This is a genomic window from Corynebacterium sp. ES2775-CONJ (assembly GCF_024814515.1).
Taxonomy (GTDB): domain Bacteria; phylum Actinomycetota; class Actinomycetes; order Mycobacteriales; family Mycobacteriaceae; genus Corynebacterium.
Map to the genome: position 1 here is coordinate 1 of NZ_JANUXT010000007.1, position 57,671 is coordinate 57,671.

The 57,671-nt window shown below is 54.1% G+C and carries 51 protein-coding genes, 2 tRNA genes, 1 rRNA gene and 1 CRISPR repeat array (1 of these 55 running past the window's edge); of the genes, 31 read left to right on the forward strand and 23 right to left on the reverse strand.

Annotated elements, in window-relative coordinates; translation table 11 throughout:
- The 3 genes from rrf to NXT01_RS08500 form a co-directional block, all read left to right on the forward strand.
- Nucleotides 1-108 (forward strand): 5S ribosomal RNA (rrf, locus tag NXT01_RS08490); the annotation flags it as partial.
- A gap of 149 nt (nt 109-257) precedes the next feature.
- A complete protein-coding gene (locus NXT01_RS08495; protein WP_259080026.1) occupies nt 258-1,004 on the forward strand; it encodes an ABC transporter ATP-binding protein in 747 nt (248 codons plus the stop codon).
- A complete protein-coding gene (locus NXT01_RS08500; RefSeq protein ID WP_259080029.1) occupies nt 991-3,639 on the forward strand; it encodes an ABC transporter permease in 2,649 nt (882 codons plus the stop codon). The genes NXT01_RS08495 and NXT01_RS08500 overlap by 14 nt, the downstream gene beginning before the upstream one ends.
- Here NXT01_RS08500 and NXT01_RS08505 read toward each other — a convergent pair.
- Both NXT01_RS08505 and NXT01_RS08510 read right to left on the reverse strand, forming a co-directional pair.
- Nucleotides 3,636-3,935: a CrcB family protein gene (locus NXT01_RS08505; RefSeq protein ID WP_259080031.1), complete on the reverse strand. Its 300-nt coding sequence runs from the start codon at nt 3,933-3,935 to the stop codon at nt 3,636-3,638. The two genes, NXT01_RS08500 and NXT01_RS08505, sit on opposite strands and share 4 nt — an antisense overlap.
- Nucleotides 3,935-4,297, reverse strand: a complete 363-nt coding sequence (locus NXT01_RS08510) for a CrcB family protein (protein ID WP_259080041.1) — start codon at nt 4,295-4,297, stop codon at nt 3,935-3,937. Before NXT01_RS08510 ends, NXT01_RS08505 begins: the two co-directional genes overlap by 1 nt.
- Nucleotides 4,298-4,382: 85 nt before the next feature.
- On the opposite strand from NXT01_RS08510, the gene pgm reads away from it, so the two are divergent.
- The 5 genes from pgm (at nt 4,383) to NXT01_RS08535 (ending at nt 8,316) form a co-directional block, all read left to right on the forward strand.
- Nucleotides 4,383-6,038: a phosphoglucomutase (alpha-D-glucose-1,6-bisphosphate-dependent) gene (gene pgm / locus NXT01_RS08515; protein WP_259080043.1), complete on the forward strand. Its 1,656-nt coding sequence runs from the start codon at nt 4,383-4,385 to the stop codon at nt 6,036-6,038.
- Nucleotides 6,039-6,138: 100 nt separating this feature from the next.
- Nucleotides 6,139-6,621 (forward strand): MauE/DoxX family redox-associated membrane protein, encoded by a 483-nt coding sequence (locus tag NXT01_RS08520; RefSeq protein ID WP_259080257.1) that lies wholly within the window; start codon nt 6,139-6,141, stop codon nt 6,619-6,621.
- A gap of 48 nt (nt 6,622-6,669) precedes the next feature.
- Entirely contained in the window at nt 6,670-7,380 is a 711-nt protein-coding gene (locus NXT01_RS08525; RefSeq protein WP_259080045.1) for a DsbA family protein, read from the forward strand.
- A 137-nt stretch (nt 7,381-7,517) separates the two neighbouring features.
- Nucleotides 7,518-7,590, forward strand: a tRNA-Ala gene (locus NXT01_RS08530).
- Nucleotides 7,591-8,025: 435 nt separating this feature from the next.
- Nucleotides 8,026-8,316, forward strand: a complete 291-nt coding sequence (locus NXT01_RS08535) for a hypothetical protein (protein WP_259080047.1) — start codon at nt 8,026-8,028, stop codon at nt 8,314-8,316.
- Nucleotides 8,317-8,469: 153 nt separating this feature from the next.
- Here NXT01_RS08535 and NXT01_RS08540 read toward each other — a convergent pair whose 3' ends face one another.
- Together NXT01_RS08540 and NXT01_RS08545 are read right to left on the reverse strand one after the other, a co-directional pair.
- Entirely contained in the window at nt 8,470-8,835 is a 366-nt protein-coding gene (locus NXT01_RS08540) for a hypothetical protein (protein ID WP_259080049.1), read from the reverse strand.
- Between the two features lie 368 nt (nt 8,836-9,203).
- The gene (locus tag NXT01_RS08545) at nt 9,204-9,347 is read right to left on the reverse strand and encodes a hypothetical protein (RefSeq protein WP_259080050.1); all 144 of its coding nucleotides are present in this window, start codon (nt 9,345-9,347) and stop codon (nt 9,204-9,206) included.
- A 407-nt stretch (nt 9,348-9,754) separates the two neighbouring features.
- Here NXT01_RS08545 and NXT01_RS08550 point away from each other — a divergent pair, with 407 nt between their 5' ends.
- Both NXT01_RS08550 and NXT01_RS08555 read left to right on the forward strand, forming a co-directional pair.
- Nucleotides 9,755-11,020: a glycosyltransferase 87 family protein gene (locus tag NXT01_RS08550; RefSeq protein ID WP_259080260.1), complete on the forward strand. Its 1,266-nt coding sequence runs from the start codon at nt 9,755-9,757 to the stop codon at nt 11,018-11,020.
- On the forward strand, nt 11,014-11,358 hold the full coding sequence (locus NXT01_RS08555) for a hypothetical protein (protein ID WP_259080052.1): 345 nt from the start codon (nt 11,014-11,016) through the stop codon (nt 11,356-11,358). Before NXT01_RS08550 ends, NXT01_RS08555 begins: the two co-directional genes overlap by 7 nt.
- Here the strand turns inward: NXT01_RS08555 and NXT01_RS08560 are convergent.
- Together NXT01_RS08560 and NXT01_RS08565 are read right to left on the reverse strand one after the other, a co-directional pair.
- The gene (locus tag NXT01_RS08560) at nt 11,355-11,666 is read right to left on the reverse strand and encodes a multidrug efflux SMR transporter (protein ID WP_259080054.1); all 312 of its coding nucleotides are present in this window, start codon (nt 11,664-11,666) and stop codon (nt 11,355-11,357) included. The genes NXT01_RS08555 and NXT01_RS08560 overlap by 4 nt on opposite strands.
- A gap of 4 nt (nt 11,667-11,670) precedes the next feature.
- Complete coding sequence (locus NXT01_RS08565) at nt 11,671-12,006, reverse strand: multidrug efflux SMR transporter (RefSeq protein WP_259080056.1); 336 nt, start codon at nt 12,004-12,006, stop codon at nt 11,671-11,673.
- Nucleotides 12,007-12,045: 39 nt separating this feature from the next.
- On the opposite strand from NXT01_RS08565, the gene NXT01_RS08570 reads away from it, so the two are divergent.
- Complete coding sequence (locus NXT01_RS08570) at nt 12,046-12,462, forward strand: pyridoxamine 5'-phosphate oxidase family protein (RefSeq protein WP_259080058.1); 417 nt, start codon at nt 12,046-12,048, stop codon at nt 12,460-12,462.
- The gene (locus NXT01_RS08575) at nt 12,463-13,221 is read left to right on the forward strand and encodes a fructosamine kinase family protein (protein ID WP_259080059.1); all 759 of its coding nucleotides are present in this window, start codon (nt 12,463-12,465) and stop codon (nt 13,219-13,221) included.
- On the opposite strand, the gene nadE is transcribed toward NXT01_RS08575, so the two are convergent.
- Nucleotides 13,218-14,057, reverse strand: coding sequence for an ammonia-dependent NAD(+) synthetase (nadE, locus tag NXT01_RS08580; RefSeq protein ID WP_259080095.1), 840 nt, complete (start codon nt 14,055-14,057; stop codon nt 13,218-13,220). The genes NXT01_RS08575 and nadE overlap by 4 nt on opposite strands.
- 206 nt (nt 14,058-14,263) lie before the next feature.
- On the opposite strand from nadE, the gene ykgO reads away from it, so the two are divergent.
- The 3 genes from ykgO (at nt 14,264) to nrdE (ending at nt 17,333) form a co-directional block, all read left to right on the forward strand.
- Entirely contained in the window at nt 14,264-14,386 is a 123-nt protein-coding gene (gene ykgO / locus NXT01_RS08585; RefSeq protein WP_005511141.1) for a type B 50S ribosomal protein L36, read from the forward strand.
- Nucleotides 14,387-14,798: 412 nt separating this feature from the next.
- Nucleotides 14,799-15,032 carry a glutaredoxin-like protein NrdH gene (nrdH, locus tag NXT01_RS08590; RefSeq protein ID WP_259080112.1) on the forward strand — a complete coding sequence of 78 codons (234 nt, stop codon included), beginning with the start codon at nt 14,799-14,801 and terminating at the stop codon, nt 15,030-15,032.
- Nucleotides 15,033-15,173: 141 nt separating this feature from the next.
- Nucleotides 15,174-17,333, forward strand: a complete 2,160-nt coding sequence (gene nrdE, locus NXT01_RS08595; RefSeq protein WP_259080114.1) for a class 1b ribonucleoside-diphosphate reductase subunit alpha — start codon at nt 15,174-15,176, stop codon at nt 17,331-17,333.
- A gap of 51 nt (nt 17,334-17,384) precedes the next feature.
- Here the strand turns inward: nrdE and NXT01_RS08600 are convergent, their stop codons facing one another.
- Nucleotides 17,385-17,870, reverse strand: coding sequence for a ferritin (locus NXT01_RS08600; protein WP_259080116.1), 486 nt, complete (start codon nt 17,868-17,870; stop codon nt 17,385-17,387).
- A gap of 362 nt (nt 17,871-18,232) precedes the next feature.
- On the opposite strand from NXT01_RS08600, the gene nrdF reads away from it, so the two are divergent.
- From nrdF to NXT01_RS08625, 5 genes are all read left to right on the forward strand, one after another.
- On the forward strand, nt 18,233-19,228 hold the full coding sequence (gene nrdF / locus NXT01_RS08605; protein WP_259080118.1) for a class 1b ribonucleoside-diphosphate reductase subunit beta: 996 nt from the start codon (nt 18,233-18,235) through the stop codon (nt 19,226-19,228).
- A 252-nt stretch (nt 19,229-19,480) separates the two neighbouring features.
- Nucleotides 19,481-19,789 (forward strand): hypothetical protein, encoded by a 309-nt coding sequence (locus NXT01_RS08610; RefSeq protein ID WP_259080120.1) that lies wholly within the window; start codon nt 19,481-19,483, stop codon nt 19,787-19,789.
- A 300-nt stretch (nt 19,790-20,089) separates the two neighbouring features.
- On the forward strand, nt 20,090-21,784 hold the full coding sequence (ctaD, locus tag NXT01_RS08615; RefSeq protein ID WP_259080123.1) for a cytochrome c oxidase subunit I: 1,695 nt from the start codon (nt 20,090-20,092) through the stop codon (nt 21,782-21,784).
- A gap of 129 nt (nt 21,785-21,913) precedes the next feature.
- Entirely contained in the window at nt 21,914-23,170 is a 1,257-nt protein-coding gene (serB, locus tag NXT01_RS08620) for a phosphoserine phosphatase SerB (RefSeq protein WP_259080131.1), read from the forward strand.
- A complete protein-coding gene (locus NXT01_RS08625) occupies nt 23,170-23,916 on the forward strand; it encodes a peptidyl-tRNA hydrolase (protein WP_259080132.1) in 747 nt (248 codons plus the stop codon). The genes serB and NXT01_RS08625 overlap by 1 nt, the downstream gene beginning before the upstream one ends.
- Here NXT01_RS08625 and NXT01_RS08630 read toward each other — a convergent pair.
- The 3 genes from NXT01_RS08630 to NXT01_RS08640 all read right to left on the reverse strand — a co-directional run bounded on the left by NXT01_RS08630 (nt 23,840) and on the right by NXT01_RS08640 (nt 27,757).
- The gene (locus NXT01_RS08630; protein ID WP_259080133.1) at nt 23,840-25,837 is read right to left on the reverse strand and encodes an ATP-dependent DNA helicase; all 1,998 of its coding nucleotides are present in this window, start codon (nt 25,835-25,837) and stop codon (nt 23,840-23,842) included. The genes NXT01_RS08625 and NXT01_RS08630 overlap by 77 nt on opposite strands.
- Nucleotides 25,837-27,138: a nicotinate phosphoribosyltransferase gene (locus tag NXT01_RS08635; protein ID WP_259080134.1), complete on the reverse strand. Its 1,302-nt coding sequence runs from the start codon at nt 27,136-27,138 to the stop codon at nt 25,837-25,839. The genes NXT01_RS08630 and NXT01_RS08635 overlap by 1 nt, the downstream gene beginning before the upstream one ends.
- A gap of 367 nt (nt 27,139-27,505) precedes the next feature.
- Entirely contained in the window at nt 27,506-27,757 is a 252-nt protein-coding gene (locus NXT01_RS08640) for a hypothetical protein (protein WP_259080136.1), read from the reverse strand.
- 143 nt (nt 27,758-27,900) lie between these two features.
- Here NXT01_RS08640 and clpS point away from each other — a divergent pair, with 143 nt between their 5' ends.
- The 8 genes from clpS to rdgB all read left to right on the forward strand — a co-directional run bounded on the left by clpS (nt 27,901) and on the right by rdgB (nt 33,400).
- Nucleotides 27,901-28,221: an ATP-dependent Clp protease adapter ClpS gene (clpS, locus tag NXT01_RS08645; protein WP_259080144.1), complete on the forward strand. Its 321-nt coding sequence runs from the start codon at nt 27,901-27,903 to the stop codon at nt 28,219-28,221.
- A gap of 5 nt (nt 28,222-28,226) precedes the next feature.
- Nucleotides 28,227-28,769 (forward strand): DUF2017 domain-containing protein, encoded by a 543-nt coding sequence (locus NXT01_RS08650; RefSeq protein WP_259080146.1) that lies wholly within the window; start codon nt 28,227-28,229, stop codon nt 28,767-28,769.
- Complete coding sequence (locus NXT01_RS08655) at nt 28,769-29,722, forward strand: P1 family peptidase (protein WP_259080147.1); 954 nt, start codon at nt 28,769-28,771, stop codon at nt 29,720-29,722. The genes NXT01_RS08650 and NXT01_RS08655 overlap by 1 nt, the downstream gene beginning before the upstream one ends.
- Nucleotides 29,723-29,730: 8 nt before the next feature.
- Nucleotides 29,731-30,360 carry a rhomboid family intramembrane serine protease gene (locus tag NXT01_RS08660; RefSeq protein WP_259080148.1) on the forward strand — a complete coding sequence of 210 codons (630 nt, stop codon included), beginning with the start codon at nt 29,731-29,733 and terminating at the stop codon, nt 30,358-30,360.
- A 25-nt stretch (nt 30,361-30,385) separates the two neighbouring features.
- The gene (murI, locus tag NXT01_RS08665; protein WP_259080149.1) at nt 30,386-31,204 is read left to right on the forward strand and encodes a glutamate racemase; all 819 of its coding nucleotides are present in this window, start codon (nt 30,386-30,388) and stop codon (nt 31,202-31,204) included.
- Nucleotides 31,205-31,271: 67 nt separating this feature from the next.
- Entirely contained in the window at nt 31,272-32,039 is a 768-nt protein-coding gene (locus NXT01_RS08670; RefSeq protein WP_259080150.1) for an MBL fold metallo-hydrolase, read from the forward strand.
- Nucleotides 32,040-32,061: 22 nt separating this feature from the next.
- Nucleotides 32,062-32,793 (forward strand): ribonuclease PH, encoded by a 732-nt coding sequence (rph, locus tag NXT01_RS08675; RefSeq protein WP_259080152.1) that lies wholly within the window; start codon nt 32,062-32,064, stop codon nt 32,791-32,793.
- 1 nt (nt 32,794) lies between these two features.
- The gene (gene rdgB / locus NXT01_RS08680) at nt 32,795-33,400 is read left to right on the forward strand and encodes an RdgB/HAM1 family non-canonical purine NTP pyrophosphatase (protein ID WP_259080155.1); all 606 of its coding nucleotides are present in this window, start codon (nt 32,795-32,797) and stop codon (nt 33,398-33,400) included.
- Between the two features lie 39 nt (nt 33,401-33,439).
- Here the strand turns inward: rdgB and NXT01_RS08685 are convergent, their stop codons facing one another.
- On the reverse strand, nt 33,440-33,790 hold the full coding sequence (locus tag NXT01_RS08685) for a DUF3817 domain-containing protein (protein WP_259080157.1): 351 nt from the start codon (nt 33,788-33,790) through the stop codon (nt 33,440-33,442).
- The gene (locus NXT01_RS08690; RefSeq protein ID WP_259080159.1) at nt 33,791-34,189 is read right to left on the reverse strand and encodes a hypothetical protein; all 399 of its coding nucleotides are present in this window, start codon (nt 34,187-34,189) and stop codon (nt 33,791-33,793) included.
- 90 nt (nt 34,190-34,279) lie between these two features.
- On the opposite strand from NXT01_RS08690, the gene NXT01_RS08695 reads away from it, so the two are divergent.
- Nucleotides 34,280-34,364, forward strand: a tRNA-Leu gene (locus NXT01_RS08695).
- 685 nt (nt 34,365-35,049) lie between these two features.
- Nucleotides 35,050-37,699: direct repeats of the CRISPR family, unit length 28 nt; unit sequence GGATCATCCCCGCTCGTGCGGGGAAAAC.
- A 70-nt stretch (nt 37,700-37,769) separates the two neighbouring features.
- Here NXT01_RS08695 and cas2e read toward each other — a convergent pair.
- The 8 genes from cas2e to cas3 all read right to left on the reverse strand — a co-directional run bounded on the left by cas2e (nt 37,770) and on the right by cas3 (nt 46,746).
- Nucleotides 37,770-38,120: a type I-E CRISPR-associated endoribonuclease Cas2e gene (gene cas2e / locus NXT01_RS08700; protein WP_259080161.1), complete on the reverse strand. Its 351-nt coding sequence runs from the start codon at nt 38,118-38,120 to the stop codon at nt 37,770-37,772.
- Entirely contained in the window at nt 38,117-39,082 is a 966-nt protein-coding gene (cas1e, locus tag NXT01_RS08705) for a type I-E CRISPR-associated endonuclease Cas1e (protein ID WP_259080165.1), read from the reverse strand. The genes cas2e and cas1e overlap by 4 nt, the downstream gene beginning before the upstream one ends.
- 6 nt (nt 39,083-39,088) lie before the next feature.
- Nucleotides 39,089-39,751 (reverse strand): type I-E CRISPR-associated protein Cas6/Cse3/CasE, encoded by a 663-nt coding sequence (gene cas6e / locus NXT01_RS08710; RefSeq protein WP_259080167.1) that lies wholly within the window; start codon nt 39,749-39,751, stop codon nt 39,089-39,091.
- Nucleotides 39,748-40,452, reverse strand: a complete 705-nt coding sequence (gene cas5e / locus NXT01_RS08715) for a type I-E CRISPR-associated protein Cas5/CasD (RefSeq protein ID WP_259080168.1) — start codon at nt 40,450-40,452, stop codon at nt 39,748-39,750. The genes cas6e and cas5e overlap by 4 nt, the downstream gene beginning before the upstream one ends.
- A 4-nt stretch (nt 40,453-40,456) precedes the next feature.
- On the reverse strand, nt 40,457-41,596 hold the full coding sequence (cas7e, locus tag NXT01_RS08720; protein WP_259080169.1) for a type I-E CRISPR-associated protein Cas7/Cse4/CasC: 1,140 nt from the start codon (nt 41,594-41,596) through the stop codon (nt 40,457-40,459).
- A gap of 15 nt (nt 41,597-41,611) precedes the next feature.
- Nucleotides 41,612-42,193, reverse strand: coding sequence for a type I-E CRISPR-associated protein Cse2/CasB (gene casB / locus NXT01_RS08725; protein ID WP_259080171.1), 582 nt, complete (start codon nt 42,191-42,193; stop codon nt 41,612-41,614).
- A complete protein-coding gene (casA, locus tag NXT01_RS08730) occupies nt 42,193-43,815 on the reverse strand; it encodes a type I-E CRISPR-associated protein Cse1/CasA (protein ID WP_259080172.1) in 1,623 nt (540 codons plus the stop codon). The genes casB and casA overlap by 1 nt, the downstream gene beginning before the upstream one ends.
- Nucleotides 43,816-43,893: 78 nt before the next feature.
- Complete coding sequence (gene cas3, locus NXT01_RS08735) at nt 43,894-46,746, reverse strand: CRISPR-associated helicase Cas3' (protein WP_259080175.1); 2,853 nt, start codon at nt 46,744-46,746, stop codon at nt 43,894-43,896.
- A gap of 586 nt (nt 46,747-47,332) precedes the next feature.
- Between cas3 and NXT01_RS08740 the strand changes: the two genes are divergently transcribed.
- Together NXT01_RS08740 and NXT01_RS08745 are read left to right on the forward strand one after the other, a co-directional pair.
- A complete protein-coding gene (locus NXT01_RS08740; RefSeq protein ID WP_259080179.1) occupies nt 47,333-56,383 on the forward strand; it encodes a type I polyketide synthase in 9,051 nt (3,016 codons plus the stop codon).
- Between the two features lie 2 nt (nt 56,384-56,385).
- Nucleotides 56,386-56,772 (forward strand): holo-ACP synthase, encoded by a 387-nt coding sequence (locus NXT01_RS08745; RefSeq protein ID WP_259080180.1) that lies wholly within the window; start codon nt 56,386-56,388, stop codon nt 56,770-56,772.
- Here NXT01_RS08745 and NXT01_RS08750 read toward each other — a convergent pair.
- Complete coding sequence (locus NXT01_RS08750; RefSeq protein WP_259080182.1) at nt 56,762-57,412, reverse strand: TetR/AcrR family transcriptional regulator; 651 nt, start codon at nt 57,410-57,412, stop codon at nt 56,762-56,764. The two genes, NXT01_RS08745 and NXT01_RS08750, sit on opposite strands and share 11 nt — an antisense overlap.
- Nucleotides 57,405-57,671 carry the 3' portion of a thioredoxin-dependent thiol peroxidase gene (bcp, locus tag NXT01_RS08755; protein WP_259080184.1) on the reverse strand. Its footprint extends 204 nt past the window's final position, so 267 of the gene's 471 nt are visible here — the last part of the coding sequence; its start codon lies beyond the right edge, outside the window; it ends in the stop codon at nt 57,405-57,407. Before bcp ends, NXT01_RS08750 begins: the two co-directional genes overlap by 8 nt.

Genomic DNA, 57,671 nt, shown 5'->3' on the forward strand with positions numbered 1-57,671 from the left:
TATTGCGTCAGGGGTACGCCCGGTCCCATTCCGAACCCGGAAGCTAAGCCTGGTAGCGCTGATGGTACTGCAAACGGGAGTTTGTGGGAGAGTAAGTCACCGCCGACCTAAAACTTAAGATGGTGGGGAGGGGTTGTGTGCAGGCTGTGTGCTTGTGCGCATCCCCTCCCCCTTTTTTTGTGTGTGTGGGGTGTGTGTGGGGGTTGGGGTAGTCTGGGGTGGGTAGGCTTTGTAGTGTTTGAGGGAAGAGGAACCAAATGCAAACCACCCCAGCTGCACGTGCACATAACCTGACCAAGACCTATGGATCAGGCAGCACTCAAGTTACTGCAGTGAATTCTATATCCATCGAATTCCCACAACGGCAGTTTACGGCCATTATGGGGCCTTCCGGCTCCGGGAAATCTACGCTGATGCATTGCATGGCCGGGTTGGATAGCATCTCTGGGGGCTCGACCTATATTGGGGATACCGATCTATCGCATCTCGATGATAAGGGACTGACGAATTTAAGACGTGATCGCATCGGTTTTATATTTCAGAGCTTCAACTTAGTTCCCACATTAACCGCTGCAGAAAACATCACTCTTCCGCTCGATATAGCGGGCAAACCGGTGGACCACAATTGGTTTCACACCGTGACCTCACGGTTAGGCCTCGTCGATCGTTTAGGACACCGTCCTGCCGAGCTTTCCGGAGGACAGCAGCAGCGCGTCGCTTGCGCACGTGCTCTGGTTGCGCGCCCCGATATTATTTTCGGCGACGAACCCACGGGCAACCTTGATTCCAATACTTCTCGGGAGGTCCTCGGGATTTTGCGCGGTGCGGTCGATGAATTTGGCCAGACTGTGGTGATCGTGACCCATGACCCCAGCGCGGCGAAATATGCCGACGAGGTCATTTTCCTATCCGATGGAGAAATCCGGACACGGCTGAACAGCCCGAGTGCTGAAGAGATTTTCGCAGTCATGGGTACTTTGGAGGATACCGATGGGCAAGCATAGCGCCCCGCGTCCCTCAGGTTCGCAAACCCTCCTGCGTATGAGTTGGCGCACAGTTGTTGCACATAAACTTCGTCTTGCCCTCACAGTGGTGGCCGTGATCCTCGGTACCTCCTTCGTGGCTGGGTCGATGATGTTCACAAACTCATTGGAAAAGGTCTTCGACTCAGCAGTGGAGGATCTATTCGCCGACGTGGACGTAGTCATGCATCCCAACCCTGGAGCTATGGTGGGGGCCAACCTTTTTGCACCTGGTGCTGGAACCTCCGGTATTACGGGAATCAAAGTAGATATGCTGTCTACGCTCCGCCAAGATCCGCAGATCGCTGGGGTCACGGTACAGGGCGCAACCACCGTGGTGGTTGCTGATGCTCAACGACGACCCTTCCAGACTCGCTCCGCGCAATCCACCATCAGTCCCTGGTACGACACCGAACAGGCTGTAGGCCTCGGCAATACTCTCCTAGAGGGAGAACTCCCTCGTGACAACGGTGTAGCTATCAACCGTGCCGCCGCCAACGATTATGATATTGCCATAGGTGATGAGGTCATTGTTGTTGATCCTGAAGGCCAGCGTAGTTATCAAATCACCGGCATCTACCAACCCGCTTCGAGCGCAGTGGACCTCAGTACCGGCGTATTATTACTTCAAGCCGAAGACGTCTATATCGATACGTATCTAGGTGGCATTTTCATCCCCGCGGCCTTAATATCGGGAGACGGAAAACGCGGCAGTGAGCTAATTGACTATCTTCAGCAAACCTACCCCGAATACGGCTACGCCTCAGCCCAAGAATTAGCACGCGGCATTTCTGAGTCCGTCGCAGATGCGCTGAGTTTTGTTAACTATTTCCTTGTGGCCTTCGCCATGATCGCCCTCCTGGTCGGTTCCTTTATTATTGCCAATACCTTTGCCATGATCGTGGCTCAGCGGCTCAAAGAATTCGCTCTGTTACGAGCCCTAGGGTGTTCCAGAAGGCAACTGACATCCACGGTGGTCATCGAATCTATTCTGGTCGGTATCGTCGGATCCCTTCTCGGTGTGCTCGCCGGTATGGGATTAGTTCAGGCCATCCAATTCACCCTTGGACGACTGGGTATGCCTATCGCTGCAGGCACAACTGGCCTTGGGGCATCCGCGATTGCTTTCCCCATCGTGCTTGGTATCGTCGTGACTGTTATAAGTGCTTGGGCACCCGCTCGCCGTGCTGGGGCCGTCCGCCCCGTGGAAGCTATGCGGACCACGGAAAGTTCAACTGCAACCTCCCTTAAAACACGTACGATCTTAGGTCTTCTCTTGCTCGCTGCGGGCATGGCGTTAGCCTTCGCTGGCGCGCTTGTCGATGCTGATAGCTACGCGACTAAAACTCGTGCGATTGGCGTAGGTATTGGCGCCTTTGCTGTCATTGGTGGCGTCTTCATGGCGTCGCCGGCACTGTCCATCCCTCTCGTGGGTGCCCTGGGCCGGGTTATAGCTCGCCCCTTTAAAGCTATTGGACAATTAGCCGCCACCAATTCTCGCCGCAATCCTAAGCGCACGGCTACCACCGCTTTCGCTCTGACTCTCGGTATGGCGCTTGTCACTGCTATTGGGATGTTGAGCGCCTCCATGCACGACAGTATTGAAGATCTGGTGAATTCAGAAGTCACCGCTGATTTCGTACTAGAGGGTCCTAGTGCCATGAGATTCCCAGTGCCGACGGATGCCTACGCAGATATTCAAGCTCTGGATAGTATTGATCAAGCGGTAGCAGTATCCTATGCCAAAGTCTCCCTAGACGATTCACCCACCGGTCTGGCGGCGCTGAGGGGCTTTCCCATCACTTTTATGGCCAATGGCGATCTTGAGGACGTCGTGGGACTAAAGAATCCGCAGGGAAGGTTTGATCTCTCCCAAGCTGGGACTTTTATCGCCCGCGAGTCCTATGCTCAAGAGCGCGGATTAGCCATAGGCGATACCGTGAATATCTACGACCAAGAGGGCCAGATCTTAGCGCGCGCTGAGCTGACTGGAACTTATGGAGACAACCGCATTCTCGACGATGTTGTCCTGTCTGAAGCCACAATCATTGATACCCCCGCTTATGAAAATGACAATCTGGCTCAGGTGCTTCTGATGGGCAAAGAAGGCGTAACACAGCGCTCCTTGCGAGCCGATCTCGAACAAGCCGTGGAAAAATACCTCGTGGTGCGGGTGATGAATGCCCAAGAATATGCCGGCGCCCAAGCAGGTTTAATCAACCAAATGATGTATATCCTCTATGCACTCCTTGGCCTAAGTATTATTGTCGCGGTGCTAGGCATTATCAATACCTTGGCACTTAATGTCATTGAGCGTCGGCAGGAAATTGGTATGCTGCGCGCTGTCGGTACACATCGCAACCAAGTGCGGCTGATGATTACCATCGAGAGTGTGCAGATAGCGATCTACGGCTCCATCATCGGAATGATTGTGGGCCTCGGGCTCGGATGGTCCTTCCTAAAAGTTCTAGGCTCGCAGGGGCTCGAAACCATATCCGTGCCCTATGGAACATTAATGATCATCCTCATAGGCTCTGGACTCGTAGGTGTGCTCGCCGCGATCTGGCCAGCCCAGCGCGCCAGTACAACGCCGCCGCTCGATGCGATCTCACATTAACTAAGGGCGATGAGGCCCAGGCCTGTAATGAGGGTTATAAGAAGATAACCGACAAAGAGGAGAGACTTACCGCCTTCGAGCATAGTTCCCAATTCCTTCGCGAGGGTCGACCACGTAGAGAGTGCTCCAGCAAATCCAACACTGATCACCCAGGCGAATCCGCTCGCGGCACTCAGAGCTATTGCAAGGCAGGCCAAACTATTCGCCAGATAGGTGCCAGCTGGGCTGGGAAGGAGACGAGAAAGCACATAGCGGAGCGCCCCACCACAGCAGGCAGCAAAAAAGACCGTGAGCATTATACGCTCACCCTCTGGGACACACTTGTGCCGGCAAACCAGGCGAGGAGGCACGTTGAGATCGTTATCAGACAGTAGCCGAAGGCCTGGGGGAGGGGCAGATGGGCGGTGAAGCCAGCGAAGGCCGAAAAGCTCGTAAAGCCACCGAGAATTCCTACGGCGAAGAAGGCGCGCAGGTTTTCGTTGCGGGGATTGCTCAGGCCCATAGCGAGACACCCGAGAATATTGATCACGAGGAGTAGCTCCGGCCCAGAACCGAGGGAGAAGACCAACGCGCGGGCACTCGCGCCTAGTCCAGCACCAAGTCCCGCGAGGATGGTGGGGCCGAAAAATTTATGGGTTATATGCAGGCCACGATTCATGGCAGTGATTGTACATCGGGTGGATCGAGCATGATTTAGCGCTAAGATAATGAGGACACAACTGTCCACAGAAGGAGTAACAGCAATGGCTCACCCACGCGCTGGCCAAGTAGCCCAGCCAGAAGACCTTGTCGATATCGCGGGGCTTGTCACCGCGTACTACACCCGCACCCCAGACGTGAGTGACCCTGATCAACAGGTTGCGTTCGGGACCTCCGGGCACCGCGGATCGTCCTTTGATACCGCCTTTAATGAGGCCCATATTCTTGCCACGACCCAGGCCATCGTGGATTACCGCCAGGCTCACCATATCGGTGGCCCCGTTTATATCGGCCGTGATCCCCACGCACTCTCCGAGCCTGCGATGGTATCGGCCCTGGAGGTTTTAATCGGCAACGATATCCCCGTGCGCGTTGATGACCGTGGTCGCTTTACCCCCACCCCAGCCGTCTCGCATGCGATCTTGGCTCATAACGCCAATCTGCCAGGTGGGGTTACGGGCTTGGACCCCAAGCGCGCCGACGGAATTGTGATTACTCCTTCGCACAATCCGCCTCGTGATGGTGGCTTCAAATATAACCCACCTAATGGTGGGCCTGCTGATACCGATGCCACTGATTGGATCGCGCAGCGCGCCAACGATATTCTGCGTAATGACCTTAAAGACATCCGCAGAGTAAGCGTATCGGGCGTCCTCGATCCGCGAGCAGAGCGTTTTGATTACCTCAATCATTATATTGCGGACCTGCCCAATGTGATCAATATTGAGGCTATCAAGCAATCTGGTCTGACCATTGGGGCTGATCCTATGGGTGGTGCCTCGGTGGACTACTGGGGGCGTATCGCTGAGGTCCACGGGTTGAATCTCACCGTAGTAAACCCCATTGTGGATCCCACCTGGCGTTTTATGACTCTTGATACTGATGGCAAAATCCGTATGGACTGCTCCTCACCACATTCGATGGCCAGCTTGGTGCATAACCGCGATAAATACGATATCGCTACCGGCAACGACGCCGACGCTGATCGCCACGGTATCGTCACCCCCGACGCTGGACTGATGAATCCGAACCACTACTTAGCTGTTGCCATTGACTACCTCTATACCCACCGCCCGCACTGGGGCACTGACGCCGTGGGGAAAACCCTCGTATCGTCGTCTATGATCGACCGGGTTGTGGCAGATTTGGATAAGAAACTCATTGAAGTTCCGGTGGGCTTTAAGTGGTTCGTTCCGGGTCTGATCGACGGCTCAGTTGGTTTTGGTGGCGAAGAATCCGCCGGCGCTTCCTTCTTGCGCCACAACGGTACCGTGTGGTCGACCGATAAGGATGGTCTCATTCTTGACCTTTTGGCCGCCGAAATCACTGCGGTTACCTCCAAAACTCCGTCGCAACGCTATGCAGAGCTTGCCCAAAAATTCGGCGCCCCGCATTATGCACGAACAGATGCTGAGGCCAACCGCGAACAAAAGGCTCTTCTTAAGGCGCTCTCGCCTGAACAAGTGAGTGCCACTGAACTCGCTGGCGAGAAAATCACCGCGAAATTGGTCTCGGCTCCAGGCAACGGTGCACCATTGGGAGGACTTAAGGTGTGCACCCAAAACGCGTGGTTTGCGGCCCGCCCCTCCGGTACCGAAGATAAGTACAAGATTTATGCCGAGAGCTTCTTGGGCGAAGATCACCTCGCACTCATGCAGGACGAAGCTCGTGCGCTGGTGAAAAAAGTATTAGAGAGCTAAACGAATAACTGCCCGTGGCCCTACAAATAAGGGCTACCGGCAGTAGGTTGCAATAGTTCAGGTGAGCTTTTATACGCAAAGATGGATAGACTAAGTGACTATGCTCCTAGAAAACGGCATCTTAGCGGGAGATGACACCCGTTCAAAGGTTATCGACATCATCAGCGCACTGGCTCGCTTTGGGCTAGCAGCGGTATGGATTCTCGCTGGGCTAACCAAAATTGGTAAACCCATGACCGAGGCCCAAAATATTATGGCCTATGAAATCTTCACCCCAGACTGGTCCTACTTCCTCGGGCAGATTATTGGTCCTGTGGAGATCGCTGGCGGGCTCATTCTCTTAGTCGGAATCTTTATCAGGCAAGCAGCGAAGATATCCCTCATAGCTTTGATCTTCTTTATGATCGGGATCGCCCAAGCTTGGTACCGTGGACTCGTGATCGATTGCGGATGCTTCGGTGACGCTGACCTTGCCGATGGCGGAATGAGCTATGTCACCACGCTGCTACGCGACGTGGTCTTCGTGGCCATGTCAATTTGGGTAATGGTCTTTCCCTATAAACGATTCGCCATCTACCCCTAGAGAGCACCCTTTTAACATATTCGGATACAAGAGAGTCAAGAAGGCTTGATGAGTAATAAAATTAAAAATCCCAACGAGAATAGCAGTGGCTTTATCTGGGCGATCGTGGCTCTAGTTGCCATAGCGATCGCAGTTGTTGGATATATAGTTGTTAGCGGCAATAACGCGGAAAAAGAAAAACTCGCCGCGGATGTCGAGCCCGTAAATATCACTACCACCGTGGAAGACAATGCCGTCGTTTTGACATCGGACGCCACCACGCCGGACGCTCAAAATATTGAGATCTATGAGGACTTCTCTTGCTCCTTCTGCGGAAAATTGGCAACTTCTACAGATGAGGACATGAAGAAACTCGTCGAAGAAGGCAAGATCGTCGTGCATATCCGCTCGCTCAACTTCCTCGACCGCGGCCAGGCTGGCCACTCCACCCTCGCCGGCACTTCTGCCTACACCGCAGCGAAGGCTGGAGACTCCCAGGCCTACTGGAATCTTCGTAAGAAGCTCCTAGAAGATCAAGAAAAGATCTACGGGGTATGGGACGCCGCTCGCATGGCTACTATCGCTGAAGGCTTCGGCGCGCAAGCATCCACCGCTAAGCAGATCGAATCCCAGGATCTCAGTGATGAATACGTGGCTATGGCAACCGCTAACTCCGAGAAGCTAGAAAAAGTAAGCGGCAAAGTTTCCTCCCCCCGTGTCTTCATTGACGGCAAAGAGGTTGGCGACGATATCTTCGAATGGCCACGCTTAATTAAGTAATGGTCTTGAGCTAAGGGTCCGCATGGGTGAAACTATGCGGATCTTTGCTTTTTGGAGAAGTATAAGCACAGCTTGAACTCGCGATTTGGTAGTGCTGGAGACCATCAGGTAGCCTAAAATTCGTTCGCATGAACAATGGGGCTATGGCGCAGCTGGTAGCGCACCACACTGGCAGTGTGGGGGTCACGGGTTCGAATCCCGTTAGCTCCACCGAAGGAAAACCCAGCTACTTTGAGTAGCTGGGTTTTTTGCTGTCTAGCTGGGGTTATGGTCGCTCGAGGGTAGTCCAATCCGCCCCGATCCGTCCCTAAAATGGCCCTAGTGGCCCTAGAATGGCCCTAAAATGACCTCAAAAATCCGGCAAGAAACACACCCTATGGCCACCCTTTGCGCGCCCGCTACCACCACGAGGGTGTATGCTGTGACGCCGTGAAATGTTTAAAAACTAAACACTAAGCCACCGCATGGAACGCCGAAGAAGAATAGCTCATCGAGCTCCACGCACAGCCATCTCCACAACCCGCAACGATCTCACCACACCGACCGCAAACCCCACCGCCAGAGAATTGGCTCAACGCCTCTTAAGAATCACTTGGCATACAGCTCAAACCGCTGAAAGAGTGCACTCTGTGGATCCACAAGAAAGTGACTGTCAACCGTGTCACGTCGCCGCTACCCCAGGCGATTAAAACCCCGAACATTATCCGCTTGGCAGGGCTGATGATAGCCGAGATTGCTATCGGCGATATTCACTGCTGGTGGGAAATAATCAACCGTGCTTACCTCTCCAAAACATTCAACCAGCAAGCCTCTAGAGGGCTCACAGGTGCTTCCGCGCGTGCTGTTGAGCGTGAAATCAGCGAGCGACAAAACCCGGAGGTGCTGGAGTGGTCGGGCGCGTTGAGTAGGACGTCCATTGTTTCGACGAGTCAGTAATGGGGCAAAACGTACATCTCGAGGTACTGGCAGACCCCCACAAGCGAAAGCGGGCGTCGCTACTGAAATCGACCCCCATCGTGGCGAGATCTGGCTGGTTACTCGCCTGGCGGGCCAAGGTGCGCCCCTGTAGGGGATCGGGAAGCTGCTTGGTTATATTTTGATCGGAATATGATCACGCAGGTGTATGGGAAGGTCCGTGCGAGCCGTATTGGCACTTTTTTGGAGAAGGTCGACGCCATTCTGACAGAACCGAACATCCCCCTCAGTAAGAAGGTTGTGAGGGTTTCTTGAGTTGTATATGCAGTCACGCACGGCTGGTGAAGCGTCGACTCGTGCGCGTTTTTCAATGTAGAGCCAGTTGAAAAGAAAAGCTGTGACATGGCTGAGGAAAATTGGGCCCCTATTATTCACCGCTGCGAAAGTTACTTGAGCGGGCTGATTGTCGTCGTAAAGCCACAGGCTACGGCTCACAAGCACAACTGTGATTGTCATAGCGGCAGCCATGTCGGTTGTCATCCCAGGATCTCTAGGAGCCTATCTCTTGATCTAGGAATCATTGCGGGTAGGTGGATTGCATCTTGATCGGGAAACAACTCACCTATCACAAAATCCTGCCTGCCCGTAGTTATGGGTGCTAAGAGGCCCAGTGGCTGATGTGGGCGCGTGTTCGAGGAATACGTCTTAGGTCCTGCCGGTGTCGACGGTGGCCCACTCTTCGCGTGAGTGGGAGTAGTGCAGCAGATATTCTGTTCTCGCGTTAGCGCGGGTGTGTTGAAATTTCGTGATATTCCGACTGTGTGCGGACTCATTGCGATCCAAGTCGTATATGTAGATCCTGTCAATCTGGCCAACTCTAGTGGGAGTATTTGAGCGTTTTAATTCAGCTAAACCGCATGAAGCATATTTGCTATGGAAGCAGGGGTCAGCTCGTCAACCTTGCTGGGTCCATTCAGGGCCCATATATCAAGGTGATCCAGAGTGCGGACGGCCACGCCAATATTTCCCTGACCGTGTGCATGTCTTGACACAATAAAACCCCTCAGACGCGGGCTAATAATATCCGAGATGTGATAAAGGGGATTTATGGTACCTGTTCTAAAATCCGCTTTAGTGAACGTTCTCGTGCGCTGTGTAAATACTTAACTAATAAGTGATAACAAAACGCGCGAGCGATGAATAGCAACGATAAACCTACTAAAATACCGCGTTTCCACCATCTTCCTAGCAGTGAGAGCATATGCGTTAATATGCATCTGACACGTGGTGTGGTCTATTGTTACGGTCGCTAGCGGCTACCTAACCCAGCAGTTAAGTGCCGGGGGGTGTTTTCTTGCGCTGGTACATTGAAGCGGTAGCACGACCACCAGTTTGCCGCTATTTCAACCTGTGCTGCTGTGCTCCGCGCTTAAGTGAACTACACTGTCACACTGTGAATATGCCCTCTCCACCAGTAAGGCCGCGCATCCCAGGGATTGCCACTCTCATTGCTCTATCCTTTATAGCCGCATGGCGGGTACTGTCGGTTAATCTTTCGGCGGAGAATATGACTTATTATGTCAACCTCTTCCAGATTCCCGTGGATTTTCGGGTCTACTATCTTGCTGGGCAGGCGCTTCGAGAAGGGCAGGACTTATACGCCGGTAATTTAGTTCTCGATTTACCGTTTACCTATCCGCCCTTCGCCGGTGCTCTCTTTGCACGGCTGGCGGCATTTCCTGAATTATCAACTCTGGTGGTCTGGCAATTTTTTTCGGCGGCAGCGCTAGTCGCAGTGGTTATAGCCGTATTTCAGGAGCGCGGCTACCGCCTGGATTTCCCCACTGGGATTCTCGTGGCCTTGATCAGCATCGCCTTCTTCGCTCTCGCGCCGATACGCAGCACTTTTCTCTTCGGCCAAATCAATATCTTCCTGATGCTTCTCGTTAGTACCGATTTTCTTCGTCGCAGCTCACTATTGGGCGGTGCAGGAGTAGGGCTCGCTGCGGGAGTAAAGCTGACTCCCGCCTTTTTTGGTCTCGTTTTCCTTATGCAAAAGCGCTGGTGGGCGGCGCTCACTAGCATTGCTGTCTTTGGATTCACAGTCCTGATTGGCTACCTCTTGGTTCCAGATGCCCATATATTCTGGACGTGGGCGATCTTTGATTCCAGTCGCGTTGGCGATCTCAATAACCCCGGTGCCCAATCGCTACGCGGAATGCTGCTACGCGCCTTCGGAGTCGAGGGCGGAGCACTCTTAGTAGTTCTGACAGCTATAGTCCTCGCAGTGGTGATAGCGGGAATGTGGGCGGCGATCCAACTTGATAATCGTTCTCTTGCACTAGGAATTGCAGGCTATGGTGCCACACTGGTGTCACCTTTTTCCTGGCAGCACCACTGGGTTTGGGTGGTACCTATGGTCTTGAGCATTCTCGACGCGCTATGGCGGCTCACTATGCGACTATCAGCCCGTATAGCCAATAGATGGGTACGTGAGCTGAGTGAACAGTGTGCTGCCTTCTGCAGTGCGGCGCTCGTGGCCCTCATGGTCCTGCCGATGGTCAGCACCGTGCAGTGGACTGAGCTAGCCTATTTTGAGGCGGGCCTGAGCCCATTGTGGTGGATGCGGGCACTTTATATTGGTTCCGCCTTACTCACTGTTCTACTCGCAGCGATCGTCGCAGTGGTTTGTGTGTGGCGGCGTCGAAAGGAAATGTCATGCTAGATCCGTATCAACAACTTCAAACTCTGCTGCAATCGCCCGCGGCTGTTCGAAGCGTGCGAGAATTTGAGAAAAAGCGCCATCTGATTGGCTCCCTCGATCCCAAGCCGGATAAATTCACCACTGTATTTGTCAACGAGACGGATTTGGTGTGGGCCTGGATTGGCCAAGAGATGGAGACCTTCGTCGATCAAGCAGTACAACTCAGTCGCACGCGTATTGATGCTAGCTACTGGGCAGACAATAAGGAAGAATTACTACAACGGTTTGTTGACGATCACGAATTTGTCGACCCACCGCTGGTGGCCGCGCTGCAGCGGGCGGGTGGCCTCAGCTACTAGCCGCTACCTAACTCGACGAGTAGAACTCCGAGTGCGATGAGGGCTATCCCCATAGACATGGTGCGGGTGAGATGTTCGTGGAAAATAATGCGTGACAGAATTGCAGTGGCTGCAACTCCACAAGCAGTCCATATTCCATAGGCCACTCCGATACGCATACCGTGCTGCAATGCCCCCGAAAGAAGGGTGAAGGCAAGGATATAGCCCGCGACAGCGATAAGAAAAAAGCGCGGTCGAGCGGTGGCCGCTTTCAAACTCAATGTGGCGGCAACTTCGGCACAAATTGCTCCAAACAGGTACCAGAACATGAACCTAGGCCACCTGAATTTCTCGGGGATGACCGAATTCCACCAGCACAATCCCGCCTATAATAATAACGATGCCCACCGAGCTGAGCCATGAGAGCTGCTCGCCATATATCCAGGATCCCAAAATGGCCGTGAGAGCAACGCCCGCAGCGCCCCAAATTCCATAGGCTACGCCTAGCGGTACACCCCGTTTGAGGAGAATAGTGAGCGCACTATAAGAAATCGTATATCCCAGAGCTACCAAGACGTATAAAATAGTAAAGGAAGCAGCTGCTTTGAGCAGCAGCGTCGCTGATACCTCGCACACAATCGCCAGGGCGAAGAGCATCCACTTATTCACGCAAGCAAACCTACCGTATCCGCTTTCGAAGGGGAAAATATGCCAGCAGGACCCGTGAATATCCTCAGCCAAAACGAGTGCCTTGAAAAGCTCGCAGGGCAGCGCCTAGGCCGCATTGTGGTGCGTCGGCACGCTGATATGGATATCTTCCCCATCAACTATGTTCTCGATGCTGGCGATCTCTACTTCCGCACCGCAGAAGGAGCCAAACTCTTTAGTATCGCGCTTAATTCCGATGTGCTCTTTGAAGTTGATGAGGTAACCGAAACCCATGCGTGGTCAGTCGTGGCCCGCGGACATGCGCACGTCCTTCGAGATACTAAAGAGATCCAGCACGCCGATACTCTCGCGCTACAACCATGGGTGCCCACCTTAAAGTACAACTTCGTCCGCATGACCATCACGTCACTGAGCGGTCGCGCCTTTGCCCTGGGTGCTGAACCGGAACGCTACTAGATGTCAGGTTTTAAAAAAACCGTCGCACCGCACCTCGCCGGCGCTCCTCAGTGCGAAGCAAAAGGGCTGATATGGCTGAGAGAGGGCAGCTCCGCGGTCGTCGAGGTTCTCGAGGTGGACAATATTAGCATCACTACCGAATATATCGAGCACACATCGCCTAGCGCATTGATGGCTTGGCGCGCCGGGCAGGAGCTTGCTCGTATTCACGCCTTGGGTGCGCCCGCTTTTGGGGCTCCGCCACCTGGGTGGGAAGGGGATATCTATATTGGCACCCAGCGACAGTCAGCTCAGCCGACGGCAGACTGGGCTGAGTTTTACTGCCGCCAACGGGTGTGGCCCTTCGTTATTCAAGCGGTAGCCAGTGGCAATCTGAGCACACGCGATGAGGCTGTGCTCGCGACAGTTTTAGAAAAAGTCGAGCAGATACAGTGGCCTACGATCGCTCCCGCTCGGATTCATGGTGATCTGTGGAATGGAAATCTGATTTTTGGCACCCACGGCCCCTTCTTAATCGATCCCGCAGCCCACGGTGGTCACCCACTGACGGACCTGGCCATGCTGGAGTTATTTGGGTGCCCGTATCTCGAAGAATTTTTCGCTGGTTACCAAAAGATCACTGCGCTGCCTGAAAACTTCCGCAGCATGCTCTCACTCCACCAACTGCATCCCCTTGCAGTGCATACCTTCACTCACGGCCCTAGCTATGCCCCAGAGCTGATGCGAGCCGCGTATACCACCCTTAAGGTGCTGGCTTAGGCAGTGCCTGTTGACGAACGCCACCACAGATCATAAGGGGTAACGGGTAAGTGGCGTTTGTGTTCGCCGATCTGCCAGAGATGCATGATGCGCTCGAGCGCCGCAGGGCTGACCTCACCAGTGCCTTGAACGAAGGTATCGATGTCCTTATAGCTCAGGCCTAGGGCTTCTTCGTCGGCCAGTCCTGGTCGGTCGTCTTCGAGGTCCGCAGTGGGAATCTTCTTCCAGGTGGATGCTGGCGCACCCAGCTCCTGAAGAAGCGCTGCCCCTTGGTTCTTGGAGAGGCCGAAGATGGGCAGTATATCCGCGGCGCCGTCGCCAAATTTTGTATAAAAACCTGTGAGGTTTTCGGCGGCATGATCGGTTCCGATAACGAGTAGTCCACGCTCTCCGGCGAGAGCGTATTGGGCTGCCATGCGCTGTCGAGCTTTAAGGTTCCCCTTATTAAAATCCCCGAGCTTATCTAAGCCGAGCGCCTGAGCACATGCTTCCGCGAGCGCATCAGTTGAGTCTTGGATATTGATGGTGAGGCTATGGTCGGGCTGGATGAAGTCGAGTGCGATCTGGGCATCCTGCTCATCAGCCTGGTGTCCGTAGGGGAGTCGGAGGGCATAAAATTCGGCGTCGAGGCCTTCGTCCCTAGCGCGTTCTACTGCGAGCTGGGCAAGTTTGCCAGCTAGGGTGGAATCTTGGCCCCCTGAGATACCGAGGACAAAGCCGCGGGTATGCGTGGCCTTGAGGTAATCGAGGAGGAAGTTTACGCGGATCGCTATTTCCTCTGCTGGCCTAATCACAGGCTGGGTATGGAGACGCTTGCGAATATCATCGGGATTCATGGGCCTAATACTAGCGCTTTTTCGGTGTGGCTGATCTCTTAAGGTGGAGGGAAAGGTTTGGATAATCCACAGCTGATGGGCTAATATGATTCTCCGTGTCATGACTGGCTTTTATATACGCCTTCTCTCAAGGAATTGGCCTAGTCTTATTTAAGATGTGACGAGTTAGTGCGCCTGACTCATCCTCAAGCAGAAAGGAGCGCCCGATGAAGGTTCGTAAGTCCCTTCGGTCGCTGAAGAACAAGCCGGGTGCTCAGGTTGTGCGCCGTCGCGGCAAAGTTTATGTGATCAATAAGAAAGAGCCACGTTTTAAGGCTCGTCAGGGCTAATAGTCCTATATTTATCCACCCCTTAGAACTCTAAGGGGTGGATTTTTTTATGTGTTAGGCCATCTCTCAGACAAAGGGGGTAAAGGGGGTGGAGGGGATAAAAAAATTAATTTTCCGCATTTTCTCCACTGAGCTGCACGGATGTTGAAGGGGCTGAAATCCCCGGCTCCAACGGGTGAGGGGTCCGGCTCTCATGGAGGACTATATATGGTGGAAGCGGACCTGCCCAGCTGGGAATTCCATGGCTGTAACTACTATATGTTGTGCCATTTGCGTTATTTTACCACTAAGTATAGTGTTGGTTCCTGTCAGTAAGTCACTGGTCAATAAGGCCCACAGGGTAACCAGTGAAAGAATTGGGGCAGTGATCCGCAGCCTTTATGCCCGTTAATGAATAAGGAAAATTCTTACGATGTCTATCACTCTTTATACCAAGCCAGCGTGTATGCAGTGTGTTGCTACCAAGAAGCTTCTTGACCGCTCTGGTCTGGATTATGAGACGGTTGATATCTCCATCGACGACGAGGCTCGCGATTATGTCCTATCGCTCGGTTACCTCCAGGCTCCCGTCGTGATGGTCGATGGTGAAGATCACTGGTCGGGCTATCGCCCCGAGCGTATTGCGAACCTCCTCGCAGCTGCCTAAGTCATCGAGATACGTCCACGGCGCCCCTCCTACACATAATACGAACGAGCGGGGGCGCTACTTTTATGGCCTAATCACCCTCCACGCTTGCAGAATATTCTTTTGGCAAGCCCCTCACAAGCAAAGGAACCACGAGCTATCGTGTCAGAGAATCTTGGATCCAAGGTTGCCGAGCCCGCATCCCGCGATGAGCAACTCGACTACCATGCGCTCAATGCGCTGCTGAACCTTTATGGCAGTGACCATAAAATTCAGTTTGATAAAGACCGCCAGGCTGCTAATCAATTCTTCCTGCAGCACGTTAACCGCAATACCGTCTTCTTCCACGATCTCGAGGAAAAGATGCGGTATCTGGTGGAAAATAAGTACTACGACCCGGCGGTTCTGGATAAATATGATTTCGCTTTCATTAAGGAGTTATTCAAGCAGGCCTATGCCCACAAATTCCGCTTCCAAACCTTCCTCGGTGCCTATAAGTACTACACGTCCTATACTCTAAAGACCTTCGACGGTGCTCGTTACCTCGAGCGCTTCGAGGACCGCGTGTGCATGGTCTCCCTCGCGCTTGCCGACGGTGACAAAGAGCTAGCTTCGCATTTGGTTGATGAGATTATTTCCGGTCGCTTCCAGCCAGCTACCCCTACCTTCTTGAATATGGGTAAGGCTCAACGTGGCGAGCCAGTCTCTTGCTTCCTATTGCGCATTGAAGACAATATGGAATCGATTGGTCGCTCGATCAACTCCGCGCTGCAGCTTTCGAAGCGCGGAGGTGGGGTGGCCCTGCTGCTATCGAATCTGCGCGAATCAGGTGCTCCGATTAAGCATATTGAGAACCAATCGTCCGGTGTTATCCCCGTGATGAAGTTGCTCGAAGATGCCTTCTCTTATGCCAACCAGCTTGGTGCTCGCCAGGGTGCGGGGGCAGTGTATTTGAATGCGCACCACCCCGATATTTTGAACTTCCTTGATACCAAGCGCGAGAATGCCGATGAGAAGATCCGCATTAAGACCCTCTCCTTGGGCGTCGTGATCCCGGATATCACCTTCGATCTTGCCAAGCGCAATGATGATATGTACCTCTTCTCGCCCTATGACGTGGAGCGGGTCTATGGCAAGGCCTTCGGCGATATTTCGGTGACCGAACACTACCAAGAGATGGTCGAGGATCCTCGGATCCGCAAAAAGAAGATCAATGCCCGGGAATTCTTCCAGACTTTGGCGGAGATTCAGTTCGAATCCGGCTACCCATACATCATGTATGAGGACACCGTGAACGCAGCCAACCCCATTGAGGGCCGCGTTAATATGTCCAATCTCTGCTCAGAAATTCTGCAGGTCAATTCACCATCGGTCTTCAACGACGACCTCACCTATGAGCATATTGGTCAGGATATTTCCTGTAACCTTGGCTCTTTGAATATTGCCATGACCATGGATTCACCCGATTTTGGCCAAACCGTAGAATCGGCCATTCGGGCGCTGACCGCTGTGAGTGAGCAGACCAAGATTGATTCCGTACCGTCGATACGCAAGGGTAATGATGACGCCCACGCGATTGGCTTAGGGCAAATGAACCTCCACGGTTATCTCGGCCGTGAGCGTATTCAGTATGGGTCGGAAGAGGCTCTTGATTTCACCAACGCTTATTTTGCAGCGGTGCTCTACCACTGCTTGAAGGCTTCGAATCAGCTGGCAAAAGATCGCGGACATGCTTTCGTGGGCTTCGAGACGTCGGACTATGCCTCGGGTGCCTACTTCGATCGCTTTGATCCTCAAGATTTTGCTCCTCGTACCGCTCGGGTCCAAGAACTCTTTGACAATTCCTCGATTGAGACTCCGACCGCTGAACAGTGGGCAGAGCTTAGGGCTGAGGTGATGGAACACGGTATTTATAACCGATATCTGCAGGCTATTCCACCAACAGGGTCCATTTCCTATATCAATAACTCCACCTCGTCGATTCACCCTATTGCCTCGAGGATTGAGATCCGTAAAGAGGGCAAGATCGGTCGCGTCTACTATCCAGCACCCCATATGGATAACGACAACTTGGAGTACTTCCAGGATGCCTATGAGATCGGCTTCGAGAAGGTCATTGATACCTACGCGGTGGCCACCAAGTATATCGACCAAGGATTATCGCTCACCCTTTTCTTCAAGGATACGGTGACGACCCGCGATATCAACCGTGCTCAGATTTACGCGTGGCGTAAGGGGATCAAGACCTTGTACTATATCCGGCTGCGTCAAGTCGCTCTCGAAGGAACCGAGGTTGAGGGCTGCGTTTCCTGCATGCTCTAACGGGAAAACCCCGAGAGATACTCTCGGGGTTCAACCAGATGAAGGAATAACTTAACGCTTGGAAAGCTCATCGTCGATATAGAGGACGCCAAGACCTTCACCGGCCAGGCGGAGGCGATCGAGGATCTCTCTCACGGAGGCTTCTTCTTCAACCTGCTCGGTAACGAAGGTATTAAGGAGTGGTCGAGATTCGAAATCGTGAATCGAATCGCTTAAGATCGCAAGTTCGCGTATCGACGCACTTACCTTTTGCTCATGGGCGAGGGCGAGTTCGAAAATCTCCAGTGGGCTCGAGGCATCGACCTTGGGAGGATTAATATCGCCAATCTGCGGCGTGTAGTCGCGATCGAGGAGGTGCTGAGCAAATTTCTCGGCGTGCTCGAGCTCTTCGGTGTGTTGCTTCTTTAACCATAAGGTCATGCCGGGAAGGCTGAGATCGTCGGTGATATAGGACATTTGCAGATAAACCATCGATGCTTCAAGCTCCATGGTGATCTGTTCGTTCAAGGCAGTTGCAAGTTGTGGATTAATACTCATGAATCACAGCTTAAAGTGATTGATTCATCTTGTCAGCGAAGGTTAGCCCAGCTTAACTAGGTTTTCTGGCCTCGTATTTGGTTGGGCAATCCTAAATAAGGCTACCGTAATGAAAATGGCCGAAAATATTCACGGAGATCTAAATATGCTGCTTAACCTTATAAAAACTCCCCATTAATAGGGTCTAACTAAATAATCCCGCGCGGTTTAACTAAGTCCAACCTATTTTAGCAGCCATTAAGTTGCGTGACTAAAATCACATAATTGTCTGGTGGTTAAGACCACAAACAGCAACCATATGGACTGTGGCACTATGGGTTGAAAGAATCGCACACCACCTCGCATATATAAGAAGGAGTGCTATGCACTTGCATAAGGAAGAAGAACAATTCTTCGCCACCCACCAAGATCCCGTATCTGCCATCAACTGGAATACCATCCCTGATGAGAAGGATAAAGAAGTGTGGGATCGTCTCACTGGTAACTTCTGGCTGCCAGAAAAGGTCCCTGTTTCTAATGATCTCAAGAGCTGGGCAACCCTCAATGACCTTGAGAAGCAGACCACCATGCGGGTATTCGCAGGCCTAACGTTGCTCGATACCATCCAGGGAACCGTTGGTGCGGTTTCCATGCTCAAAGATGCCCAGTCCATGCATGAAGAGGCCGTATTGACCAATATTGCTTTCATGGAGTCAGTGCACGCTAAGAGCTATTCCAATATCTTCATGACGCTCTCGTCCACCCGTGAGATAAATGATGCATTCCGCTGGTCGGAGGAAAATGAGAACCTCCAGCGCAAAGCCAAGATCATTATGACGTATTACGAGGGCGAAGATCCGCTGAAGAAGAAGATCGCCTCCACCTTGCTGGAGTCTTTCCTCTTCTACTCCGGATTCTATCTGCCCATGTATTGGTCTTCTCATGCGAAGTTGACCAATACTGCCGATATCATTCGTCTGATCATTCGTGATGAGGCCGTTCACGGCTACTATATCGGTTATAAGTACCAGAGACTGCTGGCCAAGCAGACTCCTGCGCGTCAGGCAGAACTGAAGGAATACACCATCGAAATGCTGCTAGAACTCTACGAAAACGAGATTCAGTATTCCGAGGATCTCTACGATCCATTGGGATGGACCGAGGATGTGCGACGCTTCCTGCGTTATAACGCCAATAAGGCCCTGAATAACCTCGGTTACGAGCAGATGTTCCCTACCGACGAATGCCAGGTGTCCCCAGCAATCCTGTCCGCCTTGTCGCCCAATGCCGATGAGAACCATGACTTCTTCTCCGGCTCAGGTTCTTCCTATGTCATTGGCAAGGCTGAGAATACCACTGACGACGACTGGGACTTCTAAGCACGAGTATCGCCTTGAGCTGTAGGTCTAAAGGAAGTAGCGATCCCTTGAGGCCTACGGCTTTTTCGTTTAAAAAATAACTGCCGTTGTCCACATGTGGGGGGATGATAGAAAATCGATGCCCGGGGTCGCTCCAAGTTCCCCTTGGTAATCAGGTGGCCGCTTCTTGACGGGGGGTGCGTTATTGAACTCTAAGCGCCCCCCTCTAAGAATACTGAGGGCGCGAGTGGTAAAAGGCGTAAGTAATCCGTAATGGATGGGGACTATCTCGGAGGTGACCATGGAGGTTTGAGTTTCGTTGTGTCGGGAACTATCCCATATATGGACTTGTACAGGTTAAGCGTGATCGCGGTGGTGTCAGCTCACCTCAGCTCAGCCATCGGAAAGCCGGGGTTTAGCGAGGCTCAGTCGTCGCTCCCGTCGGATGATGTGGCACCACGTCGTTTACCACAGTCTTTCACCGCCACTTACCACAGACTCTCACCGCCACTCATTGAGTACGGCCTCGGCAAAAGTCAGGTGATGCTTGTTATGAGCGGAGCTGATCATCCTTTTGTTTGACGTTGAATGGGGGCACTGACCGTCGCATTCTCGCCTGAGAGAAGGGCACACCTTGATAACTTTGATGTCGCAGATCACATCTTTTTGCTTATAATCCCCGTTCATCGACGATGCTACGCGTTTGGGGATTAAAAAATATTTCCCCACCAGTGCAATAGTCGGTAGTGTAGAAGTGAAACTAGTCTCTTTTTTATGGGGCCGGTAGATTTTTCAGTGTTGGACACGGATAGTGTACGACATTTTTTATAGATGCACTCGCAGGAAACTCGCTCGCATCTTAAACGAAGTCAGGAGGATCGTATGACCGCAGTGGTGCCACGGCAGGAGAACTACTCCCAGCCCACTCGTCCCGCACCCACTGGGGGTGCGCGAATTGGCACGCTCGCATGGTCCATGCTGACCACCACGGATCACAAACTACTAGGCATTATGTACATCATCATGTCTTTCGTGTGGTTCTTCGTCGGTGGCTTTATGGCCTTGCTTATTCGTGCCGAGCTCTTTACCCCAGGGCTCCAATTCTTATCCAATGAGCAGTTCAACCAGCTATTTACCATGCACGGCACAATTATGTTGCTGGCATTTGGTACCCCAATTGTGTGGGGCTTTGCTAACTATATTTTGCCGCTCCAGATTGGGGCTCCAGACGTGGCTTTCCCACGCCTGAACGCTTTCGGTTTCTGGATTACCACCATCGGTGTGGTTGCCATGATGGCAGGTTTCCTCACCCCAGGCGGCGCAGCTGACTACGGGTGGACAATGTACCTACCCCTTGCTGACTCCATCCACTCCCCAGGTCTTGGTACCGATATGTGGATCGTGGGTGTGGGCGCAACCGGTGTTGGTACCGTTGCATCCGCTATTAATATGGTCACCACTATTTTGACCATGCGCGCACCGGGCATGACGATGTTCCGCATGCCAATCTTCTGCTGGAATGTCTTCGTGACGTCCGTCATTGTACTTATGATCTTCCCGCTGCTTCTGGCCGCTGCACTTGGCGTTCTCTATGACCGCAAATTGGGTGGACATATCTATGACCCAGGTAATGGCGGAGCTGTTCTTTGGCAGCACCTCTTCTGGTTCTTCGGGCACCCCGAGGTTTATGTGCTGGCGCTGCCATTCTTCGGCGTTATCTCAGAGATTCTCCCTGTTTTCTCCCGCAAGCCAATGTTCGGTTATATCGGTTTGGTCTTTGCTACCCTGTCGATCGGATCGCTCTCGATGGCTGTGTGGGCTCACCACATGTTCGTCACCGGTGCAATCCTATTGCCCTTCTTCTCCTTTATGACCTTCCTCATCTCGGTTCCTACCGGTGTGAAGTTTGTGAACTGGCTCGGCACTATGTGGCGTGGCCACATCACGTGGGAGACCCCGATGCTCTGGTCGGTCGGCTTCCTCGTTACCTTCCTCTTCGGTGGCCTCACCGGCATTATGCTTGCCTCCCCACCACTGGACTTCCACCTTGCTGAGTCTTATTTCCTCATTGCCCACTTCCACTACACCCTCTTCGGAACCGTCGTCTTCGCCTCCTGTGCAGGCGTCTACTTCTGGTTCCCCAAGATGACCGGTCGCATGCTTGATGAGCGACTAGGCAAGGTGCACTTCTGGCTAACCTTCGTTGGCTTCCACGGCACCTTCCTCATCCAGCACTGGGTAGGAAATATGGGTATGCCCCGCCGCTACGCCGACTACCTCGATTCTGATGGTTTCACCACCCTCAACCAGATTTCCACAGTATTCTCCTTCCTCCTTGGAATGAGCGTATTGCCATTTATCTGGAACGTCGTGAAATCCTGGCGCTACGGCGAGGTTGTCACCGTAGACGACCCATGGGGCTACGGCAACTCCCTCGAGTGGGCGACCTCATGCCCACCACCACGACACAACTTCACGTCGATGCCACGTATCCGCTCCGAGCGTCCAGCCTTCGAGCTGCACTATCCACATATGGTTGAGCGCATGCGTAAGGAAGCACACGTGGGCCGCCACTAATAGCTCCACGCATTCCTGACTTCTTAATACTGAGGCTGATCACACGATCGGCCTCAGTATTTTTATTACCCGAAAGAAATAGCCAAAATGTTAACCGCCCCCGCATTCGTCATGGAAGAATAGGAAGGCGTGAATAGAGACCTTGCCCCCACCGTGGAATTAGAAGCCCCGCTCACCCCTGCCGTCATTACAGTAAGCGGAACAGATCGCATTGGCGTCAGTGCAGCTTTCTTTAGAGTGCTCACAGCTCACGGTGCTCAGATTTTGGATGTCGAGCAGTCTAAATTCCGTGGTTATCTGTCGCTCGCTGCCTATATAGGCATAGATCCCAAGAGGCTAGAAACCCTCACCATCGGGCTGAGGGATACTCTAAGCGCCTACCAGCAAACGGTGACCGTAGAATTACGTGAGACCGTAGGCAGCCCTAAACCGTACTCCACTCACGAGATTATTGTGCTGGGAAATCCTGTTCGCGCTGCCGATATCTCTCGTATCGCTCAGACCCTCGCCAATTACGAAGCCAATATCGATACCATTCGTGGTATCTCCGATTACCCTGTTACTGGGCTCGAATTTAAGATTACGATGGCCAATGCCGACCCAGGTGCGGGAGTCCCCGTGCGTAAAGCACTCGCTGCCTTAAGTAGCGAGCAGGGGATCGATATCGCCATCGAGCGGGCCGGACTACAACGACGCTCCACGAGACTGATTTGCTTTGACTGCGATTCCACCCTCATAACCGGGGAAGTCATCGAGATGCTCGCCGCGCGGACAGGCCGCGAGTTGGAAGTCAAAGACATCACCGATCGCGCCATGCGCGGGGAATTAGACTTCGAGGAATCTTTGCGCGCCCGGGTGCGTCTACTTAAGGGCTTAGATGCGCGCCTCCTTAAAGAGGTCGCTAAGGATATTGTGCTCACCCCGGGTGCGCGGACGACAATTCGCACTTTAAAACGTATGGGCTATAAAACTGCGGTCGTCTCTGGTGGATTTATTGAAGTCCTTCAGGATCTTGCCGCCGACCTCGAACTCGATTATGTCCGCGCAAATACACTCGAGATCAACAATGGTGTGCTAACCGGCGAAGTCCTCGGCACAGTGGTTGATCGCCGGGCGAAAGCTGAGTTCCTCGCCGAATTCGCCGCTGATAGCGGTCTTCAGATGCATCAGACAGTCGCTGTAGGCGACGGTGCCAATGATATCGATATGATCTCAGCTGCAGGCTTAGGTATTGCTTTTAATGCCAAACCAGTTCTCAAAGAGATTGCTGATACCTCGGTCAACTCACCCTTCCTCGATGAGGTGCTCTATATCCTGGGTATCAGTCGTGCCGAAATCGAATCCGAGGATACCTCACTTACTCGTCGTGTTCCGCTCAACCCCTAATGCACTCACAATTTCTCTCGGCTCATCGTTTGCTCGCTGATGCGGTCCAGCATCGCCAACACAGCACCGGTATTGATGATCAAGCGATGCAAATTGTTCTCGAGATCCCAAAACCTAATCCACCCCGACGGGAGGATCTTCTGGCTGCAGCAGGTATCGCTGTTGTACAGGCATGCCTGATCGACGAGGCTGGCTGTGATTCCCATTATCGCAGCCACCTAGAAATGTGGTACGACCGCCGCATCCGCAAGATTACCCGGCGCGCCCGGGGTGCTGGGTGGCGTAACGTTCAAGAAATTCCCGGCGTCACCGCGCACGTCAAGGGTGCTCGCGCCCGCGCTTTTATCCCCACGGCTATGGACGACGTTGATCCCAGGTTGCGCTCCCTCCAAATCAAGGGCACCGATCTACCCCCAACCCTCCCAGCACCTGCACCCCCACCAGTTCCTCATCTCCGGGTGCTTATCGATGCCTCGCTCCGTATGAGTCTGGGGAAAGCTGCCGCCCAAGTAGGACACGCCTCCATGCTTTTTGCGGGCAGCCTTGATGCCTCCGCATGTTGGGCCTGGCGAGAGCGCGGATACCTTCTCAGCGTTGCCGAAGTAGACGCCCTCAGCTGCGCGCAGGCAGCGCATCAACCGGGCGCGATAACGGTTATTGATGCTGGTTTTACCGAGATTGCTCCGGGCTCGATGAGTTGTGTTGCGTTGTGGAGTGCTGGACCAGGCGCCCTAGAGCTGCAATGACTGTCTCTTTTTTATGGGTGCGCCAAAATGCGGGCATGGAAGAGATTAAAAAACTCCCGTAGCGCTTGCTGCTCAGGCGAGGATCGAGGCACGCTACCACCCCGCGATCCGAGGTGGCACGTAAGAGCCGGCCGGCGCCTTGAGCCATCAGTAATGCCGCGTGGGCGGCAGCAACCTCCATAAAACCGTTACGACCAGCTGCGTCCGCTGCCTCTTTGCGGGCCTGTAAAAGGGGATCATCAGGCCTTGGGAACGGGATCTTATCCATGATCACCAGCGAACAGCTGCTGCCGGGGACGTCTACACCCTGCCACAAACTCAACGTGCCGAAGAGGCAAGAATTTTCCTCTTTGCTAAAAGTTTTGATGAGTGCTCCGGTACTATCCTCGCCCTGGCACAGAACTTTAAAAGGCAAGCGATGCCGCAGCGCGTCCGCGGCTTGCACGGCGGCACGTTTAGAGGAGAATAGGCCCAAACTGCGACCTCCCGCCGCCATAATGAGGTCATAGATCTCGTCGATAATGGCATCAGCAAGGCCATCTCGTGAGGGTTCGGGCAGATGGGTGGGAAGATAGAGGATACCCGAGTGCGCGGGATCAAACGGGGTCCCCACATCGAGTCCGCGCCAGCTGTGTTTCGGCACACCCCAACTAGCCGCCATAGCCTTGAAATTCCCGCCGAGGGTCAACGTTGCCGAGGTGAGAATCACGGTGTGGTTGCTAAATAAATGCAGCGCTAAAGCGTGAGAAACAGAGAGCGGGGCAATATGCATGCTCAAGCGACCGCGTTCATCTTCCGTTAGCCACACCACATCTTTATGCTGAGTGATATCGGGCTCTTCAAAAACGTCGAGAATGCGAATGATGGCCTCGCGCTGACTTTCTAAATGCATCTTGACATTCTGTCTCTCCGCGTAGCGCTCGGGGTCATTCGTACTCTCCTGAGGTGGCGCGGTGCCAATACTGGTGATGAGCGCGCCAGTGAGAGAAACAATGGCATCGAGAGAAGGTTTGAGGGCCTCTGGGAGGTCAACCAGTCGTCCGAGTGGTATCTGCCCCATCGCTTTTTCCCAATCCTCGACAGCGGAGGCGAGTTTTTCATCGCGAACTCCGGAGCCCAATTTTGCGGCCCGATTCAGCGAAAGATCAAAAGCGTGGGTAGAGATCTCCTGGGTACTCATCGCAGTAAAGCGATCGGTGAGTTCATGGGCTTCGTCAACAATAACAACGTCGTGATCGGGGAGGACAGGCACATCGAAAATAGCGTTAATAGCGAGCATCGCGTGGTTGGTGACAACGATTTCACTCTCGGCAGCCTCTTTTTTGGCGTACTCGGCAAAGCACTCTTCCCCGAAGGGGCAGCGCGAAGCGCCCATACATTCTTGAGCGCTCACACTAAACTGGCGCCATATTAGATCGGGCACTCCAGGTTCGAGGCTGTCACGATCTCCTGTTTCCGTCTCCTCGGCCCACGCAAAAACACGGGCACTCGCCGCTCCCAGCTCACTTATGGGAGTGTCCTCGGTATCGAGCGAATCCTCTAAAGAGCTGGCTCGATCGAGCTTATAACGGCATAAATAATTGCTGCGGCCTTTTAAAATGGCGAAGCTTGGCGGAGGATCGAGAATATCGGCCAGAGCAGCGCGCACTCGCGGCAAATCTCGATCGATGAGCTGTTTCTGGAGCGCAATCGTCGCTGTGGAGATTATCACTGGTTGGGAAGAATCGCGTGCCGACATTATCGCTGGAATGAGGTAAGCAAGCGATTTACCGGTACCCGTTCCCGCCTGTACGGCCAAGTGGGTACCGTTTTTTAGAGCCTTATGCACCGCCTGCGCCATACGCACTTGACCCGGTCGGCTGTGGCCCCCAATCCCGCTGACTGCGGCATCGAGCAGCTTCGTGACATTGAGATCGGCCATTAGAAGCCGAGGTAGCGCACACTGAGCACAGGCTCATCCTTGCTGAGAGCGAGGCCCTCCCACGGAAGGGTCACCAGTTGATGTGCGAGGTAATCGCGAGACTGCTTGAGCGTGGGAAGTCCTGCAACCCGGTGCCCATCGCGCATCAGCGGGATGGTGAGCGGGAGTACGCTAAGATTTGGGAATTCCGGCTCCGCGCTGTCAAAGGGCATCACGATTTCTTCGATTGCGGTCCCTGAGGCCCGGTGAGTACGCACGGCGCGCTTGGCTCCACCCACAGAATTCTTATTCCTGGAGCGCTTGGCCACAGGATGATCATCCACTGCGACCAATTTATACACCAGTGAGGCCGTGGGAGCACCGGATCCAGTTACCAGCGAGGTGCCCACTCCGAAACTATCGACAGGATCTCCGCGCAGGCCCGCAATGGCGTATTCGTCCAAGTCAGAGGAGACGACGATGCGGGTATTATAGGCCCCCAATTCATCGAGCTGCTGGCGTACCTTGCGAGTCATGACCCCCAAATCGCCGGAATCGATACGCACGGCTCCCAGTTCGGTTCCAGCGACCTCAATGGCGTTGTTTACACCTTGGGTGATATCGAAGGTATCGACTAAGAGAGTGGTGGAGCTCCCGTACTGGGCAATCTGCGACTCAAAGGCCGCCCTTTCATTGGGGGCACCATCGGAACCGACATGCACGAGCGTCCACGAGTGCGCCGCGGTACCTGTGGCAGGGATACCATAGCGGTGTGCAGCCTCAAGATTAGAGGTGGCCTGGAAACCAGCGAGATAGGCAGCGCGAGAGGCGGTGACTGCGGCCTCCTCATGGGTTCGCCTAGAGCCCATTTCGATCAGCGGGCGACCATCGGCCGCGGTTACCATCCGTGCTGCGGCAGTAGCGATCGCAGAATCAGAGTTTAGTATTGAGAGGATCACCGTCTCGAGGATCACGCACTCGGCAAAAGTGCCCTGCACGGTGAGGATAGGGGAGTGGGGGAAATATAATTCGCCTTCCCGGTAGCCGTCCACTTGTCCCGTAAAACGGTAATGGCGAAGAAACTCTTTCGTTTCCTCGTTGAGGAAATCGAGACCAGCGATTTGATCGCTGGTAAAGATAAAATTCTCGATAGCCTCGATAACGCGCTCTGTGCCCGCGACCACCCCGTAGCGGCGCTCATTAGGAAGCCTACGTCCGAAGACTTCAAAGGTGCAGTGGCGCCAGGCAGTGCCGTCGGCAAGCGCGGACTGTAGCATGGTGAGCTCATACATATCCGTCATGAGCGCGGTTGAGGTAGACATCAAATTTTTCTTTCTCGCTTATTAGCTAATCCAGTTGAATATAAGCGTATGTCTTCTCGCCGACGCTTGCCACTCCAACGCCTGCGGTCGTGCGATCTATTCGCCCCAAAACCTGTTGGCTTGGGGGATTATGAAACCACTGGTCTAAAAATGCCGCCCCGAATGCTTGATGATGAAAAAGCTTGGCCTGCACCGTGAGCTGACCTGACTCTGGGCCCCAGTAGGTCCCTGTCGTAACATTGCGCTCGGCCCACTATTGGGCGCGCACATTTCAGTGTATACCGAGACGAAGAGACGACGAAGAGACGACGAAGAGGGTGCCCGCTATCGAGTCGCGCGCGATTCACAATTGTGAGGATATCGCTCCTCATCGCAGAGTTCTCGAAAGCCGCCGAGCATTACGGTCTCGCAGCGCGTAGTCGTAATAGCTCTCAGAAAAACGATAGCTTCTCCGCTGCGAGGATCCGTCGGATGGTGACATATATTCCGCCACGGTAGCGGAGGCAAGCGTACTTGGCGCGATGAGGCAGGCGAGAAATTGTTGAATGCCACCGAGCATCGTGAGGTTGCCGCGAAAGGGAGCTGTAATTTCTCGAATCAGAGCGGGGAGAAGTGGCATGGGGTGGAAACCCTTCCGCAGCAAAGAGTGCGGCGATGAGTAGCGGGTTGAGTAGAGGGTTGCCGTGTTTTCTGAACATACCCACGAGGTATTGCGGGTGCTTTATGCACTATGCGTGAAGCTTGCAGCTAAACTGGACGTTTATGAGTACCTGTAACCCGCGCTGCGGCTCCCCAATGGCCACACCTGAGCTGGATGAGGATCTCGAGGTCGACATTGCCACCAGTGAGAACCTCCCATGGATGTGCATTGTTTGGGATGATCCCGTGAACCTGATGAGCTATGTCACCTATGTTTTTCAAACCGTGCTCGGTTATGATCCGAAGCGGGCTGTGGAGCTGATGATGCGGGTCCACACCGAAGGCAAAGCAGTGGTGAGCTCCGGTGAAAAGGATAAGGTCGAAGCGGATGTGAAAAAACTTCATACCGCTGGGCTCTGGGCCACCATGCAGCAAGGGGGATAAGGGTTATGCACGCGTGGAAAAAGAAAAAATCTCTCCTCAAAGGCGTTTCATTTAGTTGCGAACTCGAAGTCCATGAACGCCAGATTCTAGGCAACCTCGCAGCGACTGTTGCTGAAGCCCTTATCGAGCGGGCTCAATCGGCGCCCAAGGATGAACTGGCGGAGCTCACCGGCATGCCCTCAGGTCATACCGTGGCTCCAGAGGACCCGGGACTGGCCCGTCTCTTGCCCGATTTTGAGCGCGAGGGTGATGAGGAATACGAGGGTGATAATGGCCTCTTACGCGCCCTCAACGAAACCGAGATTACCAAGGAGAAGCTCGCTGGGCTCAGCGCAATCTCTCATGCGATTGGCCCGGGTGGCTCAGAGCATATCAAGCTCTCTGAACCAGAGGCACATCTATGGCTACGTGCTCTCAACGATATTCGGCTCTTCTTTGCCGCTAGCGAGATCGCCCAACCTGATGAAAGCCGCGACCGTGATCAAATCGTGGAGTGGCTCGCCTATAACCAAGACAGCCTGCTCCAGGCCGTGATGGGGGAAGCTTAATGGGAGGCTTTTTAAGCGATATCCCAGGCATCGCCATCGCCCATCAAAGCCTAGGTGATACCGGCTGCAGTGTTATTATCGCCCGCGATTCCGCCACCTGTGCAGTAGATGTGCGTGGTGGGGGGCCGGGAACGAGAGAAACTGATCTCCTCGAACCTCACAACACAGTGCAGCGCGTCCACGCAATCGCATTAAGTGGGGGATCAGCCTACGGTCTAGCTGTTGCTGATGGTGTCATGGCGGCCCTCGAAGAGGCAGGCATCGGTTTCCCCGTCCTAGGACCAGAAGTTCCCGGTCCGATTGTCCCCATCGTGCCAGCAGCAGTCATCTTTGATCTCCTCGTTGGCGATCCACATCACCGCCCCACCAAAGAGGATGGAATCGCTGCCACTAAAGCAGCGCTCAAGGATGGCAAGGATCAGCGTTCTGGATCTATCGGTGCGGGAGTGGCCGCCACAGCTGGGGTGCTGCGGGGCGGCTTCGGCCAGGCCAGCATGCACGTAGGTCCAGATAACCAGTGGCGTATTGCGTGCGGCATTGTGGCTAATCCAGTTGGTAGAGTGGCCGATCCGAATACCGGCCAACTCTATGCGGACCCCTCGATACGGGTGGATAGACAAAAATTTGCCGCCCTCAAACCGCTGCTCAGTAAGCTCAATACCACCATCGGTGTCATCGCCACCGATGCTCCCATCACCAAAGCGCAAGCAAAGAGGATCGCTATGGTGGGCCACGATGGAATTGCCAGAGCTATTCAGCCAGCCCACTCGCCGCTCGATGGAGACACTCTCTTCTGCCTATCCACTGGCGCAGATACTGGCGTGGATATCGCCATGATGGGTGAATTATCGGCTGCGGCGGCGCAGGTCGTATCAGCGGCAATCCTTGATGCCCTCCTCCACGCGCAGCCTGCCTTCTCACTGCCGACCGTGAGCTTATTGCGGGTACAATAGCGCGTACCATGAGCAATGTGATGCGGCAACCAGCAGAAACTTTTGGACCAGTCAGAAGCGTGAAAAAAGGCCTTATTGTGGCAGGCTCCTTTTTAGTACTGATTTGGTCGGTTCAGATCATCGGCCTCCTCCTGTTTCCTAAGAATATGGCCTATCTGGGGATTCGCCCCCTAGAATTCTCTTCCGTAGCTTCGATCCTTTCAGCGCCTTTTGTCCATGGAAGCTTTAGCCATTTAATTGCCAATTCTGTTCCGGGCGCCATCTTTGCTTTCTTGGTTGGCTATTCCGGCTACCGGGTCTTCGTCGAAGTAACCATGATCACGATCTTCGTCGGCGGACTGGGAGTATGGATTACCGGTGGGATGGGCACTGTGCATATAGGCGCCTCCGGATTAGTCTACGGGTGGCTGGTCTACCTCGTAGCTCGAGGGGTTTTTAATAAATCCTTTGGCCAAGTGGTGGTAGGAGTCGTTTTGGGGCTGAGCTACTCCGGAATGATTTGGGGAATATTTCCCACCGCCGCATGGATTAGCTGGCAGGGGCACCTCTTTGGCGCCCTTGGGGGATTCTTAGCAGCGGCCACCATCGTTTCCGATGATCCTAAGCCCGCCAGAAAACCTGTCCGAATCAATCCATAAACCCATGAAAATAGTAGAGACAGATATGGCTTCTTTATCACAGACTGCAACCCCTGACGCCAATGCACCAATCGGAATCTTCGATTCCGGAGTTGGAGGACTGACGGTAGCCCGCACCATCATGGAGCAGCTGCCTGGTGAGTCCGTGATATATATAGGTGATACAGCCCATGGCCCCTACGGCCCACTGCCCATTGCCACGGTGCGCCAACACGCGCTCGCTATTGCCGACGAACTCGTTGAGCGGGGCTGCAAAATGCTCGTCATAGCCTGTAATACGGCCTCGGCTGCCTGTCTGCGTGATGCTCGAGAACGATATGCCATTCCCGTCCTTGAAGTAATCCAACCCGCCGTACGCCGCGCAGTAGCGACCACCCGCAATGGAAAGATTGGGGTCATAGGAACCGTCGGTACCATCAATTCAGGGGCCTACCAAGATCTTTTTGCTGTTAATCCCCAGGTAAAGGCTTATGCCCAAGCATGCCCTCGGTTTGTCGACTTCGTCGAACGTGGGATTACTTATGGACGTCAAGTACTCGGAATAGCCGAGGCTTATGTAGAGCCGCTCCAAGCAGCGGGAGTGGATACCCTCGTGCTTGGCTGCACCCATTACCCATTGCTTTCTGGGGTGATCCAACTCGCCATCGGGGACCAAGTTACCCTGGTGTCCTCGGCGGAGGAAACCGCCAAGGATGTGATGCGAACTCTGTCGCAGCGCAATCTCCTCGCCAGCACCGACCATCCCACAAGAGTCTTTGAGGCAACCGGCGATCCAGAGAAATTTCAGCAGTTAGCTGCGCGTTTTCTCGGGCCAGATGTGACGTGCGTCAGTCCGCATAGATAAAGCTAAATTTCCCACATATGCAGGACTTTTCTTGTTGTCGATAGAAAAAACATGGGAAAGTTGATCTATGAAGGTTACAGTTCTCGGTAGCTCCGGAAGCCTGGGGGCGCACGGCAATCCCGCCTCCGGCTACCTCGTGGAAGCCACCGCCGGGTCCGCCGTAGTGATGGATTTAGGTCCTGGCGTACTTGGCAATCTGCAGACCCTACAGAACCCGAGCGAGGCGCACGTGGTCTTCTCTCACCTGCACCCCGATCACTGCCTGGACTTTCCCTCACTCATGGTCTGGCGACGCTACCACCCCGAGCGTGCTGCCCACTCCCACAATATCTGCGCGGGCCCTCGACTTCTCCCCGAAAAGCTTGGAATTTTAAGTGCCAACGAACCAGGCCAGATCGATGATATGGGTGATACCTTCACCTTCACCGCCTGGCAGGCCCACCACGCAGAAATAATTGGTGGACTCCACATCACCCCTTATCCAGCAATTCACCCCAGCGAGAGCTATTCGCTACGCGTTGAGGACCAGGCAACGGGTGCGGTCATAGCCTACTCAGGCGATACTGCCTATCATGAGCACCTCATCGCCGCCGCTGATCAGGCCGATCTCTTCATCTGCGAGGCCACGTGGGGGGAGAGCTCTGATGGCAAGGTCACAGAAATGCATATGAGTGGCGCCGAAGCAGGACGCGCTGCCACCCAAGCTGGAGCGAAAAAGCTGCTGCTCACCCATATTCCTCCCTGGGTCGACTGGGAGGCAACGCGCCGGGCTGCCGCCGCGCACTACCATGGCCCGATTGAGCTTGCTCGACCCTTCCTTGAACTCGAGATATAGCTACGCGCTAGACTCGTTTACTATGACAGCTCCTATCACGCGTGCCGACGGCCGCCAAGCCCACGAATTACGACCAGTAAAAATCACCCGCGGATTCACCTCCAACCCCGCCGGATCCGTACTCATCGAATTTGGCAATACCCGGGTGATGTGCACCGCCAGCGTGGAACGTGGCGTACCCCGCTTCAAACGCGACTCCGGCGAAGGCTGGCTTACCGCGGAGTACTCCATGCTTCCTGCCGCCACTCACGAGCGGATGCCTAGAGAATCCATGCGCGGCAAAGTCAAAGGCCGCACCCACGAAATCTCCAGGCTCATTGGTCGCAGCCTCCGCGCAGCCATCGACCTTAGAGCACTGGGAGAAAATACCATCAATATTGACTGTGATGTTCTCCAAGCCGACGGTGGTACCCGAACCGCCTCCATCACGGGCGCCTATATTGCCCTAGCGGACGCGATTACCCACTTAAAACAAATTGATCCCAGCATCGGAAACGCTCTCCTGGCTCCCGTGGCCGCCATCTCCGTGGGAGTCATCGACGGTGATGCCCTCCTCGACCTCCCTTATGAGGAAGATTCCCGCGCTGATGTGGATATGAATATCGTGATGCAAGAGGGTGGACGCTTCGTGGAAATCCAAGGCACTGGCGAACACAATACCTTCAGCCGTGAAGAACTTAACCAGTTAATGGATCTCGGCGAACAAGGCTGCCAAGAACTCATTGCCGCTCAAAAAGCCGCCCTCGGACTCTGATATGCGTATTCTGCTGGCCTCGCATAACGCAAAAAAGCGTGAGGAACTCGAAAATCTTGTACGTGCCGCGGGCCTCGAGACTATCGATATTTGTACTCTGTCCGATATCGATCCCTATCCGGAGCCGGTTGAAGACGGGCGCACCTTCAGCGATAACGCACTGATCAAAGCGCGCGCCGGGGTGCACCACACGGGGATCATGACTCTCGCCGATGATTCTGGCCTCGCGGTCGCCGAACTCAACGGGTGCCCCGGAGTGCTCTCTGCCCGCTGGGCCGGAGAGCACGGGAACGATCAAGCCAATAATGAGCTGCTTCTAGCGCAGCTAAAGGATACCCCGCTCAAGCGACGGCAAGCGGCCTTCCACAGCGTTCTCGCGCTCGTTGATCCAAACGGGCAGGAATACCTCGTAGAAGGATATTGGCCAGGAAGCATAGCCACCAGCCCCCGCGGTGATAACGGCTTCGGCTACGATCCCATCTTCCTACCCGACGACGCCCAGGGTCGAACCAGCGCGGAATTGAGTGCGGTTGAGAAAAACCACATCAGCCACCGTGCGAGGGCGCTACAGAAGCTACTTCCTATTCTCCGGGAGATCAGCGCATAGAAAAATCCGCGACCACTATAAGTCGCGGATTTTTGGTTTTTAATTCAGATCGAATTGCTCTTTAACCTCGCTGCGGCGCCAGTGCTCCACGAAGAAGCTCAAAAAAGGCACGGCACCAGCAAGGGCAGTGACCACCCAGCGAAGCGGTGGCCACAGGGCTTTCGTTCCAAGGTTCAACGTGGCCAGTAAGTACACCATATAAAACAGCCCATGAATCTGACCGATATAGTGCATCCACATGGGCACGTCCATCCCCAAAAGATACTCTGCGATCATGCGCGCTGTGAGCAAAAGAAGCCAGGTGCCAGTGACCCACGCAGCAATGGAAAAGAAAGTTAAAGCTTGCTTCACGCGGCGCTGGCGCTCGGGGTGAACCCGTGGTGCTGCCATCTATATGTCCTCATTTCTTGAATCTGGCCGCACTCTGCGCGGCTGGACAAGCTCATTAAATTCCTCCACAGAGGGCTGATGCCACTGCGGTAAAAACTCCTCATCGATGGCATCAACAGTAGGCTGCTGCTTCTCAATGACGAATTCCTCACCCCGATGGGCGGCCTCCGCGCGCTCATTTTCGTATTGTAGGATGCGGCGATAAGCGTAGACGAAGAAGAAGCCAAAGAATGGCCATTGCAGAGCGTAGCCCAAATTTTGGAAGGTGCCCGAACCAGACTGAAAACGCGTCCACTGCCACCACGCTAGGGCGAAAGTGGCAATGACTAGCAGGGCTAGGAAAATAACGTGCCACGCCTTCACGCGTAGTTTCGGAACGGGATCAGGGTTGATACTCACAATATTTAAGAGTATCAAATACTGAGAAACCTAGACGTGGCAGAGCCATTTTGATCACCTCGCATGTGGCCTGTACAATGATCCAAGCACGCGCTCGTGGCGGAATTGGCAGACGCGCTGGATTTAGGTTCCAGTGTCTTAGGACGTGGGAGTTCAAGTCTCCCCGGGCGCACCACAGCTTTAATGCCACCCTGTGTCATAGACACGGGGTGGCTTTTTGCGTGAAGGAGTAGACTTAATCACGTCGATGTAGCAGGTTTGCAGTGCTGCTGTGATATCAACAACGGTAATTCCTGGGGGCAGTTTTGGGCTGCGGTGCAGAATCGATAGCGTTCAGGGCTTCACCTCGCATCTGATCCACAATTCGTCGGCACTAATTAGCGAGTTTCGGAGAAGATGCTAGGTTTGAAAAAATGCTTCTCCTGTGAGCCTATGCATTAAGGGATGCTCAGCCTCTAGACGGGTTTCTCTGCCTCAAGTCTAAATGGTCTTGAGACCTAGCATGCGACCGTTTGCAGTGCAGAATTTTAGGAGACTTCGCTTTGCTACATAACGATATTGGAAGACTTTCTTCTCTATGTCTCAGGTATTCGCATACGTATGTAGTTATTTAGTCATAGCCTTTGAACTGTTTGTAAGATGAGTGGTTTTGTGAAAATATTGCTTACCTTTTGGGGTGCTTAAGTTAGAAGGGCTACAGATTATAAAATTTTTGCTACGGCGAAACCTTGAAGCGTTCTATCGACCGAACTCTCGAAAGAGATTTACGGCAATTGAACATAGTGTTGAGGTTCTTTCTCTGAAAGAACTGGGGCTCGACCGCTGGGGGAGAAGAGTTTTATCGTCGTAACAAGGGCGAGCATCATCTCTGCTTAAGCGGGGGAAAACGTCCTATTTATGCAGCTAGATGATCAACGACACGGATCATCCCCGCTCGTGCGGGGAAAACGCAGGCTGCCCAGGCCCTAGAAATTTATGGAGAGGATCATCCCCGCTCGTGCGGGGAAAACTTCAGAGGGAGGGCTGAGAGGGAGGTTTGCCCCGGATCATCCCCGCTCGTGCGGGGAAAACGGAACAGGGATGATATTGCGGCGCTTAGGGCCCGGATCATCCCCGCTCGTGCGGGGAAAACTGGCTGTAGATCGTCAACGAACGGCGCGGGCGCGGATCATCCCCGCTCGTGCGGGGAAAACCTGACACAGTTGATGAATCGCTCACCGTTGAAAGGATCATCCCCGCTCGTGCGGGGAAAACTACGGGGCGGATCATGCGCGCCGCCGAAAAATCGGATCATCCCCGCTCGTGCGGGGAAAACGAGCTGACCATGCTAGGAAGTTGTTAGCGAGCAGGATCATCCCCGCTCGTGCGGGGAAAACGAGCCACAGACCTACCGCGCTCATGGGTAAATCGGATCATCCCCGCTCGTGCGGGGAAAACCCACCAACGGCCAACCCGATAGCCGTGAACAACGGATCATCCCCGCTCGTGCGGGGAAAACTGTGGCTTATGCGCGGTTTGCGCAGCCGAATGCGGATCATCCCCGCTCGTGCGGGGAAAACTACTGAAGCAGTACAGATTGTTAATGAAATGGCGGATCATCCCCGCTCGTGCGGGAAAACGGGGGCTTATTCCTTTTATGATACGTGGCACACGGATCATCCCCGCTCGTGCGGGGAAAACGACTGACGAGAACGGCGTTAATCAGCGGCATACGGATCATCCCCGCTCGTGCGGGGAAAACCTGGACTGCTGTTTTGATCGTGCCCGCGGTGACGGATCATCCCCGCTCGTGCGGGGAAAACGCGTAGCCACCTGGTTTTACCAGGTTCAAGGACGGATCATCCCCGCTCGTGCGGGGAAAACTCATGTTCTACTAGCCCGCTCATTTTTAGCCACGGATCATCCCCGCTCGTGCGGGGAAAACTACTCCACGCACTTACCCACAGCCTTAGACAGCGGATCATCCCCGCTCGTGCGGGGAAAACGGCGGCGCAGCATCAGCGCGGGAATTGCTGGGCGGATCATCCCCGCTCGTGCGGGGAAAACTGACTTCAACGACGTTGAGTTTTTGACCTCGTAGGATCATCCCCGCTCGTGCGGGGAAAACCGAGGCGAAGGAGTTCGGAGCTCACCAAGAGCAGGATCATCCCCGCTCGTGCGGGGAAAACTAACTAATTATGTGTCTTGCGATACTTAAAAGCGGATCATCCCCGCTCGTGCGGGGAAAACCTACTCGGCGTTAGCCGTACTAGCCTCCACAACGGATCATCCCCGCTCGTGCGGGGAAAACCGGTGGTAAAGTTTTTGCCATGCGCGTGCGCAAGGATCATCCCCGCTCGTGCGGGGAAAACTGAACGACTTAGCTCATTTGGTGAAAAAATCTCGGATCATCCCCGCTCGTGCGGGGAAAACCACTTTTTGCCCCTTTTGACTTCAGCGATCTTAGGATCATCCCCGCTCGTGCGGGGAAAACCGGCGATGGCCGTACCTTCGGCTTTGCTAATGCGGATCATCCCCGCTCGTGCGGGGAAAACTACGAGGCTGTCTATGATGCCGCCGTTGAGCGCGGATCATCCCCGCTCGTGCGGGGAAAACTTCGTGGGTAATTTGACTGATAGACCTAAAAGCGGATCATCCCCGCTCGTGCGGGGAAAACGTGCACCGCGTGGCGGCGAGTGGCTGAAAACGCGGATCATCCCCGCTCGTGCGGGGAAAACGTTCAACTAGCGTTTATGCTGCTGGTGCTGCGCGGATCATCCCCGCTCGTGCGGGGAAAACTTGGTTTGAGGTTTTGAGGTTTCCCTCTCTTGCGGATCATCCCCGCTCGTGCGGGGAAAACTCGGTCATATGGTGGGCACAATAGGTGGCAGCCGGATCATCCCCGCTCGTGCGGGGAAAACTCGGACATATTCGCCCGCCACGCGCTCGTAAACGGATCATCCCCGCTCGTGCGGGGAAAACGACCTAAAAGTTTCCAAACCTCTACCGGCGTTAGGATCATCCCCGCTCGTGCGGGGAAAACGCGATTCCTAGCACTATATCGCCGTAAATGTGCGGATCATCCCCGCTCGTGCGGGGAAAACTCAGCTTGAGAGATGTCCGCAAGGTCTAACGCCGGATCATCCCCGCTCGTGCGGGGAAAACTTCAACAGAGTTATCAACAGGTTCATCAGTCGCGGATCATCCCCGCTCGTGCGGGGAAAACACTTCATCAAGGGGCGGCTGTAGAATGTGAATCGGATCATCCCCGCTCGTGCGGGGAAAACTTGTATAAGCGGGTGGGCGAATGACCAACATTAGGATCATCCCCGCTCGTGCGGGGAAAACGCGGGAAATTAGGAGTCAACCGAACCTCCGCCCGGATCATCCCCGCTCGTGCGGGGAAAACCTAGGCAAGCGGGCTACACGTCTAAAAACGAGCGGATCATCCCCGCTCGTGCGGGGAAAACGGTTTCTTTGACCGTTTTGCTTCGGAGACCGACGGATCATCCCCGCTCGTGCGGGGAAAACACCACGTATGGTGCACGTTTATCAACCTCAATAGCAGTTTACATTGGATTTAAGCCGTCGCCGAATCACTTTAGCGCCGAAATCGGTGTTTCCTGCCAGCACGAGACCAGCCCACTTTTGGCTTTACCTCTTGGGCCCGGCGCGCCTTGCTAGGACGGCGAACAAGATTGACACCCTCCACGTCGACTATTTCCCACTCGTGATTATGAACTCGAAATCCATACCCTTGTTCGTATTCGCGAGTGGTGAACGTCATGATGGCTCGGCCGTTGCCTAACTCCTGCGTTACTAGCGCCCACAGCTTATCTCTAATCCGCGGGTTTACTTTTCCCACAAAGACTCCTGCAGAAACCTCGCTCAACCATCTAGTTAGATGTCCCCGTAACGAGGGTGGACATGAGCTAAGGACGATGGTTATCATATTTGCTGCTCATAGTTGGTTCCGCCTGCAACCCGCTGCTGTCTGTCATCCCAGAGTTGAATGATCTGATCTTCAAACCAACTGTCATCGTCCGATTTAGCTTCTTCAGGAACTAAGAGAGTTTTTAGATCTTCTACTATTTTCACGCTAAGACGGTTCTGCTTGAAGGCATTGCGGCATGACTTTCTAGTGAAAGTGGGTAAATCGTCGAGCGAGAAGGGCAGATCGTGCATAGCAACGACAGACTCGAAAGCAATGGGTATCGTTATGCTGGCCTTGTATAGATCAGCAATGTCATAGACAAATGATCGGTCGTGACCGGTATGGATGATTCCGAGGCCAGGAGAGCATCCGAGGGCCACGATGGTGGCATGTACTAGCCCGTATAAGCACGTATGAGCGGCTGAGAGCGCGACGTTTATTGGGTCTCCTGAGGAAAAGTTATGCAGATCGTACTGGCGTCTATCCCAAGGTACGTCGTAGCGTTTAGACATATCGCGGTAGAGCCGCCTAATGCGAGCCCCTTCCCGTCCGCGCAGCTGTTGCATAGTCAAACCCGAGGTGTCCTCGCCGTCGAAGCGCAGCTCATACATTGCGCGAGCAGCTTGAAGTCTGAGCCTCTGATTGGAGACAATTTTAGCTTGGGCTTCTAGTAGGCGGGTATTACGCCCTATGGGCCTGCCGTGTGCATAGTATCTTACGCCTTCCTCTCCCACCCAGATGACGCTCATGCCAGAATCGGCAATGGTTGTCATCGCTTGATGTGTCACCCGAGTCCCAGGCCCGAGCATCAACACAGCTAGTGCAGCGCTCGGGATATGTATAACGCCATTTTCGTCAGTGGCAGTAAGAGCAGATGAGCTTTTCGCGATTGTGCAATGCTCCAAGTACAGGAAGCTTAAGCGATCGTCCGCTCGCACCAGCGAACTTGACTCTGTTGGCTTCATACCTGGGATACTCATAGGTACCTAACCTTCCCTAAGCGGGGCTAGCGTAACCAGACCGAAACCATATGCCTTAGCTTTACCCACACCCCTGATAAGTGTCGAACGCAGTAAATCTGGATCGGTCACCTCCAGGGCACCTTCGAAAGTGCAGGATTGCAAAGTGACCGTGCGCTCTTCGTGTCTAAATCGAATACTTGTGGAGTCGCCGACAAAGAAGCTCGGCTGTTCGGTATCGCTTCCTACTGTGAGTGAAACGCCCAGGTGTGAAGCGCGTTCCATCAGCCAGAGCATTTGGTCATCTTCGCGCTGGAGTGGTACTCGGCGCTTCTTGTCATCGCTGCAAAAGGTTTCCTTGACGGGATTTGCACGTAGTCGGAATCGATAACGCTGACCAGTGAGTAAGCGATCGAGGAACTGATCGTATTCTCGGCTTTCCCAGGTCACTTCCTGAGACCACCCAGCTTGTTCCTGCAAATGTTCAAAGGATGGAACGCGGTTGCTGACCATCCATAAGGTTACGTCTCTTTGGTTGCGCTCCAGCCGCCATAAGGAGCGCGGATTCTGGTCTTCGAAGTGTGTGGGAAAGCAGCATTCAACTGCAGCGTGCATAGCTCGCGGGTTGCTGAGCAGTTTTCCCGTCGCCCGTCGTTGTGGGTTAAGCTTCATACGGCTGAGATAGTTCACTGAGCACCTCCTACAAGGGCGAATGGATCATGATCACGAACAGGGATCCCATCCGGGTTTGGAATCGGAGGAGAGAGCCGGTGTCGTACTGGTCGAAGTGCGTGCTTACGGTTTTCGTAGCCAAAACTGATAGGAATATCCCGGATTAACTCATCGGGCTTGTCTCCAACCTCGCAATCCGTCGATATGGGCAGCCTGAGACTTTGAGGTTGCTTGCGGCGATACCAATCCGCAGCTAGCCACGGGTGCTGATCGAGAGCGTCATCGAGGGTATCTTCCTTGAATCCCAGCACGATCTTCCCTGTCGGAGTGCATGAGCGTCGACCGAGGAAAAGGGGATAGGCGGGCTTTTTGATGCTTTCAGCCAAACCTTCAAGCAACTCCCTTTCTCCCTCAATACCCACGAGAAATTTCGCGTCGGCGAGATAGTGGCGATAGGTAAGCGGTTTCGCTTTACTGCTACGCCAGTCAATTTCGGTCTGAAAATCCTTGATTAATTTTCCCGCTTGATCGGCTCGTACTCCCAAGCGAAGGCCTACCAAATCACTGACGTCATCGGCCCGCGACCGGCCTTGAGCTGCGGCCAAAAGACCAATGACACCACTTTTAGTCGGCTCGCTCCTAGTCGTTCGGTAAACGAAGCGGGAAGAATCACCCCACGCCTGTAGCGGACCTGCAAATCTTAGTAATAGTACCGTCATGGTCTTAGCTCTGGTCTACGGTATCAAGAACAGCGGCCTCTACAAGCTGGACGATCTCAGGGAGCGTGTGAGCCTCGCCGAAATTTTCAAGGTGGGATCCCTTGGCCGCTGATCCGGTGGCCAAATAGAAGGAGTGGGTTTTCTCGGATCCATAGGCAGTATCGGAGGAAATTGCGTGCTCAGTGAGGCGATCAACGGCTTCCTTCATACGGTTAGATCGCGAGGTGATTGCGTCTTCGAAAGCATCGACAAAGTTGACCGGCTGATCGGCACGGAGTGAAACAGCGAAGAATTCGGGTCGGGTGCGATTGGCAAAAGTATTTTGCTTGCCCGTGGGCATTGACACGGCGAAGGAATCGCAGAAAGCTGCCACGGCACGAGCAGCAGCGGATACCGAGCCTAGAGTTTTGACGAGTTCAGGCACATTGATAGTGGCGTAGCGATACAAAGTAGAGGAATTGAATTCAATGGTCCCGATCATCCCAGCGCCAGCATTATCCTCTGGGGCGTTATCGTCTACAGCCGTGAAGTAGTCGAATTCGGCCTCAAGGGGATGGACTCCGATCGCATGTGCTACTTGGCAGCACGCGTCAGCGTTTAGATCAGGGGCATCGGCAATCATGCGGCCAAATAGGGCAACATCGATGGAGTGTTTATCTTCGACGGCCTTCTTGGCGTCCTTCTTTGTGATCTGCCCACCATTTTCGGTATGAGCTTTGATTGCTAAATCAGCTAGTGCTTCAATTTGCTTACGGGCAAGGAAAAGGAGGTACTGAGTGACTTGTCTCTCGGGAGCACCATCCTCGGTATCTTTCTTGCTCTTTTTAGCAGCTTGCAGCTTAATGCCAGCTGCTTTCAGTACATTTGCCGCAAGCTCTGCAGAGGTGTCCGCGAGTTCCGGGTTCTTCGCTGCGATATTGGCTGCAATACGGTCTACGGCTAGGAGAGTGCGTTCGCCGAGGTCGTCAATGTCGAGCTTAGATTCGAAATCCTTGCGGATAGCGCGCTTCCAGGCTTGTGACGATACTCGCGCGCGACGAGTGCCTCCGAAGAATGTGGATTTTGGAGCTCCCGAATCATCGCGGTTGATATTCGCGGGTCCAACGGCTTGGATAGCGTGGAAATCAATATAGAGGTGAGACATGAGAGGAAACCTTTCTTAGGATTCAGGATTGGTGAAGCGGTATATTTGGCGAGCCCAACCAAGTTGGACAGCTTTTCTACTGTCGGGAAATTGAAAGAGGTAGAGTTCCCGCGCTAGCCGGCCGTAGTCGAGCGGGATGTCTTTACTCCGTAGTAAAGACACCAGAGTACGAAGGTGGTAACTAGCTGCCTCTACAGTCTGCGCTTGGGTAGCGGATGTGAATCGGCGAAACAGTGAGCTTTCGAAAAGGTCAGCTTCGTTAGTTCGGGCAAGAGTACGCATCGCAGTGCCAAGCCCATTGTCCTTGACGTGCATTGGTCTGGTTTTAGACTGCATGTGGACTGCGAAGAGCGTCAGCGCAGTAAAGACGGCTTGCTCGGCTGCGGAGGGGTGCTGTCCCCGTCCAACGAGAGATTCTGGGAAATTTTCGGCGAGGACTGCCCACGTCTCTGGTGACTCTCCGACAGTCTTACTGGCAGACCTGCGCCATGAAGCCAAATCTGCCTTGGCACTAGGCGACCCTTCTAGGTACTTTTTCTGTAGGCGCTCAACAGTGCGGTAGACGAATGTTGAAACTTGATCAGCTTGAGTAGCCATTATTCTCCTTCCTTTGTAGGTAGTTGCTTAAAAATTTTGGATCTGAACCAAGCTTCGGACTGGCCAAGATTATAAATAGTGTCGTCTTTTTTGCGACCGCGCCAAGCATTCGGAGAGGCATGGGCCGCCAGGGTCCGTCCCTCTTCGAGAATGAGCGCGCGTAATTCGTCCGTCCAGCGCTGGAGTTGCTCCTCTGCGTGATGATGATCAATAGAGAGCTCGCTGAGCCAGGTGCGAAAGCGGGAGTCCACGAGTGAGAAGGCTACTAGCCGGGCAGAATCTCGAGCAATAGCAGGAGCATCCATGCTGTCAGTTTCGGAGCGTGCGATATTCGCAGCAAATTGTCCGAAGGTGCTAATAGTGTCCAAGGTTCTCATGACGGCGGTCTCGGCTATATCCCGAACTCCAGCACCCTCGACTGTGGTTATCAACGCTGGAAAAGTCAGCTTATCCTCAACGATGGTTGAAACTGATGCGGATTGGTTGCCATAAACAACACTTGCCACGGTCACGTTGAGGCTGAAATCGTCGGGGAGTGGACGGCCAATTCTTGCACCCAACTGGGTGACAGTTTCAGGAGGTTCGACCGAAGGGATCTGATCCTTTATGTTGAAATTCTCGATCACCTCGCGCCCAGTTGCCACCTGGGGGAGAAAGGACTGGAACCCACGCCATAATGCTTCTTCGGCGCTAAGTGCTTTGGGCATAAATACTGGGCGCTTGGCCTTTTGGGACTGTGGCCTGGAATAACGCCACGGAGTCATGGTCTCGTATTGTAGTTGGTTGAGATAATCTACTGGATCGCCGTTGGCTATCAGTACCGCGTCGATCGCTTCCCCGTTGTTTCGGAGCAGAATTCGACGCTGTGGCCATGTGATTAGTGAGAGTTGACCGTGGGCAACCGCTGTCGGGCGGGCAGCCGCTGAGAGAGGGGGCTCCTCCCAAATGGGCAGATCCTTAGATCGATCAACATCAGGTTGAGTGGCGTAATTGAGAAGCAAAGTTTCTTTTAACGTGTGACCTCTGATAATTGTGCCACCGAGCCACCCGGTCCAGCCGATTCCCATGGGGTAACCTTTGCCCCCTTTAACGCGAGAATCTCCTACAGCTCCGGACTTGATTCCAGAGTAATCGTAGGCATGAGCGTGGATGAGCCACAGTGCCGCCTCTGCGTAGCTGAGGGGTAGCTTGGAATCGCGTTGCTGGTAGAGCGAGCCCTCCCCAGGACTGTCTGTGATGAGTATATTAAGGTCTTTCCATTCGCCTTTTGCAGTGCGAAGATGAGGGGTCTGCAGGAAGGGTCTTTCAGGATCGAGAAGGTCAAATCGATTGTGTACCGAATTGAGGTATTCGTCGATTTCTTTGTTAGGTAAACCTCGGTTGAGCCATAGGTCTGACCAGTATTCTTCAGGGTCTTCATGCATAGGTTCGTCGACACTGCGTCGAAGAATAGCTAGACAGATGCGAAAGACCGCGAAGTGCATCGTGGGTAGCTCGCAGGAGATATCAATGATCTCATCGCTTAGCTGGAACAGTGAGCGCAGGCTGACTGAATCTACGGTGAGATCTTTCCTTAAAACCGGGATCCACTCTTCGTCGATTAGATTGAACTGTTGGTGCATAACGACCTCCTTTCTTTAGTTGTTTAATTCTAACTTAGCAATAAAAAAAGATTTTTTGCAAGGTCTTGTGAAATTTGATCAGATTTTTTCCACTGTCAGTCCATACTCGCGAGAATAAGCCACATGGTAGCCAGCAATATCAGCCTCTAAATCTGCATCAAGAGCTAGAAATAGTTGGTCACGTAGCCACTTGTTGCGCTTAAGCACTTCAACCTCTGTTGCAGTTAGGACGTCTTGCTCGAGAGCGTCTAACAGAGCGTCAGCAGTGGTTTCATCTTTTAGCACCCAGAAAGGTAAAGAGACGATGCTACGTGCTAAAACCTTCGATAATTGCTCATCGATCTGATGACCGAAGTTGATATATTCGTCCGCTCGTTCAGGAGCAAAATTAAGGGTTTTCAGCCCATGATCGTCGCGAACAACCACGATAACTTCGAGAGCATCCTCGATATCTCGCACCTGGGCACCACCCGCACGTTCCTCTCGCGCTTCCAGGGTGCCTCCCCTCTTTTGGAGCCATACCGGACTAGTATCGGGAGGGACTTGTAAATAGCTTTGTTGGGCGCGCGATATTTTTTGGTTGAGCTGAATCTGAGCCTTTTCTTCGGCCTGTAAAAATTCTGCGGCCCATGATTCTGGATAATAAGGATCGTCCGAGTATGCAGCGGCAACAAGAGAAGCCACGTCCCCAGGGGAGCGGAGGACAGGGCCATGTTTGAGTAGGACGGCGAGAGTGCGCAGTAATGGTGCTCTGCCATAAACCGCGGTGCTTCCTGGATCTAGTGTGGGAGCAAGCTGAGCGTCGGGGGCGGAGCATGCTGCTATATGTACACGTGGGCTGTGGTGGGCTACAGGGCGCTCGTGAGGAGCCCGCTTGTGGCGGTGGAGGCGCCCAACTCTCTGGAATATGAGGTCGATGGGGGCGATATCGCTAAATAGAACATCGAAATCGATATCCATTGATTGTTCAATGATCTGGGTAGACACCACGATCATATTGTGGGGGCGATCGGTTGAATCTGGCCCCAGTCTGTCCACGAGATCTTTCTCAATCCGGCGGCGCTCGTACCCTAGAAAGCGGGAGTGGAGCAGGATGAGTTCGGTCGAGTCCGAACAACGGTCTTTGAGAGCTCGGTATATTTTTTGGGCCCGGTTGACGGTATTGCACACCACTCCGATACAGCCACCGTGAGAGGATTCTTTGATCACCGACTCGATAAAATCTTGCGAATCAAGCCCCAAATAATCCAAGGTAAATTGACTGCTCCGGGAGCTCGGTTGGGTATCGCGCACGAGAAGACCTGTGGCTGTGACAGCACTAAGGAGCGGATAGCCTACGTGCTGATCGAAAGAGATAGCTGCCGCTTCTTTCGATTTCTTGCCGATGGCGATCATGCTACCGCTTCTGTAGGCCTCGAGAAGGTCTGAGCGCTGCTGCGGGGCGAGGGTCGCCGAAAGTGCGATTACAGGAATCCCCATGGCCCCCAACCACTCCAAGGTTCGTTTGAGGTAAACCGCCATATAGGCGTCCGCAGAGTGAATCTCATCAAGAATAACGACCTTATTACTCAAGCCTAGATGCCGAAGAGCAAGATGCTTGGTTCGTAGCGCTGCGAAAAGAATCTGGTCGATCGTCCCCACAGAGAAGTCCGCTAGGGCGCTGGTCTTACGCCCGGTAAACCACCAGTGAGGTCTGAAGTTACGATGGGTTTGAGAGTCTTCGTCGGAGATATCGTCGTCATAGATACCAGAGAAGTCTCCCCGAGTTTGATAAAAGATGGCCTGGTATTCATCGTTGAATTGGGCTTTGCCGTGGCTGAGCAAAGTTCCGGCCTGCATATCCGCAGGTAACCTTCTGTCAAGCCATGACATAAAGCGAGGTAGCATGGCATCGGAGGTCGCGCATGTGGGTAGTGCCGCAGTGATGCCGTTGAGGCCGAAACGCGAAGCCAGGATTTCTGCGGCTGCAAAGGCAGCCTCGGTTTTTCCTTCGCCTGTGGGGGCTTCAATGAGCATGAGGCAAGGGCTTGGAACCTCCCGCGCCATTCGCATAGCTTCTATCTGCACTGGCCTCGGACTTGCATTTTCGGGTAGGGAGAAACTGCTGCGAAAAAGATCCGCACTGTTCTGGTCGGGAGCTGGGGTCCAGTGTGGTGGGAAGCGGAGAGATTTAATAGCATCGCGCGCTCGATCACTACTTGAGCGCTGATCGATCAGCGGGAAGAAATCGGTGTTCGAAGAAATCCAGTCCGCCATAATGACGAATCCGCACAGTATCATCTGGGCAGGCGCTGGGAGGGGAGCCTGTGTGAGTGCAATAATGTCTCCATCGTCAAGACCTGCGGTTTTGGCGGCCCTATCCCAATACACAAACCGATCTGCCGCCCAGTGCTTGCGGGCTTCTCGAGATAGAGCGCGGTTTGTTCGTGGTTGAACTAGGTTGAAGGATGGGAAGGATCCGTGATGTCCAGCGACAATCGTCGCTAGGGATTCTCGTGCTTGCCTGTTTCCGTCCGGATTGCGCTGAGCCAGCCACGTTATAAGGCTCTCAGCGCTAAAGAGGCTATGGAAACTTTGGGCCCCTTCGGAGGGGTTAAGTTTTATGAACTCGCCACCGTGTGCTGCGATGCGTTCTTTGAGGCTATCTATTTTTCCCGCAAATGCCAGGCTATGTTTACCAATATCATGTCCTGCCGTAAGAAAGATGGCGAGCTTACGGGCGAGTTCGTCATTGTTAGAAAAGTGGGTACTGATCAAGTCTTGTGAGTGTTGAGGTAGCCAATGATCCCACAACTGGGCAGCTACGCAGGCGGCATCATCGAGATGCCTGGTGAGCGGCATCGATTCACCGGATTGATGGTCGAATTTTGCCCACGCGCCCTTATGGATAGCTATATCTAGTGGCGGTTGGATAAATGGGGGTGTGGTCATGATGTCCTTAGGATATGAGGAAAGCTTGTGATGTATTTCCATTATTCTCGATGAGTGGACAGCGGGGGTACCACGATCGCCCATATATTCGAAAAAGCCCCCAAAACCTACACGTAGGCTGGGGGCTATCCCCGCTCGTGCGGGGATTAGTGTGATCTCTTTATCGCTAAGGGATCATTCCGAAGAACCCTCGGAATATCTGTTTATTCTACGGATCTTACCCACCGAAGGTAAACACACTGCAGGTAGTGGGACGCAAAGCTAAGTCTCGTTAAATGATTAGGGTCTTATTTACTGAAGTGGGAAGCTGCTGTTGCGCACAAATATGCTGCTGATCGTTATTTTTATGACGCTTCCAGCGTGGGATCGTGGGGTTAATTGCAGCGCTGTACTAAAAAATTTTCCGAAAATATGACGCTTCCCTCATGTTTTGTGGCATAGTATTGGGGACAAAATAATCCTGTCGACGAACGACTCCTAAGCGCGCCATTTTTTCTACATAATGCATCTAGACTTAAGCAAAGGTGCCTCGGGTGACCCGACATCGCCAGGCTTTCCCGCATCAATTTGAGGAGAACTTCTCATCGTGACCTCGCACATTAACCACCACGGCATCGAGTATTCGACGTCTCGCCTAACCGAGCGCTTTCAAACTGAACCCTTTGCGCTGGTATTCTCCGGCCAAGGCCTCGATTGGCTCGATACTTTTAAGGATGCTGTAGCCCACGGGGCTGGTCGAACTCTTGAACCCGTTATGAGCCGTGCTGAGGAACTTCTCCAACCAGTACGCTCCCTTATGGCGGGTACAAATCCCTTCGGATTCGACCCCATAGCGTGGAGCGAAGCAGAGTCTGTGAGCTTCGATCTGGCACACCCCGCGCTCAGCGTGCCTGGCATTTTTCTTGCTCAGTTAGCGGTTTTAGATCTCCTCGAAGCCCAAGGGCTCAACGTAGAAAATGCAGCCGCGCACTTAGGTCATTCTCAAGGTGTTCTCGGGGTATATGCCTTAAAGGATCTCTCCGAGGCAGCGGAGATCCTTGCGATCGCCCGCTTAGTGGGGGCGGCTGTCACCCGTCACAGTGCCCATACCGGCCTTATCTCCGAGGGAGAACAAGGCCCAATGCTTGCCATTTCAGGAGTGAACCACGCGCAGTTGTCTCAGATCATAGACCAGAGCTGCCACGATATCCCACTGCATGAGCGGCCTCATATCGGGTTGAAAAATTCCCGCGATTCCTTCGTGCTCGTCGGACGCCCCGAGGATAATCAGCGAGTCAGGAACGCTATTATTCAAGAGGCTCAGGCCCAGGCGCAGGCCCGCGACAATAAGGAAACTGGCGGCGCTGTTTTGCAGCCGCAGATCACCGTGCTGCCGATTCTTGCCGGTTTTCACCATCCGCTTTTAGCCCCAGGTGTGGAGGACGTTGCCCAGTGGGCTGCACTTTGTGGCCTCGATGCGCAACGCGCCCGGGACATCGCGAGGCAGATTATGGTCGATCCTATTGATTGGCCCCATGTGGTGCTTGCTGCCTATGACCAGGGTGCGCGTTGGTTTCTCGATATCGGCCCCGATAGCGGCATGGTGCCCATGACCGAGAAAATCCTCGAAGGATTGTCGGCGCGCAGTTTCGCGGTTGCGCCTGTTCACGGTCAAGCTTTACTTTTTGATGCCGGTGCCGATATTCACCTCCCGCAGCCTTATTCCGACTTCGCCCCGCAGCTTGTCGAGCGCAATGGCACGCTGTGTGTGTCCACTAAATTTACTCGTCTTACGGGCTATTCACCCACCCTTCTAGCTGGAATGACACCGACAACAGTCGATCCAGAGATCGTGGCAGCCGCAGCAAATGCGGGTCACTGGGCGGAATGGGCTGGTGGTGGTCAGGTGACCGAGGAGATCTTTGCAAGCAATTTAGCTAAGCTCACAGCGCTCCTAGAGCCTGGGATCAACGCACAATTTAATGCTATGTTCTTGGATCCGAAGCTGTGGCGACTCCATGTGGCAGGTAAGGGGCTCCTTCTCAAGGCCCGTGCCGCCGGCGCTCCGCTCGATGGCATTACCATCTCCGCTGGAATACCAGAACCAGATGAGGCGGTGGAGGTGATCGCACAACTGCGTGCGGCAGGCTTGCCGTGGATTTCCTTCAAGCCAGGAGCCGTCAGGCATATACGCAAGATCCTCCAGATTGCTCGGATGGTCCCGGACACCGATATCATCATGCAAATTGAAGGAGGTAAAGCAGGCGGACACCACTCGTGGGAAGACCTCGATGATTTGCTCATGACAACCTATGCTGAGATCCGCCAGACTCCTAATATCACCCTCTGTGTAGGTGGCGGCATTGGTACTCCGGAACGAGCCGCGGAATACCTGACCGGCTCGTGGGCACGCGCTTATGATCTTCCCCTTATGCCTGTCGACGGTATTCTCATCGGTACCGCTGCGATGGCCACCTTAGAGGCTAAAACCAGCCAAGCGGTCAAGGAACTATTGGTGGCAACCCCTGGTATTTCAGGCTGGGTGGGGGCAGGCGACGCCCGGGACGGTATGGCCTCAGGTCGTTCGCAACTAGGTGCTGATATCCACGAAATTGATAATTCCTTCGCCCGCACCGCCAGGTTGCTCGACGAAGTCGCTGGTAATGAAGAGCTCTGCCAGGAGCGTCGTGAAGAAATTATCGCCGCACTCAACCGAACAGCAAAACCCTATTTCGGCGATGTGGAAGACATGACCTATGCGGCGTGGCTTAATCGATATTGTGATCTATCGGGGCCCTATCAGGGGCGCTGGGTTGACCACACATGGTTTAGCCGTTTCGCGCAGATGCTCAGTCGCACCGAGGCCAGACTCAGCCCCGTCGAGCATGGGGAATTCACCCCGACGATTACTGCAGACGCGGACCAAGACCCGCGAGAACTCATTGAACAACTGCTGAGCACCTACCCAATCGCCACCACCGAACTGCTGCATCCTGCGGACTGTGCATGGTTCTTTGACCTATGCGCTGGGCGCGGAAAGCCAGTAAATTTCGTTCCGCGCATTGACGCGGAGGTGCGACGCTGGTGGCGTTCGGATTCGCTCTGGCAAGCCCAGGATGAACGATACCCAGCCGACCAAGTAGCCATCATTCCAGGTATTAGCTCTGTAGCTGGGATCACCGCACTCAATGAGCCCGTTGCCCGTCTACTTGCCCGCTTTAATGCCACCACCATCGATCAGCTCCAAGCAGCAGGTGTTGCCGCCCAGCCGGATAATACCTGTGTGGTTGAGAAGGTACTGCGAAGCCCTGGTATTTTCTGGGCAGGGCACCACCATATTTCCCTCATCGAGCGCCTTGGCAACCGCGACCAGTGGGTGATGGGAGCAGATAGCGCTTACCACGAACCCTCCGGCGCCCACCTCGTGGCACTCGATCCTGAGCTTGCTCACCTGCGGATCCCCCTGGACACCAGCGGTACGCTGCGCCAAGAACTCGCCATTCGGATCACCGTTCCTAAAAACGCACCAGCGAGCAGCCTTCCCATAGTGGAATATGCTGACGCCGAAGCGGCTATGGAGCACCTCGCCAAGATTGCCTCCGGTGGGTTGTGGGGCGAGAAGATCGGCGAGACCTACCACCACCACGCACGCCTGAGTGCCCTAGACTGTACTGACTACCTCACCATCACCGCAGGGCATATCCGATCGCAGGTGAAATCGGGGGATATCCCAGGCACCATCAGTGGTACCCATCTTAATCCCGATATCCTAGTCGGCCCCGCATGGCCAGCTATTTTCCGGGCTTTGAGTGAAGCTAAAGTCCCAGATCATCCCTTATGGCGGGCAGTCGAGGGGCTGCTCAACCTCGTTCACCTCGACCACCATATTGAACTGCACAGAGAGTTAGTTCCCCCTACTGCAGGAGAGCACGTAGACCTCGATATATCGGCCACAATCCTCTCTGTGTCTGACACCACCAGTGGGCGCGTGATTGAAGTGCGCGCTGAGATTACTGAGCAGGGGCGCATACTTGCGACTCTGAGGGAACGCTTTGCAATTCAGGGCCGCACAGGTTCGCAGCCCCTGAGCCTCTCGCAGCCGGCTTTCCACCCCACCCCCTCTTCCTTCAGGGCCCATGCCCGTATTGTCGCTCCGCACTCTATGGAAGCTTTCGCAAAGGTGACTGGGGACCATAACCCGATCCACCTAAGTGATACCGCCGCCAAGCTCGCAGGCCTTCATAAGGGCGTCATCGTCCACGGTATGTGGACCTCAGCGATTGCGCAGCACATAGCGAGCGCGCAATTTACCGAAGGAAGTATTTCTACGCCCGCAGCAGAGATCCTGGACTACCACGTCTTTATGCAAAGCCCCCTCCTCCCCGGTGAAACCGTAGACTTCACCGTTGTACGCATCGGGGTCGATGAACGCGACGGTTATGGGGAAGTGCGAGAAATTACCGCCAGCGTTAACGATCGCCCCGTGCTCAAAGCTACGGCCACGATGAAGTCGCCGAGCACCTTCTATGCTTTTCCCGGCCAAGGCATCCAGAGCGTTGGTATGGGCATGGTTCAACGGCAAAAATCGGCAGCAGCCCGTCGCATCTGGGATCGCGCGGACCATCATACGCGCACCCAATTAGGGTTCTCGATTCTAGAAATTGTGCGCAATAACCCCCCTGCCATATCAGTGGGTAACGAGGTATTCACCCACCCTGAGGGCGTTCTCTATCTCACGCAGTTCACCCAGGTTGCTATGGCTTGTTTAGCAGTAGCGCAGATCGCAGAGTTGGACGAGGCGCACACCTTAGAAAATAACGCCTATTTTGCTGGGCACTCGGTTGGGGAATACACTGCGCTCGCTGCCTATTCCCATGTCATTACCCTCGAGAATGTTGTCGAGATTGTATATCAACGAGGCCTCACCATGCACCGCCTGGTGGAAAGAGACGAAAAAGGTAATTCCCAGTACGGATTAGCGGCTTTACGGCCTCATAAGATGGGGTTGAGTGAAGAAACGGTCTTTGACTATATCTCCACCCTGTCGCAGTCGTCAGGTGAGTTTCTTGAGATCGTGAACTACAACCTCGCTGGTAAACAATACGCCGTCGCCGGCACCATGAAGGGCTTGCATATCCTGGCAGCGGATGCGGAGCAAAAGGCCCCAGGCCAGCGGGCTCTAATTATCATCCCGGGCATTGATGTCCCCTTCCACTCCACGCATCTTCTCAACGGGGTAGCTGATTTCCGTGAGCATTTAGAGAGCCTCCTGCCTGAGGTGATTAATACTGAGGTGTTGGTAGGCAAATATATTCCCAACCTCGTTGCCCGTCCCTTTGAACTCACTCAAGAATTTGTGGGCGCCATATTAGATGTGGTGGATGCTCCAATTTTGCACACTGTCCTAGAACAGTGGGAGGATCGCATACACAATCCTGGGGCCTTAGCGCGCACCATTCTGGTGGAGCTCTTGGCCTGGCAATTCGCCTCTCCGGTGCGTTGGATTGAAACCCAAGATCTCATTCTGCGCCCCAAAAAGGCCCACGGCCTAGGCATCCAGCGGTTCATCGAAGTTGGAGTTGGCCATGCGCCCACCCTGGCTAATCTCATGGCGCAAACCGCAGCGATGGATAAATATCAGCCCACACACGTTGATATCCTCAACGTCGAACGTGACGCGGCGCAGGTTTTTGCCCGGGAAGAATACCCCGCACCAGCCATATTTACCGATGCTTCAGTAGAGGACAAACCAGAGACAGAAGCACCACAGCCTGCTGTCATCCCCGCGCCGCAAGCAGCCATCCCGGCGCATTCCACGCAGCCGCGCCCTGAGGATTTGAATTTCGGTGCCGCAGAAGCAACGAGAACGCTCATTGCCTTATGGGCTAAGGTCCGCCCCGATCAAATGGCAGCAACCGATACCATCGAGCAACTCGTTGAGGGTGTCTCCTCGCGCCGTAACCAGCTTCTTCTCGATCTCGGCCTGGAGTGCAACTTAGGTTCCATTGATGGGGCCGCAGACTCAGAGCTCAGTGACCTCTATGCCACCACAACGAGACTGAGCAAGAATTACCAGCCCTTCGGTCCAGTGCTCTCAACCGCGATCGAGGATGCCCTCAGGCGGCTGACCGGTCCCGCATCCCAGCGTCCAAGCTATATATCCGAGCGGATTACCAAAGTCTGGGAGCTGGGGCCAGGGTGGGTTTACCACGCCACCGCCGCCTTAGTACTAGGCGCCCGCGACGGTTCATCTATACGCGGCGGAGATCTAGCCACTCTTAAGCCCAGCTCGCCCAATTCCAGCAGCGAACTCGATCAGCTTATCGACGCTGCCGTGCAATCAGTGGCCACAGATCACGGCCTCACCGTGAGCATTGCACAATCGGATAATACCGCTGGGGCAGGAGTTAACCAGGAAGCAGTGCGAGAATTCACCGAGAGTATCACCGGAGATTCCGGGGTACTCGCCGCCACTGCACGCACTATCTTGACGCATCTGGGTCTAGAGGATCATTCCCACAGAGTCGACCTTTCAGCAGACGCGACTGATCAAGAGCTTTTCGATCTAGTAGCCAGCGAGCTAGGCTCGGATTGGCCGCGCACGGTGGCTCCCCGCTTTGATCCTGCCACCGCCGTGCTCATCGACGACCGCTGGGCATCAGCTCGCGAAGATATAAGCCGCGTTCATTTGGGTCATATATCAGCCGAAGACCTCGATCTTCGGGGCGCCGGCGAGAGCGTTGCGCAGCAAGCCGAATATTTCGGCCTCGATGAGCTCGCTGCTCAAGCGCGCGATATGCGACCCCTACAGTGGGAAACCGACATTGCCGTGGTCACTGGTGCCTCCCCGCAATCAATAGCCGCGCGTGTGCTGGAAGGCCTCTTGCACCACGGGGCCACAGTTATCGCGACGACCTCCTCGCTCGATCACCAGCGCTTGGAGTTTTACAAAGAGTTGTATGCGCGCTCCGCGCGGGGGAGTGCGGCGTTGTGGGTAGTGCCAGCCAACTTGAGTAGTTTCAGCGATATCGACCAATTATCAGAATGGATCGCTACTCAGCGTACCGCCCAAGTCAACGGCGAAACGAAGGTAATCAAACCAGCCTATAAGCCCACCGTGCTCTTCCCCTTCGCTGCCCCGCGGGTGAGCGGAACCGTAGCAGACGCAGGCCCCGAAGCGGAGAAGCAAATGCGTCTCTTATTATGGTCCGTCGAGCGACTGATAGCCACGCTATCGCGCATTGGGATTGACACCCATATCGGTCAGCGCATGCACATCGTGCTGCCAGGATCGCCCAACCGCGGCATCTTCGGAGCTGATGGTGCCTACGGAGAAGCCAAGGCAGCTCTCGATGCACTGGTGAACCGGTGGGTAGTGGAAGATAACTGGAAAAATCACACCTCCCTCGCTCATGTCCTTATTGGCTGGGTACGCGGAACTGGGCTCATGGCACACAACGATCCACTGGTCAGCGAGGTGGAGCGCGCCGGGGTTAGCACATTTAGCACCACCGAAATCGCGTCCATTCTCCTCGACGCGATCAGTACACCAATCCGAGATAAAGCCTGCCACGCTCCCCAAATCATCGACGCGACTGGAGGTTTGAGCGATGCTAACCTGGATCTCGCAGCTCTGGCACGCGCTCAGCAACGCGAGGACAAGCAGGAGATAAGTGATACGCCCTCCACGATCAAGGCGCTGCCTAGCCCCTATCGACCACTGGGAGCAATCCATCCCGACTTCACCAACCAAGTGAGCCAGAATCTTGATGAGATGGTTGTCATTGTGGGTGCGGGTGAATTAGGGCCCTTGGGCAGTTCCCGAACGCGTTTCGACGCTGAAATTTCCGGTGATCTCTCCGCTGCAGGAGTCGTCGAACTAGCGTGGTCACTCGGACTCATCCATTGGGATCACGGCTGGCTTGACCAGGATGATCACGAGGTTGATGAGGCTGAGATCTACGAGCGTTATCACGACGAAGTCCTCGCACGCATTGGCATTCGTCGCTTCTACGACGATTTCGGAATGGTGGATAACCTCGCCCCCGAGCTCACCACCATCCACCTTGACTCCGATGTGAGTTTCCACGTTGCCGATGCTGCTACAGCTAAAACCTACGTTGACTCAGCGCCAGAGACGACCAGTGCAGAATGTGATCCTGAAACAGGGGAGTGGCGCGTTGTTCGCCACTCCGGATCGCCTATCTACGTGCCGCGGCGTATGGCGATGTCACGCTTCGTGGGCGGCCAAATCCCTGAAGGCTTTGATCCTGCCACCTACGGTATCCCCGCAGATATGATCGATAACCTCGATCGCGTGGCGGTGTGGAATCTCGTTGCCACCATTGATGCCTTCTTATCATCTGGATTTAGCCCAGCAGAGCTCCTCGGATCCCTCCACCCAGCTCGAGTCTCTTCCACCCAGGGAACGGGATTGGGCGGAATGCAGGCAATGCGCTCACTCTATATTGATGGGCTCCTAGCACAACCCCGAGCCAACGATATTTTGCAAGAGGCACTGCCCAATGTGATGGCCGCGCATGTGATGCAGGGATATGTTGGCGGATATGGGCAGATGATCCACCCCGTTGCGGCCTGCGCCACGGCAGCTGTTTCGGTGGAAGAGGGCGTGGACAAGATCAAACTCGGCAAGAGTGATTTCGTTGTTGCCGGCGGATATGATGATCTCTCGATTGAAGGCATCACCGGTTTCGGGGATATGGCAGCCACCGCCAATAGCAAAGACATGGTGGCTCAAGGTATAGAAGAGCGTTTCTTCTCCCGAGCTAATGATCGTCGCCGTGGGGGATTCGTGGAATCCGCAGGAGGCGGCACCATCCTTCTTGCTCGTGCTAGCTTGGCCTATGAGATGGGCCTGCCGGTTCTCGGTGTTGTAGGCTTCGCAGAATCCTTCGCCGATGGTGCTCATACCTCCATCCCCGCTCCAGGACTGGGAGCGCTAGGTGCCGCCCGAGGTTCACAGGAATCTCGTCTGGTTACACAGCTTGCCGCAGTGGGAGTGAGTGCAGACGATATCCGCATTATTTCCAAGCACGATACATCCACCCACGCCAATGATCCGAATGAGTCCGATCTGCATGAAAAAATCGCTCATGCCATCGGCCGCAGTCCAGGCAATCCCCTCTACGTGATCTCGCAGAAGAGTCTCACCGGGCACGCTAAAGGTGGAGCCGCTGCATTCCAAATTATAGGGCTCACCCAGACGCTGCGCACGGGCATCATTCCGGCCAACCGCAGTCTCGACTGCGTAGATCCGGTCCTGCGCCAGCATCAACACCTAGTATGGTTGCGCTCTCCTCTTGATCTCAGCGAGCAGCCTGCTAAGGCAGGACTTGTGACCTCGCTCGGATTCGGGCACGTCTCGGCACTGATCGCTATTGTCCACCCCGCAGCCTTCGTGGAAGCGGTGCGACGACAGTATGGTGAAGATCGAGCAGAGCACTGGCAAGAAATATCCGAGGAACGAGAGATAATGGGCTTACGCCGGATACTCAATGCGATGCACGGAGGCAAGAAGCTCTACGAGAGGCCAGTTGACCGCAATCTAGGCGCCACCGGAGAGCACGCTAAACAGCGTGAGGCAGCGGTTTTGCTGAGTCCAACGGCGCGTCTTGTTAATGGAATTTTGGAGGTCTAGAAATGGGTAGCGGGTTTATTGGAATCGATATGGTGCACATTCCGGGCTTTTCGGAACAGCTGCACACAGTCGGTTCGCAGTTTTCCCGCAGCTTTTCACCGAGGGAATTACGTATTGCCTCCACCAAACCACTACGAGACGCCCATCTGGCGGGGCGGTATGCGGTGAAAGAAGCTTTTATCAAAGCGTGGTCGCAGTCGAATTATGGGCAACCCCCCACCATCGATTCCCTCGACTTCTCAGATATCGAAGTTGTTGTCGATGTTTGGGGGCGGCCTCGTCTCGAGCTGCAAGGCCGAGTCGCTGAGGTTTTCCCCTCTAGTGATATCCAAATCAGTATCAGCCACGATGGAGATTATGCGACGGCAATATGTCTCATTAACTTGTAGCAACCGCAAAGAGGTAGGCCACCGCCATGCGCTTAATCTCCCCTACAGTGCGATCAAAATCGGCTTCGGACACGTGGGGATCGTGGACCGCATAGTTGAGCAGCGATACCAACATATGCATGAGCAGCGCGGCAATGACGTGGCGTTCCTCAGCGGTGGCTGTGGGAGCCAAGGGCTTCAATACGGTTGCTAAAATATCCAAGATGGGCCGCTCCGTTTCAGCTGCGGTCGCACGCGTGGCTGGTGTGGATTGCACGGCGTGCCAAACGGCACGCCGAGAGGGGTCGGCGCGCCATAAATCTGCGAGGTGACCGATGAGCTCATTGAGGATATCGGGCCACTGCAAAGCGGGAATTTGTTCGGCAAATTTCTTTAATTCCACCACGCTTTTGGCGGTATCTTCTCGATCTAATTCGCAGATGAGGACATATTTGTTGGCAAAGAATTGATAGAGCGTACCAATGGGGACCTCGGCGCGCCGGGCAACTTCGTCAAAGGTAAAGGACTCGAAGCCGTATTCCACCAGAACAGTTCGTGCTACCTCCAAAATTCGAGAATATCGCTCCTTGGAGCGTTGCTGAGCCGGCCTTCGTCTAGGCTGCAGGATAGGGCCAGTGGGTGCGGGGGAGGAATCATTCATTGCGTAATTCCTTGAGTACTCGGGCGGCGTGTCCTTTAGCCCGCACATTGTACATGGCCTTTTCAATACGACGATCAGGCCCGATGATCAGGGTGGACCTGATCACGCCTTCGACGATTTTCCCGTAATTATTTTTCTCCCCATAAGCCCCGTATTGGCGCATCACCGTGGTGCTGGGATCCGAGAGGAGAGGGAAGTTGAGATTGTGGGAGGCTTTGAAAGAGCGCAGCTTATCAATGGAATCGGGAGAGACGCCCAC

What these genes read in the sequence shown, in the direction of transcription:
- cas7e (WP_259080169.1), bottom strand. Translation starts at nt 41,596, where the DNA reads ATGTCTCACCTCTATATTGATTTCCACGCTATCCAAGCCGTTGGACCC.
- nadE (WP_259080095.1), bottom strand. Translation starts at nt 14,057, where the DNA reads ATGAATCCCGATGATATTCGCAAGCGTCTCCATACCCAGCCTGTGATT.
- ykgO (WP_005511141.1), top strand. Translation starts at nt 14,264, where the DNA reads ATGAAGGTTCGTAAGTCCCTTCGGTCGCTGAAGAACAAGCCGGGTGCT.
- NXT01_RS08600 (WP_259080116.1), bottom strand. Translation starts at nt 17,870, where the DNA reads ATGAGTATTAATCCACAACTTGCAACTGCCTTGAACGAACAGATCACC.
- pgm (WP_259080043.1), top strand. Translation starts at nt 4,383, where the DNA reads ATGGCTCACCCACGCGCTGGCCAAGTAGCCCAGCCAGAAGACCTTGTC.
- nrdH (WP_259080112.1), top strand. Translation starts at nt 14,799, where the DNA reads ATGTCTATCACTCTTTATACCAAGCCAGCGTGTATGCAGTGTGTTGCT.
- NXT01_RS08560 (WP_259080054.1), bottom strand. Translation starts at nt 11,666, where the DNA reads ATGTTCTGGTACCTGTTTGGAGCAATTTGTGCCGAAGTTGCCGCCACA.
- NXT01_RS08685 (WP_259080157.1), bottom strand. Translation starts at nt 33,790, where the DNA reads ATGGCAGCACCACGGGTTCACCCCGAGCGCCAGCGCCGCGTGAAGCAA.
- nrdF (WP_259080118.1), top strand. Translation starts at nt 18,233, where the DNA reads ATGCACTTGCATAAGGAAGAAGAACAATTCTTCGCCACCCACCAAGAT.
- rph (WP_259080152.1), top strand. Translation starts at nt 32,062, where the DNA reads ATGACAGCTCCTATCACGCGTGCCGACGGCCGCCAAGCCCACGAATTA.
- cas3 (WP_259080175.1), bottom strand. Translation starts at nt 46,746, where the DNA reads ATGACCACACCCCCATTTATCCAACCGCCACTAGATATAGCTATCCAT.
- casB (WP_259080171.1), bottom strand. Translation starts at nt 42,193, where the DNA reads ATGGCTACTCAAGCTGATCAAGTTTCAACATTCGTCTACCGCACTGTT.
- cas1e (WP_259080165.1), bottom strand. Translation starts at nt 39,082, where the DNA reads ATGAGTATCCCAGGTATGAAGCCAACAGAGTCAAGTTCGCTGGTGCGA.
- NXT01_RS08635 (WP_259080134.1), bottom strand. Translation starts at nt 27,138, where the DNA reads ATGTCTACCTCAACCGCGCTCATGACGGATATGTATGAGCTCACCATG.
- NXT01_RS08525 (WP_259080045.1), top strand. Translation starts at nt 6,670, where the DNA reads ATGAGTAATAAAATTAAAAATCCCAACGAGAATAGCAGTGGCTTTATC.
- NXT01_RS08555 (WP_259080052.1), top strand. Translation starts at nt 11,014, where the DNA reads ATGCTAGATCCGTATCAACAACTTCAAACTCTGCTGCAATCGCCCGCG.
- cas5e (WP_259080168.1), bottom strand. Translation starts at nt 40,452, where the DNA reads ATGACGGTACTATTACTAAGATTTGCAGGTCCGCTACAGGCGTGGGGT.
- NXT01_RS08640 (WP_259080136.1), bottom strand. Translation starts at nt 27,757, where the DNA reads ATGCCACTTCTCCCCGCTCTGATTCGAGAAATTACAGCTCCCTTTCGC.
- NXT01_RS08625 (WP_259080132.1), top strand. Translation starts at nt 23,170, where the DNA reads ATGCACTCACAATTTCTCTCGGCTCATCGTTTGCTCGCTGATGCGGTC.
- casA (WP_259080172.1), bottom strand. Translation starts at nt 43,815, where the DNA reads ATGCACCAACAGTTCAATCTAATCGACGAAGAGTGGATCCCGGTTTTA.
- NXT01_RS08650 (WP_259080146.1), top strand. Translation starts at nt 28,227, where the DNA reads ATGCACGCGTGGAAAAAGAAAAAATCTCTCCTCAAAGGCGTTTCATTT.
- NXT01_RS08540 (WP_259080049.1), bottom strand. Translation starts at nt 8,835, where the DNA reads ATGACAACCGACATGGCTGCCGCTATGACAATCACAGTTGTGCTTGTG.
- NXT01_RS08750 (WP_259080182.1), bottom strand. Translation starts at nt 57,412, where the DNA reads ATGAATGATTCCTCCCCCGCACCCACTGGCCCTATCCTGCAGCCTAGA.
- NXT01_RS08670 (WP_259080150.1), top strand. Translation starts at nt 31,272, where the DNA reads ATGAAGGTTACAGTTCTCGGTAGCTCCGGAAGCCTGGGGGCGCACGGC.
- NXT01_RS08570 (WP_259080058.1), top strand. Translation starts at nt 12,046, where the DNA reads ATGCCAGCAGGACCCGTGAATATCCTCAGCCAAAACGAGTGCCTTGAA.
- ctaD (WP_259080123.1), top strand. Translation starts at nt 20,090, where the DNA reads ATGACCGCAGTGGTGCCACGGCAGGAGAACTACTCCCAGCCCACTCGT.
- NXT01_RS08575 (WP_259080059.1), top strand. Translation starts at nt 12,463, where the DNA reads ATGTCAGGTTTTAAAAAAACCGTCGCACCGCACCTCGCCGGCGCTCCT.
- cas2e (WP_259080161.1), bottom strand. Translation starts at nt 38,120, where the DNA reads ATGATAACCATCGTCCTTAGCTCATGTCCACCCTCGTTACGGGGACAT.
- NXT01_RS08495 (WP_259080026.1), top strand. Translation starts at nt 258, where the DNA reads ATGCAAACCACCCCAGCTGCACGTGCACATAACCTGACCAAGACCTAT.
- NXT01_RS08510 (WP_259080041.1), bottom strand. Translation starts at nt 4,297, where the DNA reads ATGAATCGTGGCCTGCATATAACCCATAAATTTTTCGGCCCCACCATC.
- NXT01_RS08520 (WP_259080257.1), top strand. Translation starts at nt 6,139, where the DNA reads ATGCTCCTAGAAAACGGCATCTTAGCGGGAGATGACACCCGTTCAAAG.
- NXT01_RS08655 (WP_259080147.1), top strand. Translation starts at nt 28,769, where the DNA reads ATGGGAGGCTTTTTAAGCGATATCCCAGGCATCGCCATCGCCCATCAA.
- NXT01_RS08630 (WP_259080133.1), bottom strand. Translation starts at nt 25,837, where the DNA reads ATGGCCGATCTCAATGTCACGAAGCTGCTCGATGCCGCAGTCAGCGGG.
- NXT01_RS08500 (WP_259080029.1), top strand. Translation starts at nt 991, where the DNA reads ATGGGCAAGCATAGCGCCCCGCGTCCCTCAGGTTCGCAAACCCTCCTG.
- NXT01_RS08505 (WP_259080031.1), bottom strand. Translation starts at nt 3,935, where the DNA reads ATGCTCACGGTCTTTTTTGCTGCCTGCTGTGGTGGGGCGCTCCGCTAT.
- NXT01_RS08745 (WP_259080180.1), top strand. Translation starts at nt 56,386, where the DNA reads ATGGGTAGCGGGTTTATTGGAATCGATATGGTGCACATTCCGGGCTTT.
- NXT01_RS08660 (WP_259080148.1), top strand. Translation starts at nt 29,731, where the DNA reads ATGAGCAATGTGATGCGGCAACCAGCAGAAACTTTTGGACCAGTCAGA.
- clpS (WP_259080144.1), top strand. Translation starts at nt 27,901, where the DNA reads ATGAGTACCTGTAACCCGCGCTGCGGCTCCCCAATGGCCACACCTGAG.
- rdgB (WP_259080155.1), top strand. Translation starts at nt 32,795, where the DNA reads ATGCGTATTCTGCTGGCCTCGCATAACGCAAAAAAGCGTGAGGAACTC.
- NXT01_RS08610 (WP_259080120.1), top strand. Translation starts at nt 19,481, where the DNA reads ATGGATGGGGACTATCTCGGAGGTGACCATGGAGGTTTGAGTTTCGTT.
- murI (WP_259080149.1), top strand. Translation starts at nt 30,386, where the DNA reads ATGGCTTCTTTATCACAGACTGCAACCCCTGACGCCAATGCACCAATC.
- NXT01_RS08550 (WP_259080260.1), top strand. Translation starts at nt 9,755, where the DNA reads ATGCCCTCTCCACCAGTAAGGCCGCGCATCCCAGGGATTGCCACTCTC.